The sequence below is a fragment of the Roseofilum reptotaenium CS-1145 genome, from assembly GCF_028330985.1.
GTDB lineage: Bacteria > Cyanobacteriota > Cyanobacteriia > Cyanobacteriales > Desertifilaceae > Roseofilum > Roseofilum reptotaenium.
Genome location: NZ_JAQMUE010000064.1, coordinates 57,672 through 115,342 on the forward strand (window position 1 = coordinate 57,672; position 57,671 = coordinate 115,342).

The window sequence follows — 57,671 nt, forward strand, 5'->3', positions numbered from 1 at the left end:
GGGAATTCGTTATGTAGCTCGCTTAATCCGACAACAAAAACCGCAAATTAGCTCAGAAGAAAACTTAGGATTAGAACGTCAACCCCTAGAGTTGAAGTTGTCTGAATATGGACTGATAGATAACCTCAACTGGCAGGTCATGCAGCGCCGTTCTCCACAAGCAAATGAAGTAGAGATTGAAGTCAAAGCCGCAGGTTTAAACTTCCGAGATGTACTCAATTCTTTGGGTTTACTGAAAGACTATTATGCTCAGGTATTGGGGATTACTGACGTAGCTCAACTTAACTTTGGCTTAGAATGTGTCGGTGTTATTGCCTCTGTGGGAGACAATGTGTCTCAGTGGCAGGTGGGAGATGAAGTCATGGCGATCGTTCACAATGGCTTTAGTAGTTTTGTTACTACTCCTGCTGAGTTAGTTATGGCTAAACCGAAACATCTGAGCTTTACGGAAGCAGCCACCTTACCCTTAACTTTTGCTACAGCTTACTATGGATTACAATACTTAGCTAAAATTCAGCCCGGCGATCGCGTATTAATTCATGCTGCGGCAGGAGGGGTAGGGCAAGCGGCAGTTCAAATTGCACTCCAACTAGGAGCGGAAGTCTTTGCTACAGCGAGTCCTCCCAAGTGGGAGTTTCTCAAGTCTATGGGGGTCAAACACATCATGAATTCCCGGACTTTAGAGTTTGCCGATGAAATAATGAGTCTTACTGGGGGGAAAGGTGTAGATATCGTCTTAAATAGTCTGAATGGGGACTTCATTGATCGGAGTTTTGCGGTTTTAGGGAACAAAGGACGATTTGTAGAAATTGGCAAAATCGGAATTTGGGACAAACAAAAGGTAATGGAGACGCGGCCAGATGCTGAATACTTGCCTTTTGATATTGGAGTGACGATCCAACAACAACCCGGTTTAATTGCGGAATTTTCAGAAGCATTAAACCAACAATGTTCATCAGGAACACTGAAGCCATTGTCTTATAAAGTATTCCCCAGTACACAAGTGCAAGCGGCTTTCCGATATATGCAACAGGGTAAGCATATCGGGAAAGTGGTTGTTTCTCTGCCAGAAACTGGAGAAGACAAAACATCGATCAAACCAGACGCAAGTTATCTAATTACAGGAGGTTTAGGGGCTTTAGGTTTGGAAGTCGCCCAATGGATGGTATCCGAAGGAGCCAAGCATATCGTATTAACGGGGCGAAGAAGTCCGAATGAAACGGCACAAAACGCGATCGAGCAGTTAGAAGCAGCAGGAGCATCGGTCAGTGTTTTATTAGGGGATATTTCTACTCAAGAGTCTGTAATGAACATCTTAGAAGAAATATCGACTTCGCTACCTCCGCTCAAAGGAGTGATTCATGCTGCTGGGGTGTTGGATGATGGGGTATTACAAAAGATGAGCTGGGAGAAATTTATGAACGTGATGGCTCCCAAGATGTCAGGAACCTGGTATTTACATGAACTGACTCAGAATTTACCTTTAGATTTCTTTGTGTGTTTCTCGTCAATGGCTTCGATGTTGGGCAATTTTGGCCAAGGCAATTATGCTGCGGCGAATGGTTTTATGGATGCAATCGCTCACTATCGCCAAGGTCAGGGTTTACCCGGATTGAGTATTAACTGGGGAGCCTGGGCAACAGCAGGAATGGCGGCTCGTTTGGCCAGGGAACATCAAAATCGAATGCACAGTAGCGGAGTAGTGGCAATTAAACCGGAATTAGGAATGCAAGCATTGGGTTCATTGTTGTCAGGATCTCAAAGCCAAGTCGGGGTGTTTCCGGTGAATTGGCAGGAGTTTTTTAGACAGATGCCAGGATTGGCAAAACTCCCATTTTTAGAAGCGTTTACCACAAAATCAGGAGAACCGGATCAGAACTCTCGGATTTTAGAACAGCTCGATCTTGCTTCCGATCGTGAACAAGAAACAGTATTGACCGCTTATCTCCAAACCAAAATTGCTCATATTATGGGGATGACGGTTTCTCAAATAGAGTTACAAAAATCTCTAACTATGATGGGACTTGATTCATTGATGGCTGTGGAATTGCGAAATCAGGTTCAAACTGAGCTTTTAGTCGATATTCCAGCGACCCGATTTATGGAAGGAATTACGATTGAGCTTCTAGCAACTGAGATTCAGCAACAACGGATTCAAACAGATAACCAGCCAAGGATTGAATCGAGTAAGGAAGAGCAACCGGATGAAAATAAAGAGAGTAATTGGATAGAGGTGGAACTATGAACTTAGTGGAGTTTTTACAAGATCTATCTCTCAAAGGGGTCAAGTTATGGTGTGCTGGTGACAAACTGCGTACTGGAGGTTCCCAAGAGGTATTAACCCCTGATGTTATTGCTCAACTGAAGCAGTACAAAACTCAAATTGTGCAGTTATTGCGGGAACAGCCCAATTTATTGCAGGTCTATCCTCTATCTTACGGTCAAAGAGGTCTCAGATTTTTATGGGAACTTGCCCCACAAAGCTATACTTACAATTTGTCATTTGCGGTTCGTATTTATTCTCCGGTAGATCTGGCTATTTTGCAGCAAACTTTTGAGGGATTAAGACACCGCCATCCCATGCTGCAAAGTACGTTCCCCAAATTGGCTCAAGACATGGTTCGACAAGTCCATCACAATCAATCCTTAGATTTCTTGGAGATTGATGCTTCGAGTTGGAATGAGGATGAGTTGTATGCAAACGTTCTTCAAACTCATCGTCAACCCTTCGATCTGGAGACCAAACCCGTCATGCGAATCAGGTGGTTTAGCCACTCGCCACAAGACTCTATCCTGTTGTTGACCATACATCATATTGCTTGGGATGGTTGGTCAATGAGTTCTATTGTCAAAGAGCTACCAGAACTGTACGAAGCTCAACAGACAGGTGTTGAAATATCTCTGCCTTCAATAGATAACTCTTACCAAGATTATGTGAGTTGGCAAAGGGATTTATTAGCTGGAACTGAAGGAGAGCGCCTCTGGAGTTATTGGCAACAAAAACTGGGAGGGGATTTGCCGGTCTTGAATTTACTGACCGATAAACCGCGACCTCCCATACAAACCTATAACGGTGCTGCTTATCCTTTCAATTTGCCTCAAGAACTGACTGAAAACCTGAAAGCACTCGCTCAGGAGGAAGGGGCGACTCTTTATATGGTTCTCTTGGCCGCTTTTCAAATTCTTCTATCTCGTTACACCAGTCAAGAAGATATTTTGGTCGGCTCTCCTACTTTTGGTCGGTCTAAACCTGAGTTTGTACCGATTGTTGGGTACTTTGTCGATCAAGTTGTGATGAGGGGAAGTCTTTCCGGAAATCCTTGTTTCAAAGACTTCCTGTCTCAGGTGCGCCAAACGGTTATTGAGGCCTTAGCTCATCAAGATTATCCTTTTTCTTTGTTAGTCCAGCGATTAAATGTAGAGCAAGATTCGAGTCGCTCCCCTCTTTTTCAAGCTTACTTTATGCTGCAAAATTTTCAAGGCGCTCAAACGGTACAAAAGCTGTTATCTAGCCGAAAGAAAACTGTAGTCAATTGGGGAAAATGGAACGTGGAGCCGTTTGCATTGGCTCAGTATGAAAGTCTGTTTGATTTGACTTTAGAAATGATTGAGGAAGATTCATCTATGATGGGATTCTTCAAATACAATACAGATCTATTTGATGAGCAAACGATTGTGAGGATGGCTAGCCATTATCAGGCGTTGTTAGCTGGAATTGTTCATCATCCCGAGCAAAATGTGGGGCAACTGCCTTTGTTGCCGGAGGCACAACAGCACCTGTTACTTGAGCAATGGAATAACACGGCTACGGAATATCCACAGGATCGCTGTATTCATCAGTTGTTTGAAGAGCAGGTTAAGCGCACTCCGGATGCTGTGGCAGTGATTTTTGGCGATCGCCGGTTGACTTATCAAGATTTGAATGAACGCGCTAATCAGTTAGCCCATTATCTGCAAAGTTTGGACGTAAGAGCAGAAGTCCTAGTCGGTTTATGTATCGATCGCTCTATAGAAATGTTAGTGGGACTTTTGGGGATACTGAAGGCTGGAGGCGCTTATGTCCCAATCGATCCGAGTTATCCGCAGCAACGGTTAGCTTATATGTTAGAAGATTCTGCTGTGCCGGTTTTGCTAACCACTGAGTCATTGTTAGAGCTTATACCAGAACATCAGGCTAAAATGGTCTGTTTGGATAGGGATTGGCCGGCGATCGCATCATATCCTGAGCAAAATCCCACCAGCGCAGTGGCTCCAGAGAATCGAGCTTATGTTATTTATACTTCTGGCTCGACAGGTAAACCTAAAGGAGTTCAAATCTGTCATCAGTCTCTCGTCAATTTCCTCGTATCCATGAACCATTATCTGGAATTGACAAGAGTCGATACGTTTAACGCCATTACAACCATCTCATTTGATATTGCAGCATTAGAACTTTATCTGCCCCTCATCGTAGGCGCATCAGTCGTATTAGTTCCCCGTGAAATTGCCATAGATGGCAACAGGCTCTTACCCCAGTTATTAGAATCTGGAGCCACAGTGATGCAGGCAACCCCTGCTACTTGGAAAATGCTATTAATGGCAGGTTTAGCCAATCACAAGCTGGACGCGAAATTATTGTCTGGAGGTGAAGCTTTACCTGCCCAATTGGCGGATCAACTCCGAGAGATAGCTAAGGAAGTCTGGAATCTTTATGGTCCTACGGAAACGACAATCTGGTCAACCATTTATAAGGTAGGCGATCGGCTAAAGCCAACAGAAGAGAGTTCGGTGATTACACCCATTGGTTGTCCCATTGGTAATACCGAAATTTATATCCTAGACAGTTATCACCAACCTACCCCTATTGGTGTACCGGGGGAACTCCATATCGGTGGAGTCGGTTTGGCTCGTGGCTATCTTAACCGCCCCGAATTAACTCAAGAGAAATTTATTCCTAACCCTTTTGAGGGTTTGCACATTCACAATCAAAGCTCAAGATTGTATAAAACCGGCGATTTAGCTCGATATTTACCGGATGGAACTATTGATTATCTAGGTCGAATAGATAACCAAGTCAAGATTCGAGGGTTCCGTATTGAACTCGGAGAAATTGAATCAACCTTGACTCAGCACCCAGAGGTGCAAGAAGCAGTCGTCATTACCGATCGCGATCGCTTGAGTGACAAGCCCTTGATCGCCTATATTGTTCCCAACTTCCAAGGTCAAGACCCAAGTTCTCGTGACTCTATCAATCAAGCTCACCGCGATCGCATATTACAATGGCAACAACTCAGGAATAATATCTATCAACAGACCACCATTGATGGAGCCTCAAATTTCAACCCTCTGATTTGGAGAGATAGTTATACTGGTCAGCCCATCCCTGAACAAGAGATGTCTCAATGGTTAAATTATACCATTGAGCGCATCCTCGATTTCAAACCCGATCGCATCCTAGAGATCGGTTGTGGTACGGGTCTGTTGCTCTTTAAGATTGCTCCCCACACTTCCAACTATTGTGCTACCGATATTTCCGACAAAGCGATTTCTTATATTGAACAGCACTTGGAAACCCTAGAGGGCAATGGGTCTCATGTTAAACTCTACAACCAACCTGCCCATGATTTTCAATCCGTGGAGCAAGAATCCTTCGATGCTGTAATCCTTAACTCAGTTATCCAATATTTTCCCAGTATTGAATACTTAGTAGAAGTATTAGAAAATGCAATCAAATTAGTCGAACCTGGGGGTCAAATCTTTATCGGAGATGTGCGAAGTCTACGACTACTAGAAACCTTCCATACTGATATATTATTGAGCCAAGCTGCTGACGATCTAACCCTAGAAGATTTATGGGATCGAGTACAAAAAAAATTAAAAGAAGAAGAGGAATTGGTAATCGATCCAACCTTTTTCCAAGCGCTACAGCAGCATTTACCCCAGATTAGTCAGGTAGAGATTCAACTCAAGCGCGGTCGTACCCATAATGAAATGACCACGTTTCGCTATGATGTGATTCTTCATATAGAAAAGGACGTTTTGTCCTCCAGTAGCGGCCCTCAATTGCTCAATTGGCAACAGGAGCAACTAACCTTACCCTCTATCGAGCACATTTTGGCACAAAAGCAGCCAGAGATGCTGATCGTCAAAAATGTTCCCAATGCACGCCTCCAATCTCCAATCAAGCTCAAGCAACTCTTGACCAGAAAAGATCAATTGATTAAGGTCGGAGAACTCCGAAAAACCTTAGAAAAAAACACTCTAGAAACAGGAATAGATCCTGAAGATTTTTGGAGCTTGAGTGATGAGTTAGATTATCGCATCTACATTACGTGGTCAGATCTTGAGACCCCTGATTGCTATGATGTTATATGTTGGAAAAAATCATCAGCACTAATTGAGAATCGATTCCCGTCCATACCGAGAGAAAAGTGCGAGCCAAAATCTTGGACACTTTACGGCAACAATCCTTTACAACAGAATTTATCTCAGCAGCTCGTTCCTAAACTACGAACTTTTCTGGAAAAGCTTCTACCTCAGTATATGGTTCCCTCAGCTTTTGTACTGTTAGAGTCTCTGCCCTTGACCCCCAACGGCAAAGTAGACCGTAAAAAATTCCCCAGCTCCAAGATAAACAATCGGTCTTATACTGAATATGTCGTCCCCAAATCGGAAATAGAACAACAGATTGCTAAAGTTTGGCAAGATGTGCTTCAACTGGAAAAAGTAGGAATTTATGATAATTTTTTTGAAGTGGGAGGAAATTCCTTGCTATTGATACAAGTAAGTGCTATACTTCAAGAAATATTTAAGACCAAACTCCAAGTAGTCGATCTTTTAAAATATCCAACAATTTATCATTTGAGTCAGTATATAAAAGGTGAAAGTATTAGCGATTATGACTCGAAGAAAGCCCGCAATATTCGTAATACCAACTTAAAAGAAGGTAAAAATATGATGAAACAAAGACTAGAACGGAGACAAGAGCATCGTTCTCGACCTCAGTCTAAGGATTAATGCAAGTATTGAACACGCAGTGTTGATGAATGGATTGAAATTAGTAAGACAAGTGAGGAGCCAGAAATGAATCTACAAGATGAAGCCAATTCAGTAGATGATCTAGGTATAGCCATTATTGCCCTGTCCGGTCGTTTTCCAAAAGCTCAAGACCTCAATCAATTTTGGCAGAATCTTAAGGATGGTGTTGAATCTATTTCTTTTTTCTCAGATCAAGAATTACTAAAGTCTGGTATTAAAGCTGAATTACTCGACGATCCTAACTATGTAAAAGCTCGTGCTATGATGTCAGACATCGATATGTTTGATGCTAATTTCTTTAGCTACAGTCGCAAGGAAGCTGAATACATAGACCCGCAACAGCGTTTGTTTCTTGAATGTGCTTGGGAAACGATAGAAAGGGGAGGTTACAATCCAGAGACCTATGAAGGTTTAATTGGAGTTTATGCTGGTCTTGGCATGAACCACTACTTATTAAAGAATCTTTATCCAAACCACGATTCTAATAATCCATCAAACTCTTATCAGTTAATGATTAACAGTGATAAGGATTTCCTGGCCACTCGTGTCGCTTACAAGCTAAATTTAAGAGGCCCTGCAATCAACGTTCAAACAGCTTGCTCAACTTCATTGGTTGCAGTCCACATGGCTTGTCAAAGCTTGCTCAATGGGGAATGCGATCTCGCTCTTGCTGGTGGTGTCTCTATCCAGGTTCCGCAGAAAGCTGGACATTTATATCGAGAGGGGATGATCTTCTCTCCTGATGGGCACTGTCGAACATTTGATGCGAAAGCCAAAGGTACAATACCCGGTGATGGTGTGGGCATTATACTTCTCAAGCGCCTTAATGAGGCGATCGCCGACGGAGATTCTATCCAGGCCATAATCAAAGGATCGTCAATTAATAACGATGGCTCCTTAAAAGTCGGCTACACCGCACCTAGCATAGAAGGTCAAGCAGCAGTTATTTCAGAGGCTCATGCTGTTGCTGGAGTAGATCCAGAAACCATCTCATACATAGAAGCTCATGGCACAGGGACAGAGCTGGGAGATCCAGTAGAAATTGCAGCTCTGAGCCAGGCTTTTAGGTATAGTACAGACAAGAAAGGTTTCTGTGCCATTGGTTCCCTAAAAAGCAATATGGGTCATTTAGATGCAGCCGCAGGAGTAGCCGGACTGATCAAAACCGTTTTAGCTCTCAAACACAAATTGCTACCACAAACGCTACATTTTGAACAACCCAACCCTAAAATAGATTTTGCGAATAGTCCACTCTATGTTAATACCACTCTTTCTGAGTGGAAAACCAATGGAACTCCTCGTAGAGCAGGGGTTAGTTCCTTTGGTATTGGAGGAACTAACGCTCATGTAATCTTGGAAGAAGCTCCAGAACCAATTAAGAAAGAAAATTCCCCAGAACGTCCGGTTCATTGTTTAACCCTCTCAGCCAAAACTCCAGAAGCACTAGAACAACTGGTAGCCCGTTATCAAAACACTATAGAAACTCATCAAGAATTAGAAATTGCAGACATTTGCTATACTGCAAATACAGGACGTAAACACTTCAATCATCGTCTAGCTACTATTGCAGCAACCGAGCAAGAATTACTAGAAAAAATCAAATCTTACCAACGAAAAGAACACGGAATAGAAGGATTTTATGGAGAGTTACCCAATAGTAAGATCATAAAAATTGCATTTCTATTTACAGGTCAAGGTTCCCAATATATCAACATGGGAAGGCAACTCTATGAAAAAGCACCGACTTTCCGTCAAGCTTTAGAGCAATGTGACCAAATTCTTCAACCCTATTTGGAGACATCCATATTAGAAATTATTTACCCCAAAGATGCACAAAAATCAAGTCTTTTAGACCAAACAGCTTATACCCAACCTGCCCTATTTGCTTTGGAATACGCCCTCTTCAAGTTATGGGATTCATGGGGAATCAAACCCAATGGTGTCATGGGTCACAGCGTCGGGGAATATGTAGCAGCTTGTATTGCCGGAGTATTCAGCCTAGAAGACGGTCTCAAACTAATAGCCATGCGGGGACAGTTAATGCAAAAGCTACCCTCTGGTGGTGAGATGGTATCTGTAATGGCATCAGAATCTCAGGTAAAAGAGGCCATAAAAGAATATACTTCTCAAGTGACAATAGCAGCAGTTAACGGACCAGAAAGTATAGTAATTTCTGGTGACAGTAGAGCTATAGCAACTATTTGTGATATCTTCAAAAATCTGGGAATTAAGACCAAACAGTTACAGGTGTCCCATGCCTTCCATTCGCCATTGATGGAACCAATGTTAACAGAATTTGAAACAGTGGCTAAAGAGATAACTTATAATGAACCCCAAATACCACTAATCTCAAATGTAACTGGGACTCAAGTAGGTGCAGAAATAACCACTGCTGAATATTGGGTAGCTCATGTGCGTCAACCCGTAAGATTTGCTCAGAGTATGAAAACTCTGGAAGAGCAAGGATATGAAACCTTCCTGGAAATTGGACCCAAACCCATATTGTTAGGAATGGGAAGACAATGTGTCAGAGAAAACATGGGAGAATGGTTGCCCTCATTGCGTCCGAATCAAATCCCCCTCCAGTCTTCCTTAGAAAGGGATAAATCAGAGGATGCTGCGCTTTTGAAAGATGAGTGGCAACAAATGCTATCAAGCTTAGGGCAATTATATGTGAAAGGAGTAACAATAGATTGGTCAGGGTTTGACTCAGACTATAGTCGTCAGAAAGTAGTATTACCTACCTATCCATTCCAATGGCAGCGTTATTGGGTGGAAACTCCTGACAATCAAGATCAGAAGACTACAAATCAAAGTTCAAATTTAGTTCTTAAACTGCTGAGACAAGGAGATACAGAAGGATTAACTCAAGAACTGAAGTTATCTGAAGAGTTAACAGAAGATGAACAAACATTATTACCTAAGTTGTTAGAGATTTTGACTGCCAGGTATCAAAAATCTCTGCAAAATCAGGATTATATAGTTGGTGACTTTTATGATGAGTTAACTTCTTATGTTCATGAACAGGCAATTTTGAACTATGTTCCTTTGCCGGGGGTTATTAGAGGATTTTCATGGATTCTATTATCCCATAAATCCAACACACAAGAAAGATACCAACAATTAGCATTAATAGCCCAGGAAGAGATTAGAAATATAGGTTGGCAGAAAGTTGACTTTTCTGCGTGTCAGAAAGTTCTAGATATCGGTTGTGGCCATGGTACAGATTTAATAACCCTAGGCCAGAAGTATGATCACTTAGAGCTTTGTGGCTATACAATATCAGATCGACAAGTAGAATTGGGAAATCAAAGAATTAATCAATTTGATCTGGAACAGCAGATAAAAATTATCAATGGAGATAGTTCTCAGGATGAGTTTCCCGATCATTACGATCTGATCTATGGATTTGAAGTCATTTGTCACATCAAAAAGAAAGAAGAACTATTTTGGAATATCCGAAATCACCTAAATAGTGAAGGTCATTTAGTCTTTGCAGATTTCATCTCCAACGCCTCATTTAGTATCGATTATGATGCGCACTCATCCTATCTAATCACTCAACCAGAATGGTTGGATTTGCTGTCAAAAAACCATCTAAAGATAATACAGTATGTAGATATTAGTCACGAAATTGCCAATGGACTAGACGATGTAAATTTCACAGAGAATTTCAACTATATATGTAAAAGCAATAATTTAAACGAAAACGCCAGAATAGGGTTGCAATCCTATGACAACCTCTACAAGATGTTGCGTAAGCAGCTCGTCAGCTATGTAGTCATGACAGCCCAAAAACAAGACCAGTTATCAGTAGAGGAAATTTACCAGTGGAACCAAGAAATTCTACACAATCCCCTACATTACTCTGATGTCTCACTACAAAAACTGTTCTATACAGTAGAATGGCAAAAAGCCGGCCCTCGACAGCAGCAGAGAAAAACACTACAACCAGGAACTTGGATCATATTCAGCGATAGAGAGGGTGTCGGTGAAAAACTGCACAACCTTTTAGAGCAAAGAGGCGATCGCTCTTTCATGGTATTTATCGGGGAAACCTACCAGCACACAGAAACTGGAAGTTGGGAGCTAAACCCATCTCATCCAGAAGACTTTAAGCGTTTTTGCCAAGATATAAAGGCAACTATTGGAGAAAGTCCAAGAATCATTCACTTATGGAGTCTGGACTCTACACCTTCTCAACACCTCACTCAGTCAGCTTTAGAGTCAGCACAAAAGTCGGGTTGTGGTAGTGTATTGCACCTCGTTCAAGCCATAGAAAAACATCTGAACTCGGACTCAGTCTCACCTAAATTATGGCTAATGACCAAAGGTTCCCAGTCTGTACTCCCTTCAGAAGCAGTAGAAATAGCTCAAACCCCCCTTTGGGGACTAGGAAAAGTCATATCTCTGGAACATCCTCAATTATGGGGAGGATTAATAGACTTAGAGCAGGAATCGTCCACAAATGAAGCAGAAAGACTCCTACAGCTACTAGAAGAAGAGCAAGAAGAAGATCAACTAGCCATTCGGAAGGCACAGATCTATGTAGCTCGTTTAGAAAGACAACTCTTAGCCGAATCTCAACCCGTATCCTTGAGTGAGGAAGGAAGTTATTTAATTACTGGGGGAACAGGAGCCTTAGGATTGAAGATAGCTCAATGGTTGGTAGATAAGGGATGTCAACATCTAGTATTAATCAGTCGCTCTGAACCATCAGAAAAAGCACAACTGAGGATTGAGAGTTTACAGAAGCAAGGAGTAGAGGTGGTGGTAACTCAAGCCGATGTTTCTGTGGAACTAGAGATGGAGAAAGCCTTTAAGCAAATACAAGAAAGCCTACCCCCTCTCAAAGGAGTCATTCATGCCGCAGGAGTGATCGGATCGGAGCTAATTCAGGAGTTAGAATGGTCAGAACTCGAAGCTATTCTACGTCCTAAAGTAGTAGGAGGATGGGTGCTACATCAATTAACTCAGAAGCTAGAGCTAGAGTTTTTTGTGAATTTCTCTTCTATTGCATCAGTATGGGGTTCTAAAGGTCAAGCGCACTATGCAGCAGCCAACCATTTTCTGGATGGATTAACGGCTTATCGGCAATCGATGGGATTAGCAACCTATAGTATAAATTGGGGGCCTTGGTCAGGAGGTGGAATGGCAACAGGGGAAGCGATGGACTGGTTAAAGCAAACGGGAGTCAGACCTCTAGAGCCAGAAAAAGCGATCGCGGCTTTGGAGAAGGTATTAGCCAGCAATAATGCTCAAACCGTAGTTGCAGATATCAATTGGGATTTATTTAAGGAACTCTATGAGCTAGGAGGGAAAGGAGTATTTCTGTCGGAAATTTCACTAGCTTCAGAAGCAACAGAGGTCAAAAACGCGAGCGCAGAATTTTTAGGAGAACTAGCATTAGTTCCAGAAAAGAAACGCTACCAGCGGATGGTTGATTACCTTCAAATTAAAATTGGTGAATTACTAAGATTTTCTCCATCCCAACTTCCCAATACACAATCAGGATTCTTTGATATGGGTATGGATTCATTGATGGCAGTTGAGCTGAGAAGTATTTTGAGTCATAGTCTGGGTAGTTCAATTAGTGCCGCCACATTGTTTGAGGCTTCCAATATTCAAAACCTGGCTAAATACCTAATCGATGAGCTGCTCCCAGATGAGCAAAACACAGAAATAGAGAGCGGTGAGAAGAAAAAGATACAGCATCCCAACATAGTTGAGTCTCAAGAAACTCAATCAGAAACAGAAATTGAGGACACAATAGCACAAGAGTTAAAGGAGATTTTTACTATTCTAGATGAAGGGAACTAACTAAAATGAACAAAATTTCTCAAACAACTGAACAAAAGTTCTCATCTAAACAAGTCCTCAAAGCCCTCCAAGAAATGCGGAGTAGGCTCGATGCTGTAAACAAAGCCCAAACCGAACCGATTGCAATTGTTGGGATGGCCTGTCGATTTCCTGGAGGAGCTAACGACCCATCAACATACTTGAACGTATTGCATAATGGTATAGATGCCATTACACCAGTCCCTCCTGAGCGTTGGGATGTGAATACTTATTACGATTCCGACCCCGAAGTTTCAGGGAAAGCCTATACTAAGGAAGGTGGGTTTATTGAGCAAGTAGACCAATTTGACCCCTTATTTTTTGGCATTGCTCCTAAAGAGGCAATTATTTTAGATCCTCAATACAGACTACTCTTAGAAGTAACGTGGGAAGCATTAGAAAATGCTGGACAAACATGGGAAAACCTTAAGGATAGCCAAACCAGTGTGTTCATGGGAATCTCTACAGATGACTATTCTGCTGTAAGTCTAATGAACCAAAATCAAATTGGCAATAATATAAGTGTTGGCAATAATAGAAGTGTTGGTGTAGGTCGTATTTCTCATCTCTTGGGTTTGCAGGGGGCTAATATACAGGTCGATACAGCTTGTTCAAGTTCTTTAGTTGCTACCCATCTGGCTTGTCAGAACTTACGTTCAGGAGAATCTAACTTAGCCTTAGTCGGTGGAGTTAATTTAATCTTATCACCCATTAGTACCATTGGGCGTTGCCAACTGAAAGCCCTATCTCCAGATGGTCGTTGCAAAACTTTTGATGCTGCTGCAAATGGTTATGGTCAAGGAGAAGGATGTGGTGTCCTAGTTTTAAAACGTTTGTCCGATGCTATTTCTGATGGAGACTCCATCTTAGCCCTTATTCGAGGTTCTGCTGTTAATCACGATGGGCCAAGTAGTGGTATGACAGTTCCCAATAAAATGGCTCAGAAAAAGGTAATTCAACAAGCATTGGCAAATGCAAAGTTAGAACCTCATCAAATTAGCTATTTGGAGGCTCACGGTACAGGAACGTCTTTAGGAGACCCCATTGAAATAGAAGCTCTGGCAGAAGTATACTGTAAAAACCGTCCAGCAGATCGGCCTTTAATTGTGGGATCGGTAAAAACTAATATTGGTCATCTAGAAGCAGCAGCCGGTGTCTCCTCTTTGATGAAGGTGATTTTAGCGCTTCAACATCAGGAAATTCCTCCTCATCTACATTTTCAAAAACCTAACCCTTATGTAGATTGGGATCGATTACCCATCAAAATTCCAACTTCATTAATGCCTTGGTCTTGCGAGGGAAAACCAAGACTAGCAGGAGTTAGTTCTTTTGGTATGGGTGGAACCAATGCTCATGTAATTATAGAAGAAGCACCTTCTCAAGTCAAAACTCAAAATGTTATTGAACGTCCAATTCATCTATTAACTCTCTCAGCTAAAACAGAAAAGGCTCTAGATGATTTAGTCAATAGCTATCAAAGTTATCTAGAAACTAATCCTGATGTAGTACTAGCAGATGTATGTTATACCGCCTCTACAGGCAGAGCGCATTTTAATTATCGACTAGGGGTTATTGCTTCTGAGCTGACGGAATTAAGAGTGAAATTGCTGGGGTGGAAAACTCAGAAACAATTAGTAGGAGTATTTTCAGGACAACCCAATAGTGAAGAACCCAAAATAGCATTCCTATTTACAGGTCAAGGTTCCCAGTATGTGAATATGGGAAGGCAACTATACGAACAAGCACCGACTTTCCGTCAAGCTTTAGAGGAATGCGATCGAATTTTACAACCGTATCTAGAAGTCCCTCTATTAGACATTATCTACCCTAAAGAAACGAAACCATCAAGTTCTGATCTATTAGACCAAACCGCTTATACCCAACCCACTCTATTTGCCATAGAATACGCCCTCTGCAAATTATGGGAATCATGGGGAGTCCAACCCGATGTAGTTATGGGTCATAGTGTAGGAGAATATGTAGCAGCAACAGTAGCAGGAGCATTTAGCCTAGAAGATGGTCTCAAACTAATAGCCATGAGAGGGAAACTGATGCAACAGTTGCCATCTGGTGGCCAGATGGTATCAGTAATGGCATCAGAATCTCAGGTAACAGAAGCCATACAAGCAGATAATTCCCAAGTAACAATAGCAGCAGTTAACGGGCCAGAAAGTACAGTCATTTCAGGTGAGAGTGCAGCTATAGCTAAGATTTGTAGTGTCTTTGAAGGAGTTGGAATCAAGACAAAGCAACTACAAGTCTCCCATGCTTTCCATTCCCCATTGATGGAACCGATGTTAACAGAATTTGAAGCAGTAGCGAAAGAAATCAGCTATAACCCACCCAAAATACCACTGATATCAAACGTAACGGGTACTGAAGTAGGAACAGAAATAACCACGGCTCAGTATTGGGTAGCTCATGTGCGTCAACCGGTAAGATTTGCCCAAAGTATGAAAACGCTAGAAGAGCAAGGATATGAAGCGTTTCTGGAAATCGGCCCTAAACCCATATTGTTAGGAATGGGAAGGCAATGTGTAACAGAAGATGTAGGAGAATGGTTACCCTCATTGCGTCCAGGAGTAGATGAATGGCAACAAATGCTATCAAGTCTAGGACAATTGTATGTCAAAGGAGTAAAAATAGATTGGTCAGGATTTGACTCAGACTATAGTCGTCAGAAAGTAGCCTTACCCACCTATCCATTCCAACGAGAAAGATGTTGGATAGAAACCAACCATAACGTCAACTTCTGGTCTAAACAACAATTGTCAACAGACCAAAACTTCCATCCACTATTAGGTCAGAAGCTAAATTGTGCAAGCGAACAACACATATTTTCCTCACAAATAGGAGAAAATTCACCCAATTACCTGAGCCACCACCGAATATTTAATCAAGCAGTGTTTCCTGCAACAGGCTACCTAGAAATAGCAAGAGCAGCAGGAAGTTACCAATTAAAAAAATCGCATATAATAATAGAAGACTTAACTATCAGTAAAGGGTGGATACTACCAGCAGGAGAATTGATAAATGCCCAAACCATCCTCACCCCATTAGAAAATAAAAGCTACCAATTCCAAATATTTTCTCAACAAAAAAACCAAGAGGAACAGAACTGGATACTCCATGCCACAGGAAAAATCCGAACTGCACAAACCGATATAACTCCAACCCAAGTCGATCTAGAAAAATACAAAGCAGAGTGTAGTCAACCCATAGAAGTAAAACAACATTATCAACAATCTCGGCAATTCGGGCTTGATTATGGTAGCAGTTTCCAAGGCATCTGCGAGTTATGGTCTGGTAAAAATAAAGCCTTGGCTCAGATTAAGTTACCTGAAGAATTGATAGCAGAAACAATAGACTATCACTTCCATCCCGCATTATTAGATGCAGCGTTGCAGTTAATCGGTCATATATGGCCAGAAGTAGACAGCGATAAAACGTATCTGACAGTAGGGTTAGAGCAGTTCAAAGTGTATAGTCGTCCAGGGCTTTCTCTTTGGGCTTACGCATCCGCGATCGCGACTGGAGTAGAAGGTCAAGAAAATGTAACCACTCAAGTGACACTACTGAGTCCAGAAGGAGCAATCATTGCTACAGTCAAAGGCTTACAGATAAAAGTGGCCAGTAAACAGACTTTACTGGGAACAGAAGGAGAATCAATAACCAATTGCTTGTATGAAGTCGAATGGAGAACCAAAGGTCTTTTAGGCAGGTTGTTACCTCCTGACTTTTTGCTTGCTCCCGTAGAAGTTTCTGAAAAATCAACTCCCAGCCTACAAGAATTAGTCACCCAGATAGATAATACGTCTACCTCAGAAATACAAAGGAAGGTAGACGCATTAAGTGTAGATTATATCGTGCAAGCCTTGCTATCAATGGGTTGGTCATATAAACCAACAGAGAGCTTCGAGTTAGAGGCAGCAGTCCAACGTTTAGGTATCGTTCCGAGTCAGCGACAGTTATTCGGGCGTTTGCTACAAATCCTAGCAGAAGTAGGAATACTCCAGCCGAATCAACAACAGTGGGAGGTGCAACAAACCTTAGAGAGAGTTGACCCGACCCAAAAAAGCCAAAGTTTCCTGAATCAATATCCAGAAGAAGTAGCTGGATTAACCCTATTAGACCGTTGTGCCTCTCAACTAGCAGTTGTGCTACGAGGAGCAATAGATCCGGTAGAACTGGTGTTTCCTAAAGGAGATTTGACCACAGCCACCCAATTCTATCAAGACTCACAAGTAACCAAAGTGATGAACGTGATAGTGCAAAAAACTATCACTCAAGCCATTGAGAAGTTACCACCGAGCCGAGGTATACGGTTATTGGAAATCGGAGCGGGAACAGGAGGGACTACCCGTTATATTTTGCCCCATCTCAACCCTAACCAAACGGAATATATATTCACGGATATTGGAGCTTTATTCACCACTAAAGCTCAAGAGCAATTCAAGGATTATCGATTCATCAGCTATCAAACTTTAGATATTGAGGTAGACCCAACCAGCCAAGGATTTACACCTCATCAGTATGATGTCATTATTGCGGCTAATGTCCTTCATGCTACCACCAATATGAAGCAGACCTTATCCCATGTGCGACAACTGTTAGCACCAGGGGGAATGTTGGTCTTGTATGAAACAACAACACGATCTCGGTTTTCAGATTTAATCTTTGGGCTATTAGAAGGATGGTGGAAGTTCACTGATTATGACTTACGATCTGACTACCCTCTATTGAGTCGCCAGCAGTGGAAAAAAGTTTTGAGTGAAACCGGTTTTACTCAAGTTGTGACTCTACCGGAAGTTGAGAATATGGCAGAAGTATTTGCTCAACAAGGGGTCATTGTCGCCCAAGCAGCTCCAATTACCTTAGAGTCAACATCATTGACACCGAAGGGCTGGTTGATATTAGCAGACCAAAAAGGAATTGCTCAACAGGTGGCTAGTCAACTCCACGAAGCAGGAGAGGTTTGTACGTTAGTATTTGCAGGAGAGAATTACCAACAGCTTGCCCCGGAAGAATTTATTATTAATCCTCATAATCCAGAAGAATTTGAGCAACTGATAGAAGCGGTTGCGACCCAATCCCCCTCGTTATCGGGAGTCGTACAATGTTGGACAACTGAAGCAGGGGTCGATAAAAATCTGAGCGCTGAGGAATTAGAAAATTTATCGAAGCTTGGGTGTGGTACGACCTTATCTTTGGTACAAGCCTTAGTCAAAGTCAAATTATCTCGATCGCCTCGGTTATGGTTAGTGACCAATGGTTCTCAACCCGTACCGTTAAATAATCCAGTCATACCAGGAGTAGCCCAATCTTCACTGTGGGGCATGGGGAAAGTGATTCGCTTAGAATATCCCGATCTAAAGTGTGTGTGCATAGATTTAGACCCACAGCAGACGATAGAAACTCAAGCTGAGGCACTATTCCAGGAAATCTGGTCGGAGGATAGGGAAGACCAGGTAGCATGGCGCGCAGGTGAGCGTTATGTGCCTCGATTGGTGGCTAGTCGTCGTCAGCAAGCTGATGCTACGACTCAAAAGCCTTTATGTTTCCATGAGGATGCTACCTATTTGATTACAGAAGGCATGGGAGATTTAGGTTTATTGGTGGCTCGTTGGATGGTAGATAAAGGAGCCAAGCATTTGGTGTTGTTCGGATGCGGTTCACTAGATGATACTAACCGTCAAAAAATAACTGAGTTAGAAAGGGCTGGAGTTTCTGTAGTACTGGAACAAGCCGATGTATCGGATCTCGAATCAATGAGCAGAGTGCTGCACAAAATTGAGCAGTCAAACAGACCACTAACAGGAGTAATCCATTCGGCTGAACTGTTGTCGGATGAAGTTCTACAACACCAGAGTGGATCTAGCTTTGAGCAAGTAATGGCATCCCAAGTCAAAGGTGCTTGGCATTTGCATCAATTGACTCAAAACCAACAGTTGGACTTTTTTATATTGTTTTCTTCCGTTGCATCTCTGTTGGGTTCACCCGGTCAAGGAAATCATGCTGTAGCCAGTGGATTTCTTGATGGTTTAGCCCATTATCGCCATGCGATGGGATTACCAGGATTAAGCATTCATTGGGGTTCTTTTTCTCAAGTGGAAGAGGTTGCAGAACCCGGTTTGGAGGTCAATCTACAGAAGCAGGGAATGGGGGTGATATCTCCAACTCAGGTGCTAGAGTCGCTAGAGCTACTGATGAGTGGTTCGGAGATAGAAGTAGGAGTGCTACCGATTCAGTGGTCAGCTTGGCAGGCAAGAGTCGCCCAATGGCCTTTTTTGGCAGATTGGCAAGCAACCAACCCAACAACTTCTGAAATATCTCAGTCAGAGTTTCTGTTAAAGTTGAAGGCAACAGCACCTAACGAACGTCGCTCGTTATTAGTCGCTCATGTCCGCCGTCAATTTGCTCTAGTTTTAGGGATCAATCATCCTGAATCTATTTCATTAGAGACTGGATTTTTTGATTTAGGTATGGATTCTTTGACTTCTGTTGAATTAAGGAATAAGTTGCAGACCAGTTTAGAATGTTCACTGCCGTCTTCTCTAGCTTTTGATTATCCGAATCTTCAGGCACTAACCGATCGCCTGGAAGAAACAATAATTCTATCATTAGATGAGGAGAAATCACCATCTGAAACACCATTAGATAAGGATTGTTTAGAGATAGAATCTCCAGAAAATATGCTTACTGAAATCCATCAGCTTTCTGAAGAGGAAATTGATATGGCGGTTGACGAAGCGATTGGGGAACTCGATCAACTTTTACAGTAAATTAGATAAAGTTGCTTATTTTTAATTAATAGTATTAGGAGAAATAAAGATGGAACTTAACGCATCCCAAAAGCTCTCAAATGAGCAACGTCTACTGCTAAAACTTAAACAAGCAACTGCAAAAATACAAGAAATTAGAGCAGCCGCTACAGAGCCAATAGCCATTATTGGTATGAGTTGTCGGTTCCCTGGAGGTGCATCTACTCCAGAAGGCTTCTGGGATATTTTACAAAATGGAGTAGATGCGATCGCTGAAGTCCCAAAAGACCGATGGGATCTTGATAATTATTACAACCCAGACCCAGACACTCCTGGCAAAATGCACAGTCCCTATGGAGGGTTTATTGACCAAGTAAAGGAGTTTGATGCCAATTTTTTTGGTATCTCTCCTAAAGAAACCATTCATTTAGATCCTCAACATAGATTACTCTTAGAAGTCAGTTGGGAAGCTCTAGAGCATTCAGGAAAGAATCCGCAACAACTTAAAGGGAGTCAAACCGGTGTATTTGTTGGTATTTGTAGCAGTGATTATAGCCACCGTATATTGAGTCACGGTCTAGAACAAATTGATGCTTACATAAGTTCGGGTAATTCTCACAGTACAGCATCAGGGCGAATTTCTTATATGCTGGGGCTAGTTGGGCCTAACTTAGTCGTAGACACAGCTTGCTCCTCTTCATTAGTTAGTATCCATTTAGCTTGTTCGAGTTTAAGGAATCAAGAGTGCAATCTAGCTCTAGCAGGAGGGGTGAATCTATTACTATCTCCAGAGGTTAGCATCGCCCTGTCTCAGGGTCGTATGCTATCGGTGGATGGTCGGTGCAAGACCTTTGATGCTTCAGCAAATGGTTATGTGCGTGGAGATGGATGTGGGATTATTGTATTAAAGCGCCTCAGTGATGCAGTGGCCAATCGAGATAATGTTCTGGCAGTAATTCGTGGAACGGCTATGAATCAAGACGGACCGAGTAGTGGCTTGACAGTACCTAATGGTCCGTCTCAAGTTGCTGTTATCCGTCAAGCTTTGGCCAATGGAGGAGTAGACCCAGCAGAGGTTAGTTATATTGAAGCTCATGGTACAGGAACTTCCTTGGGAGACCCTATGGAAGTGGAAGCTCTAGGATCGGTATTTGGCAAAACCCACTCTCAAGAGCACCCTTTAATCCTGGGTTCAGCTAAAACGAATATTGGTCATACTGAAGGAGCAGCAGGAGTTGCAGGCTTGATAAAATTAGTTCTACAACTGCAACATCAACAAATCGCACCATCCCTACATTTTAATCAACCGAATCCTTATATTAATTGGTCTCAGTTACCCGTAAAAGTCTCAACTCAACTCACTCCTTGGCAAACCAATGGAAAAACTCGTATAGCAGGAGTGAGTTCCTTTGGTTTTAGTGGGACGAATGCTCATATAATATTAGAAGAAGCACCAAGAGAAGATAATTGGCAACTGGCAACTGGCAACAGTGAAGATGATTTAGAACGGGCAGCTCATCTATTAACTCTCTCCGCCAAAACTGAAACTGCTCTTAGTGATTTAGTCAATAATTATCAAAATTATATAACTATTTATCCGGAATTAGAGGTGGCTGATATCTGCTATACCGCTAATATAGGTCGTGCCCACTTCCACCACAGACTAGCAATCCTTGCAGACAACCAATCAGAATTAGTGGAGAAACTCCGACAGTACAAAAAACGAGAAGAAGTCCCCGGAATTTACTCAGGAGAACTGATCAATAACACCACGATCCCCCAAATCGCGTTCCTCTTCACAGGACAAGGTTCTCAATATGTGAATATGGGAAGACAGTTGTATCAAACAGCCCTCCCTTTTCGTGAAGCAATTCACCAATGTGAAGACATTCTGAGTCGTGTCGAAATTTTCCAGGACACTTCATTACGAGATATTCTCTATCCAGAAAGCATAGATGAGTCGAATGCATCCCGACTAAACCAAACAGCCTATACCCAGCCGGCTTTGTTTGCTATAGAATATGCTTTGTATCAACTGTGGCAATCCTGGGGAATTAAACCAGATGTCGTCATGGGTCATAGTGTGGGTGAATATGTAGCAGCAACGGTAGCGAGAGTATTTAGTTTAGAGGATGGTTTGAAATTAATTGCTGCCCGGGGAAGGTTAATGCAAAAATTACCAACTGGCGGGGAGATGGTTTCAGTAATGGCATCAGAGTCGGTGGTGAAAGCGGCGATCGCTGCCCATCCAGAACTATCGATAGCAGCTATCAACGGACCAGAAAGTATAGTTATTTCGGGTAACTCTATGGCCATCAAAGCCATGGTCAACAGCCTGGAATCAGCCGGCATCAAAACCAAACAACTGCAAGTCTCCCATGCCTTCCATTCATCATTGATGGAACCGATGTTGGCAGAATTTGAAGCGATCGCCAATCAACTGACCTACCATCAACCCACAATACCAGTAATCTCTAACCTTACAGGAACCAAGGCAGACAACGCGATTGCCTCCGCACAATATTGGGTGAGTCACGTGCGCCAACCTGTAAGGTTTGCTCAAGGAATGAAGGAGTTAAACCAGCAAGGCTGTACAACTTTCCTAGAAATTGGCCCCAAACCCATTTTGTTGGGAATGGGAAGACAATGTTTACCAGAAGAGGTAGGTGTGTGGTTACCATCGTTGCGTCCTGGAGTGGATGAATGGCAACAGATGCTTTCAAGTTTAGGACAGTTGTATGTACAGGGAGCTAAAGTAGATTGGTTAGGATTTGACCAAAACTATAACCGGGAGAAAGTAGTTTTGCCGACCTATCCATTCCAAAGAGAAAAATACTGGATAGAAATCAACAATAGCTACCAACAAAAACTGCATTTATCAACAACACAATATTTGCACCCATTACTAGGAGAAAAGCTAGAACTAGCGGGAATAGAAGATCAACATCGTTTTCAATCCGACCTAGGCGCTCAATCTCCAGACTACTTGAATCACCACCAAGTCTTTGATCAGGCTCTATTTCCGGGTACAGGCTATCTAGAAATGGCAATGGCAGTGGGAAAAAATCTCTTCAGCTCCCAAGAACAAGTCGTCGTTTCTGATGTGGCGATCGCGCAAGGGTTGATCCTACCAGGAACAGAACTTAAGAAGGTACAGACAGTCGTCAGTCTTTTAGACAATAATAGTTACAAGTTTGAAATATTTAGCGCATCAGAAGCTGGGAATCAACAGGTGCGACAATGGAAATTGCACAGTGAAGGAAAAATATATCCCCAGCCCATTGCTAAAAGCCGAGCTAAAATTGACCTCGAACAATACAAAAGAGACTGTAGTCAAGCAATAGAAGTCCAAAAACATTATCAACTCTGTGGGTCAACCGGTTTAAAGCACGGAAGAAGTTTCCAAGGACTCAAACAGTTGTGGAAAGGTGAAGGCAAAGCCCTCGCGGAAATAGCCTTGCCGGAGGAGTTAATAGGAGAGGTAACAAACTATCATATACATCCAGCCTTATTAGATGTAGCGATACAAATCACGGGTCATGCTCTGGGCAACATAGAAACAGGCGATAAAACCTATCTACCAGTAGGGGTAGAGAAATTGAAGCTGTATCGTCAGGCAATAAGTCAAGCATGGGCGATCGCCGAAATACCAGAAAACAGCTTAACAGCCGATATTTTCCTCGTAGATAATCAGGGAACTGTGGTAGCCGAGCTGGAGGGATTAAGGATAATGGTTACAACAACCGATACCCTCCTCAAAAGTCTGCAACCAGATATCAGCCATTGGTATTATCAAATCCACTGGCAAGCCCAAGCCCTATCCTCAACGCACCCATCAACAGCAAGCAGCAAATGGTTAGTCTTGACAGAAGAGACTCAACTACTAGAAGCACTCCAACACAAAGGTCACGAGTGCATTAAAGTCTCACCAGGACAGACCTATAAGCAGCTAAGTCTACAACACTATCAAATCAATCCCACCAGCGAGGAGCAATTTCAGCAACTGCTAGAGGAAAATCCAGGGATTACAGGCGTTGTACATTTGTGGGGAATGCAGCCATCAGCAAACAAAGATAACTTAGAATTAGAGAAAATCCAAGAAAATAGCTGTGCGGCAGCGCTGCATTTAGTACAAGCAATCCTCAAGAGCAAAGACGGAACCATACCACAGCTATGGTTAGTAACTCAAGGAACCCAGAGCGTCAAAACAGACTCCGAAGTTATTAACCCTGAGTATGGAAGTTTATGGGGACTAGGAGGAGTAATTGCTCAAGAACACTTAGAGTTTAGGTGTAAACGCTTCGACTGTGATCCAGAAGCAAGTATTAATGAAAACTTAGATTTCCTAGTCGATGAACTCCTATCAGAAGATGTAGAAGAGCAAATAGCAATACGTCAGGGAAGTCGCTATGTCGCCAGACTCGAACAAAAACCACAGCAACAATCCATGAGTTCGCCAGGGCAACCGGTGCAATTAAAACTAGCAGAATACGGAGTGATAGACAACCTCAGTTGGCAGCCAATGCAGCGTCGTCTTCCTGAAGCCAATGAAGTCGAAATTGAGGTAGCGGCAGTAGGACTAAACTTCCGAGACGTGCTTAATGCCCTCGGATTACTCCAAGATTACTATGCCGAACACCTGGGCATTACCAGTTCCAAACAACTCACCTTTGGCTTGGAATGTACAGGAATAATCTCTGCTGTCGGAGCAGAAGTCTCACAATGGCAAGTAGGAGACGAAGTAATTACAAATATGGTTCACGATGGCTTCAGCAGCTTCACCATTACCCTAGCTGAATATCTCATCCCCAAGCCGAAACCCATGAGTTTCAGCGAAGCAGCCACCTTACCAGTAACATTTTCTACGGCTTACTACGCATTAGAGAAGTTAGCCAAAATTCAACCTGGAGAACGAGTATTAATTCATGCAGCAGCAGGAGGCGTAGGGCAAGCCGCAGTACAAATAGCTCAACGGGCAGGAGCCGAAATTTTTGCCACAGCTAGTCCGCCCAAATGGGAGTTTCTCAAGTCCCTAGGCATCAAACATATTATGAACTCCCGCACCCTAGATTTTGCTGACCAAGTTATGGAGCTTACTGGAGGAGGGGGAGTAGATATAGTCCTCAATAGCCTCAACGGAGAGTACATTCCCAAGAATTTAGAAATATTAGCTCCTCAAGGAAGATTTGTGGAAATTGGAAAAATTGGGATTTGGGGGGAACAGCAAGTCAAAGAAAAACGACCAGATATCAGCTATTTCCCCTTTGATTTAGGAGAAGTATTCCAACAACAACCCAAAGTAGTCACTCAGTTGTCAGAGGAAGTAATCCACAGATCGAACCAAGGAGAACTTGTTGCCCTACCTCACAAGGTATTTGCCAGCACACAAATTACAGAAGCCTTCCGGTATATGCAACAAGCTAAGAACATCGGCAAGGTAGTTGTGGAGATGCCACAAGTTTCTATCGAGCCAAAGTCCATCCAATCAGAAGCAAGTTATTTGATTACAGGAGGATTAGGAGCCTTAGGATTGGAAGTAGCCCAATGGTTGGTAAAACAGGGGGCCAAGCATCTAGTCTTGAGCAGCCGTCGCGCTCCCAGTGAAACAGCACAACAAATCATAGGCAACTTACAAACAGATGGAGCTTCTGTGGATATCTTATTAGGGAATATTTCCCGTCAAGAAGATGTCGCCAAAACTTTAGAGGCAATATCAACATCATTCCCCCCACTCAAAGGAGTGATTCATGCCGCTGGAGTATTGGATGATGGGGTACTTCAACAGATGAGTTGGGAACGGTTTACCACAGTAATGGCACCCAAGGTTCAAGGAACTTGGCATTTGCATCAATTCACCAAAGATTTACCCTTAGATTTCTTTGTCTGCTTTTCCTCTGTAGCTTCGATTTTGGGGGGGCCTGGCCAAGGAAATTATGCTGCGGCCAATTCTTTTATGGATGCATTAGCTCACTATCGTCGAGGTCTAGGATTACCAGGGTTGAGTATCAACTGGGGAGCTTGGGGATCGGTAGGAATGGCGGCTCGTTTAGATAGTCTCAATCAAAAGCGACTGGAGAGTAGTGGGGTAATTGCCATAGAACCAGAAAGGGGAATGCAGGCATTGGGTTCATTGCTCTCCAGCTCTTCAAGTCAAGTTATAGTGTGGCCTATTCAGTGGTCAAAATTTGTCAAGCAGCTCCCTGGCGGGCGAAAGATACCCTTCTTAGAGGGTTTGATGTCAAGTGAGCCATCATTAACCCAAAATTCAGCCTTCAGGGAACAACTTGAATCAGTACCCGTTTCAGAACGTCAAGAATTATTGATAAATCAGATTCGCTCTTTGATCGCCAAAACATTGGGCTGGAAAGATCCACAACAGATAGGAATGCGTCAGCCTTTGTTTGACTTAGGATTAGATTCCCTGATGACAGTGGAATTGAAAAACAGGTTGGAGTCAAGTTTACAGACAAATTTGAGTTCTAAATTGTTATTTGACCATCCTACTGTTGAGGCATTAGTAGAGCATTTAGCCGATATAATTCCTCTGGAATTTTCTGTCACAAATAGCTCGGATAAACCTAGTCATGACTTATCTGCTGAAGCAATTGATTTTAATGCCGAAGCAACCTTAGATCCGAGTATTGTGGTTGACTCTACTGTGACCCGAAGTATTGCTGAACCTCAGAACATTTTCTTGACAGGAGCAACCGGTTTTATTGGAGCTTATTTGCTTGATGAGTTATTGCAAAAAACTTCAGCAAATATATATTGCCTAATTCGGGCTAATAATAGGGATTTAGCTAAACAGAAACTCAAAGATAAATTGGAATCTTATTGGCTCTGGGATGAAGAAAAATTTAGCTCCAGAATTATCCCTGTAGTAGGAGATTTATCTAGTAAATTTTTCGCGTTATCAACGGAAGAATTTAACTTTCTTGCCAACCAGATTGATGTTATTTATCACAGTGGAGCTTGGACGAATCATCTTTATCCCTATACTATACTCAAACCGACTAATGTTTTAGGAACTCAAGAAGTTTTGAAATTAGCTAGTCAAACTCATGTAAAACCCGTGCATTTCTTATCTAGCTATGTAACTTTATTATCATCTAGTAATCATGAAAGTGAGGAAGCTAATAATCTGACAACTGGTTACTCCCAAAGTAAATGGGTAGCGGAGAAATTAGTAGCGACAGGGAGGGATATCGGGATTCCTACGTCTATATATCGGTTAGCAACGATAACATCAGATGCTAATACTGGTGCTAGCAGGATTGATGATAGAATTTGTCGCTATGTTATGGGTTGTATTGAATTGGGAATGGTGCCAATTTTAGGAGGTAAGTTAGGAGAGAACTGGGTTCCTATAAATGAAACAAGTCAAGCAATTATTTACTTGTCTCAAAAAGAGACATCCTTGGGTAAAACATTTAATATCGTTAATCCTAAATCCACATCTTGGAATGATGTATTTGATTTAATTTGCTCTTTAGTTTCCTCTGTCAAAAAAGTTTCATCAACTGATTGGGAGATGGCTTTATCAAATCATCCCAACAATCCGCTCTATCCTTACTTTTTTGGTGTGCAGTCTGGAGTGGAAAAATTGACAGAAAAAGAGGCGGGTATACTTTCAGGAGTTACTATTGACGATCGCGATACTCAGAATGGGTTGCTCGGCAGTGAAATCACCTTTAGTTCTATAAATAAGCCATACCTAGAAAAAATGCTTTCATATTTGAACAAAAGTGGCTTTATCAACTTACCTTATAATAGGATATAAAATAAGTGTATGAAATCATAAAAAATAACGTGTTTCCTAGCCTCAGTGTGTGATATCAAGTCTGTTGAAATAGCCATCATTGGGACGGAAGGGGAACAATCGCTAAGATTAGGACTAAGTCTAAGAACTCGCAGAATGACAGAAGAGGGATAAAACTTCGTAGAGGTCAACAGATGTTGGCCTCTACAGAAGTTGACTTGTGGAGAACAGAAATTAAGGTAAATTAGTCGATCCCATTAGGTAGCGATCGCACTCTCGTGCTGCACCGCGACCCTCATTAATCGCCCAAACCACCAAACTTTGACCGCGACGACAATCCCCTGCCGCAAAAACACCGGGGATACTGGTCACAAAATCACCATGATCGGCTTTCACATTACTGCGGCTGTCCCGTTCCAAACCCAGAGCATCTAATAGAGGTTGTTCCGGCCCCAAAAATCCCATGGCTAACAGCACCAGTTGTGCGGGTACAACCTTCTCTGTGCCTTCAATGGGTTGGGGAATAAAGCGCCCTTGCTCATTTTTCGTCCATTCCACCTGTACCGTATGCACTGCCTTCACCTGGCCTTGCTCATCCCCCTCAAATCGGGTCGCCGTGGTGGTATAAACGCGCGGATCGTCTCCAAACACCGCCGCCGCCTCTTCTTGACCGTAGTCCATGCGGTAAATTTTCGGCCACTCCGGCCAGGGATTATTGGCAGCTCGGCTCTCTGGCGGTTTAGGCATAATTTCCAACTGCGTGACGCTCTTGCAGCCATGGCGCATCGAAGTGCCCACACAGTCCGTCCCCGTATCGCCACCACCGATAATAATCACATCCTTACCGGCTGCGGAAATATAATCCTCTGTGGGATTTCCATCGAGTACTGTGCGCGTATTGCCGGTTAAAAATTCCATGGCAAAATGAATGCCCTTGAGATCCCGCCCTTCAATTTCTAAATTGCGCGGTTTCGTCGCTCCTGTACACAGAACCACTGCATCAAAGTCATTGAGCAGGTTTTCTACTGGCAGATCCTTACCAATTTCCATATTGCAAACAAACGTCACCCCTTCTGCTTGCAAAACATCCAACCGGCGTAAAACCACCTCTTTCTTATCCAGCTTCATATTGGGGATACCATACATCAGTAGTCCCCCAGGACGGTCTTCCCGTTCGTAGACCGTTACCCAATGACCCGCGTGGTTGAGTTGGGATGCTGCGGCTAAACCAGCCGGCCCGGAACCGACAACAGCCACTTTTTTCCCGGTTCGTTGCGGAGGTAATGTGGGTGTGATCCAGCCTTCATCCCAGCCTTTTTCAGCAATGGAATATTCAATATTCTTAATCGTTACTGGAGGGTTGGTAATGCCCAAAACACAGGCCCCTTCACAAGGTGCGGGGCAAACCCGGCCAGTGAATTCAGGGAAATTATTCGTCTTGTGCAGGCGATCGAGGGCTTCTTGCCATAATCCCCGATAGACCAAATCATTCCATTCTGGAATCAAGTTATTAATCGGACAACCACTTGCCATGCGGCTAATTTCTAATCCCGTATGGCAAAAGGGTGTGCCACAGTCCATACATCGAGCGCCCTGGGTTTGCAGGCGATCGTCCTCCATATGCAGATGGAATTCATCCCAATTTTCTATACGTTTCTGGGGCGATACCTCTTCTGCGACTTCGCGCAGGTACTCCATAAAACCCGTTGCTTTTCCCATAATCGATCCCTCTCTCTACTGATAAATACAAAACACGCTTCAATAGGGTTGGGGGAGTGGGGAGTAGGAATTTACTTCCGTGTTTGGAGTGTTGCCACTCCCTTCGACTCCGCTCAGGGAGCTACTGCGTCCCCGCGTCCCCGTGTCTGGAATCTCCCCCTAGCTTCCGCCAATGCGAGCAATGTCGCGAGCATTTTCTTCAAATGCGGCTGACAGGGCATCATCACCGCTTAAGCCATGGGCTAAAGCATTTTGAATATGCTGGAGAACCCGCTTGTAGTCGCGAGGCATCACCTTGACAAACTTCCGGCTCATGGACTCCCAAGATGCCAGCACCAACTCAGCCCGTTTGCTTTCGGTATATTGGCGATGTTTGGTAATCATTTCATGAATCTCGCGGATCTCTTCTGGATCTTCTAGGTTCTCAAGATCCACCATTTCCCGGTTACAACGGGTGGAGAAGTCGCCAGCTTCATCTAAAACATAGGCAACACCGCCACTCATGCCAGCAGCAAAGTTGCGTCCGGTTTTGCCCAGAATGACGACTTTTCCGCCAGTCATGTATTCACAGGCATGGTCTCCCACGGCTTCTACTACAGCTTGCACACCAGAGTTACGAACACAGAACCGCTCGCCCGCCATGCCGCGAATATAGGCTTCACCGCTGGTTGCACCGTAGAAGGCGACGTTGCCGACGACGATGTTCTCCGCCGGGACAAAGGTCGAGGATTTATGGGGATAAAGAATCACCTTACCGCCGCTTAAGCCTTTGCCAAAGTAGTCATTGGCATCCCCTTCTAATTCTAGGGTGACTCCTTTGGGTACAAATGCCCCAAAACTTTGACCTGCACTACCTTGGAAGTGGAGATGAATGGTGTCTTCTGGCAGTCCGTCCCAATGGCGTTTAATGATTTCGTTGCCTAGGATTGTACCGACGACGCGGTTGGTATTTTGGATCGGTAGGGTTTTGCGAATGGGGGTGCCATTTTCGATCGCCTCTTTGCACAGATCGAGCAGTACCGTCATATCGAGGGATTTCTCTAATCCATGGTCTTGGGGAATCTGGCAATAGCGCCCAACATCTTCGCCGACTTCGGGTTGATAGAGAACTTTAGAGAGGTCAATACCTTTGGCTTTCCAATGCTCGACCGCTTTCCTTGGCTCTAGAACATCCGTGCGCCCGATCATTTCATTCACGGTACGGAAACCGAGTTGAGCCATGATTTCCCGCAGTTCCTGAGCGATAAACCTCATGAAATTAACCGTATATTCAGGGTCGCCGTTAAAGTTTTTCCGCAGTTCGGGGTTTTGCGTGGCAACACCGACGGGACAGGTGTTTTTATGGCAGACCCGCATCATGATACAGCCCAGGCTAACGAGGGGCATCGTGGAGAAGCCATATTCTTCCGCACCGAGGAGGGCGGCGATCGCCAAATCGCGCCCGGTTTTCATTTGTCCGTCGGTTTCCACCACGATGCGCGATCGCAGATTATTCAGCACCAGAGTTTGGTGAGTTTCTGCTACACCCAATTCCCAAGGTAGACCTGCATGTTTAATCGAGGTCTGCGGACTCGCTCCTGTTCCCCCATCAAACCCAGAGATGAGAACCACATCAGCGTGAGCTTTGGCAACTCCAGCGGCGATCGTCCCTACACCCACTTCTGAAACCAATTTGACATTAATCCGCGCTTCCCGATTCGCATTTTTCAGGTCATGGATTAACTCAGCTAAGTCTTCAATGGAATAAATATCGTGGTGGGGAGGAGGAGAAATTAAACCCACGCCAGGGGTTGAGTGGCGCACTTTGGCAATCCAAGGATATACCTTCCGTCCAGGTAATTGTCCCCCTTCTCCAGGTTTTGCCCCCTGAGCCATTTTGATTTGGATTTCCTTAGCTTGGCTGAGGTACAAACTGGTGACCCCAAACCGTCCCGAAGCCACCTGTTTAATGGCGCTGTTTTTGGAATCTCCGCGCTCATTTGTCCAGGTATAGCGCTCCGGATCTTCACCGCCTTCCCCAGTATTGGATTTACCCCCAATCCGGTTCATGGCGATCGCCAAGCTCTCATGGGTTTCCTTAGAAATCGATCCATAACTCATCGCTCCAGTTTTGAAGCGTTTTGTAATTGCTTCTACCGGTTCCACTTCTTCTAGGGGAATCGGATCGCGCGCCTTGAACTCCAGCAAATCTCGCAGCCGGAAGTATTCTTTCCCCTGTTGATTCATTTGGGCGCTGTATTTTTTGTACAGCTCGTAGTCCCCTTCGCGAGTTGCCCGTTGCAGCAGGTGAATGGTTTCCGGAGACAGAAGATGTGCTTCTCCATCTTTGCGCCATTGATATTCGCCCCCAGCGTCTAGGGTGGGGATGTCGCTGGAGAACCCTTGATGGTGACGGGCGATCGCCTCCTGGGTAATGACATTGATTCCAATCCCTTCTAAGCGGGAAGCTGTCCAAGTGAAATACTTATTCACCACCTCAGAACTTAAGCCCAAGCTCTCAAAAATCTGCGCTCCGCGATAGCTCTGAATCGTAGAAATACCAATTTTCGAGCCAATTTTAATCGTCCCTTTGGTCACAGCCTTAATGTAGTTCTTGCAGGCTTTTTCATAATCCATCGGCGGTATATTATTCTGCTCGATCATCGAGCCGATGGTTTCAAAGGCCAAATAGGGATTAATTGCCCCACAACCATAGCCAATCAGAACGGCAAAGTGATGGACTTCGCGGGGTTCTCCGGATTCGAGGATAATGCCCACACGGGTGCGAGTACCGGCGCGAATCAGATGGTGATGGAGTCCCGAAACGGCCAACAGCGCGGGAATGGGGGCGCGATCGCCATCAAGATCTCGGTCAGAGAGGATAATTAGGTTAATCCCCTCGGCGATCGCCTCATCTGCTTCGGCAAATATGCCCTCTAAGGTGCTTTCGAGACCTTCTACCCCAGTTTTGGGGTCAAAGAGAATTGGCAGCGTTAGCGAACGAAAACCCTCGGTTTTAACTCCACTGAGCTGCTTCAGTTTCGCCAACTGCGCATTACTCAAAATGGGAGTGGGCAACTGGATCAGGTGGCAGCTTTCCGGTTCCGGTTTGAGCAGGTTACGTTCGGAACCAATGGTTGTGATCGGCGAGGTAATAATCGCTTCCCGAATCGAGTCAATGGGGGGATTTGTAACTTGGGCAAACAGTTGCTTGAAATACTCATAGAGCAATTTCGGGCGATCGGAGAGTACTGCCAGGGGGGTATCAGTTCCCATCGCTCCCACGGCTTCTACTCCATTTTGGGCCATGGGGGCGATTAGCATCCGTAATTCTTCAAAGGTATAGCCAAACGCCCGTTGTCTCTGAACTAAGGGCAAGCTAGGAGCTGACTCTTCTTTGGCTTCTGGCAGATCGGAGAGTTTGACTTGGTATCGATCCAGCCATTCTCGATAAGGATGCTCGCTGGCGATTTGGTGTTTAATTTCTTCATCCGCCACAATCCGCCCTTCGTCCATATTCACGAGGAACATACGACCGGGTTCTAAGCGACCTTTTTTGGCTACGTTCTCTGGTTCAACCGGTAGAACGCCAGCTTCTGAGGCCATGATGACTAGGTCGTCTTTGGTGACATAGTAGCGAGAAGGACGCAGACCATTCCGGTCTAAGACCGCTCCCATCATAGTGCCATCGGTAAAGGCGATGGATGCAGGGCCATCCCAGGGTTCCATTAAGGAAGCGTGATATTCGTAGAAGGCTTTGCGCTCGTCACCCATGGACTCATGAGCCGCCCAGGGTTCGGGGATCATCATCATCACTGCATGGGGAAGGCTTCGCCCAGCCAGGGTCATCAGTTCCAGGGTATTGTCGAAGATCCCGGAGTCACTGCCATCAATGTTAATAATGGGTTGGATACGGTCTAGATCGGAGCCAAATTCTTCAGAGGCAGAGCCAAAGAGAGATTGGCGAGCGTGCATCCAGTTAATGTTACCGCGCAGGGTATTGATTTCCCCGTTATGGGCAACATAGCGATAGGGGTGCGATCGCTCCCAACTGGGGAAGGTGTTGGTGCTGAACCGGGAATGGACTAAACCGAGGGCGCTTTCTAAGTCTGGATCGCTTAAGTCCCGGAAGTAGGCTTTTACCTGGGGCGGCATTAACATGCCTTTGTACACTAAGGTACGGCAAGAAATACTGCTGGGATACCAATAGCGATCGATTCCTGGAGTCCGAATAGCTGTATGGGAGCGCTTGCGGATCACGTAGAGTTTGCGCTCGAAGGCTAGATCTTCGACTATATCTGGATTTCGGGCAATAAACACTTGCTGCATAAAGGGTTCGCTCGCTTGAGCGGTTTCCCCTAAACTGCTGTTATCGGTGGGCACATCCCGCCAGCCGATGACTTTTTGCCCTTCTTCAGCGACAATCTGCTCAAAAATTTCTCGTCCTTTGCTTCTAGCTTCGCGATCGGGAGATGAGAAAATCATGCCTACCGCATATTGCCCTGCCTCCGGTAAGTTGATGCCTTGCTCTTGGGCAACTTTTGCCATAAATTTATGGGGCATTTGCAGCAGAATACCCGCTCCATCTCCAGTGTTGGGTTCTGCACCGACTGCACCACGATGTTCAAGGTTAACCAGAATAGTGAGAGCTTGCTCAACAATTGAGTGAGATTTCTCCCCCTTCATGTGTACAATAAAGCCAACTCCGCAGGCATCATGTTCAAATTGGGGATCGTATAGACCCTGTTTTTGGGGTGATGTGGTTCTGTTCATGGTCTTGGTATAGTTTCTTTTCAATCCTCAATGTTCTCTGAAGGAGGGAACCGGATACAGGAGGCAATAAAGCCTAGGTTTGTGCATCTGTGATACACGCCCTAAAGCACACGGCTTATGGGTTGTTTAAGTCAAATCCCTAATTTTCTTGACACCTCATCTCCTGAACTGGAAACCGTTGCTTTTAGATGTAGGATAGATTTTGCCGGTAAACCCGGGCGATCGCCTTTTTCTTAATAAAATGATCAGATCTGCCCCAAGGTTTCTGAAATATTTCTTAGCATTTCCTGAACCCAAGAGTCAGTCTGAAAATTTGTAGCCAATCTAGCAGAAATCCAGCAGATCGCTTGCTAGGCCATTTTACTCTTTCTTTTTTGCCTCAATTCTGGATGATTTAGAAATTTATAATTCATTGCAGTTTTCTGGTCTATAACCATGAGTTGGATTACTGATGTATTGTTGATATTTAGTTTAGAAGAATATCTGAACAAATATGATGAAGAAATTGAAGAAGTTCTTCCATTATTGAATGTAAATAGGTGGCTGCAAGAAAACAACTTTCTTCTATTAGATCGTTTAGATAATCATGTGACATTGGGAATGCAGGCTTGTGTTTATGGTGGTTCATTTAATTATTTCAATTCCAATGGCCTTATCGAAACCATACAGAAGCAACAATGGCAAAATCCCAAAGCGGTTATACTATTGATTCAAGAATAAGATGATGCTACCTTTAGCATCTACTCTGATTTTATTCTTTAATTAAACTCACCTTACCTAACCCTGAAGAAACGACGATAGAGAATCAGGATCGATATTTAACTGGCGTAGCTTCTCGCGTAGCTGTTGTAAATCTGATTCGGCGCGATCGGCTCGCTGTTTCTGGCGATCGCCGTTTTCTTAATAAAATCATCAGATCTAGCAGAAATAATGCAGAGAAGTTGCTACACACTTTTACTGTCCTTTTTTCGCATCAATATGGCATAGCTAAAAATTCTTCTGGTAATATGGCAAGGATTGATGAAGCGACAAAATCTGGAATATTTCGGGTGACAATAATTTCCACCCCAGCGGCCTTTGCTGCTTCACTGGTTACAACATCTTCAAAATCAGTCATAGAGCTTTGCAGGGCAGCCCGAATAACCTCATCGGTTACACTAGCAATGTGAAGATGCTGCAATAATATCGATAAAAGCTGACGCGCTCTTTCACCCCCTACTTGACGACGCAAAATATAGAAAATATTGGTTATACTATGACCAGAAACATATCCTTACACTTGCGGTTGTTTTACCTTATTTAAAGCTTGTGCAGAGGCAACAACAAAGGGTTGTCGTTGAGCGAGCATATCCAACAAAACATCACTATCAAATAAAACTTGCTTCAACTGTATTTCTTCTCCAGGTAATCGATATAGGAGTTGGTTATCTCTTGTGTATCCAATTCAATGATACCAATAAGGCTTTGAGTCCAAGGATCGAGATCTGCTAAAGAATTGAGGTTTGCGGTTGAAGCAGTAGAGACTTGAGTTTCTTGTTGAATAGAGGTTAACAAGACTTGTACTAAACGCCAACGATCTCCAATGGGTAAGTGCAACGCCTGACTTTGTAATTCTTGCCATGTCATTAGCCTTTTTAACTCCTATCCTAGGTCTAGACCCTATTATCGCATCCGTACCAAATTAAAGAGCATCTGGATCGATATTCAATTTTAGCATTCAACAGTTTGAATGCTTGTATGATCCCCATCCCATACGAAATTCATAGCTAACTTCTAATGAACTACCCGTTAAAGTCATTTGCCATTTTCTGGAGCGCATAGGCTCGAAAGCGGTCTAAGTCCGCTTGAATGGTCGATTCTACCGTGGGGCCGAGCAATTTATCCATCAGTTTGCCCACAATTCCCGGAATGGCATAGGCGACGGTTAGTTTAACAATACTGGTTTCATGGCGATCGTAAAAGCGAATGGCCCCCCGGTTCGGCAAGCCATCAACTGATTCCCATTGAATAATTTGATTGGGACTTTGTTTTAAGATGCGTGAGAGCCAACTAAATTCAAAGTTTCCTGAAGCCAATTTCCATCGAGACAATTGGGGATTTTCTTCTAATACGTGAACCGATTCAATCCATTTCATCCATTGGGGCATTTGTTCGAGATCTGACCATAATTCCCAAACGAAATCAATCGGCGCTTCGACTTCGACTTGTACGCTATGTTCTAACCAGTTTTTCATAAAAGTATTTTTGAATGAGCGATCGTATTTTTGGGAATCTAAGGGTTTTAAGTTCTTTGTTTTTTGCCTCTTGATAGAGAAATGCTATTAGGGCAAGAGGAAGTGAAAATATAAGATTTCCCTAGTCTATCATATTAGTTTAGAGAACGTTCTACTGACTCACTACACAATCTTGGTTAACTCCTTGATTAACAATCAGACCTTGAACATTGCAGAAGTTAGGAGTGGCAAAATTACAAGTATAACTGGCTAAACCTTCCCCTTGACGGTTAAACAGACGAGTATTATAGCCATAGTCGCGGGCGATCGCTCCCATTTTGGTCACGAACTCATAGCGGTTCAAATAACAAGTCTCGCGCCAAGCTTGACGGTTGACCACGACATCGACTCGCCCAGGGGTGTTTTGATCGCCACTGGGATAGGCAAACCAGGTAACCAGCAAATTCTTCCCATATTGCTTGCTAGCCCACCATAAACTTGGTAGGGTTAAGCGACCCTCTTTAATCGTATTTTCTGTAACAATTGCACCTTCACTGATAGAGACAGGTTTTCCTTGCTCAATTGCTTCCAATAGCTCAGTGTCCAATGGCAGAATCGAAGGAAAAGGAACATCCGGATTTTGATATTGATGTTGTCCCTGTGCGGGTTGAGAGTCCCCTGAAACGATCGTCAGAGTAAGGATGTATCCGAGAAGTAGAGATAAGGTGGAACGGAGCTTAACCATAGCGCAGATAAAGCAACGATGGGGTTACTCTAAACTATGGTAACGGTATAGTGGTCAATCAACAATTGCTCAGATCGGGGAAGTTCCGGATCGCCAGGAAAAAGGGTGAACTTTTTAACGGAGGGTGAGAGATGGAGTTCCCGAAAGATTGATGAGTATTTGGCGCTATTTAGAACTACTGGTCATGTGCGATCGCACCGGGAAAATCACCGCTGTGCGATCGCTCTATCCCCAGGGTCAAATCACTCATTTTCGTCGCCAAAAGGGTCTCCTGTGTAAACCCAAAATGGTCGTCAAAATCTTAAATATATATGGCAAAAGCGGTTGGGAACTTGTCAGTAACTATTCCCTGAAATTTGCCGAAGGATATTGTTTGGTTTATACTTTGAAAAAAAGAATTGAGAAATAGGCATAGTATCGCATTTCTCTCTTCTATGAGGTACAGCTTGAAACCTTAGAACCCAAGCCATACAAGCTATTCCCTATTCCCTATTCCCTAGCGCGAAGCGCTATACTTCCGACGAGGTAATAGTTACTCTAGCAATCGAGGAGAACCAGTTTGTTCTGTTTCTCGTTCCGAAGGCAGGTTCATTTAATCTTCACTTTATATGGATTAATTGATTCTAAACTATTCTCTAAGTTGGGAACTTAAAACGCCACCTAATGGTCTTTAGACTGTAAAGTTAGGATAGATTGATTGTCAATATGAGGTCATGTAAAAATGTCTAATACGTTGATTAGTGTGTTAGCGCTTACTGGTTTAACCTTAATTCCTCTGGGTGCTTTTGCCCAAACACCAACTCTTTTACCCATCGATCCAGAAGTTAGAGTCGAAGTTGAAGATATTTTCAGCTTAAGTCGGGCTAAAAATTTGGCTCGTCAAGCAGCAGAACAAGCCAATGGAGGATTGAGCAAATATCGTGCAGAAAGCTCCATGCATGGAGATGCCACCTCCTCTCCATTTGTGGATAACGAGGATGGTAGTTGGATGTTTAAATTCTATGGGGGAGAACCGGGTTTCTCTGTTCCCACAGTCGAAAGTGTGGTCACAGTTGCGAAAGATGGTTCTTGGGTGAGAGTAGACTATAACGGGCCGATTCGTGAGTAGGGCTTGGCACTGGTAAGGGGTAATTTGAAGTAATCAGTTGGTGACTGATTACATGAAGCGATAAGAGTAGGGGCGAACTTTTTTTCGCCCCTACTTCATTAATGTTCATTAGATTTCTTGCATAGGTAGTAAGAAAATAGATAGCAATACAATACTCCTGGATTCTCAGGACTATTGATGATTTCCTAACTTCTGCACGTCATCTATTAATCGTCTACAAACACATATTTATAGAGTTCACTTGGATCGGGTTCAGGGCTTTCGAGGGCAAATTTGACGGCATCATCTACCAGGGCTTGAATTTTGCGATCGATGTCTTTTAACTGTGCCTCAGTTGCTAATTCTTTACTGGTTAAATAGCCAGCAAACCGTTTGATGGGATCTCTGGGGAACCAAAACTCTTTCTCGTCTTTAGAGCGCAGTTCATCGGGATCGGCTAAGGAATGACCTCGAAAACGATAGGTTAAGGCTTCAATTACGGTTGGTCCTTCTCCAGCTCTGGCGCGGGCGATCGCCTCTTTAGCCACTTCGCGAACCGCTAAAACATCCATCCCATCAACTTCAACCCCATGCATTCCAAAGGCATGGGCCTTTTTGTAGATTTCTGGTACTGAAGTGGCTCGATCATGAGCCATACCAATTGCCCACTTATTATTTTCGACCACATACAGAACTGGCAACTTCCACAAAGCCGCCATATTCAAGCATTCAAAAAACTGGCCATTATTACAAGCCCCATCCCCAAAAAAGCAAGCCGTCACTTGATCGGCACTTTCATCTCCCATGGTTTCCCGACGATACTTACTCTGAAATGCTGCACCTGTCGCCACAGGAATGCCTTCCGCCACAAATGCATAACCCCCTAAGAGCTTATGTTCGGCAGAAAACATATGCATCGAGCCACCCCGACCTTTAGAGCATCCAGTCGCTTTGCCAAACAGTTCGGCCATGACTTCTCGTGCCGGAACTCCAGCACTCAACGCATGGACGTGATCTCGATAGGTACTACAGACAAAATCCTCATCTTGGCGCATGGATTTAATTACGCCAGAAGCCACTGCCTCTTGACCATTGTAAAGATGGACAAAACCGAACATTTTGCCCCGGTAATACATTTCTGCACACTTATCTTCAAATACCCGCCCTAATACCATATCTTCATAGAGTCTGAGTCCTTCCTCTCGACTCATTTTCACGGAAGATGAATCAAATTCTGGTACGATCCTCTCTTGAGCCATGAATGCGTCCCTTACTACCACTACAAGCTGATGTTATTGTTGTGCAAAGACTTAGTATACGTCAATGGGGAGATGGGGAGATGGGGAGATAGGGAGATGGGAACTTGATGAAAAAATCTAAAGGAGGGCAAGACAAGAATCGTTGTCCGAAGTATAATTCTAAGGGTTACAAGGGGGGCAGGTTTTCCAGACCCTAAACTGTAAGCATCGCTGCTGAGGGAGTAGACTGTGCGTATTCCGCTGGATTATTACCGAATTTTAGGTGTCCCACTACAGGCAACTGCCGAACAGTTGCAACAGGCCCACCGCGATCGCACGATGCAGTTGCCTCGGCGGGAATATTCGGAAACGGCGATCGGCTCTCGGAAATCCCTGCTCGATCGCGCCTACAATGTTTTATCCAATCCAGAAGCAAAAACAGCTTACGACCAAAAAACCTTTCATAAGCTCCCAGGACAAGGACAAGAAGAGACACAGATTCAAGAAACCTTGCCCTCACTGGAGGTCGAAGACCCTCAAGTTTTGGGGGCCCTGTTGATTCTCCTAGAATTGGGAGAATATGAACTGGTCTTAAATCTGGGGACAGAGTATCTCGAACATTTCTCTTCTGAGCCTCCTGAAGGATCGCAGATCAATACTATTCCTCAATTATCCCGCGCTGATGTGGTTTTAACCTTAGCACTCTCTGGTCTGGAATTGGGGCGAGAACAATGGCAACAGGGAACCTATGAGCAAGCCGCCCTATCCTTAGAAAATGCCGAAAAACTGCTGTTGAAAGAAGGCGTATTTCCGAGCCTGCGTGGAGAATTGCAAGCTGACTTATATAAACTGCGTCCCTACCGCATTCTAGAATTATTATCCGAAAATTCTGAGGATGGGATCGCCCATCGCCACGGGATTCAAATGTTGCGGGATATGCTACAAGAACGGGGCGGACTCGATGGAACAGGTGACGATCAGTCGGGACTCAGTATTGATGATTTCCTGCGCTTTATCCAACAATTACGCAGTTATCTAACATCCCTAGAACAGCAAACCCTGTTTGAAACCGAAGCCCAGCGCCCTTCGGCTGTGGCGACCTATTTAGCGGTTTATGCCCTATTGGTACGTGGATTTGCCTACAAACAACCTGCCCTGATTAACCGAGCTAAACGAATGCTGATGCGGTTGGGGTCTCGGCAGGATGTACATTTAGAGCAGGCGGTGTGTTGTTTGCTCTTGGGGCAAACGGAAGAAGCGACCAGAGCGCTTGAATTAAGTCGGGAATACGAACAATTAGGCTTTATTCGAGAAAATTCTCAGGGCGCTCCCGATTTGTTACCGGGCTTGTGTTTGTATAGTGAGCGTTGGCTACAGGAAGAGGTATTTCCCCATTTTCAGGATCTGGCCGGTTGTGAGCAGACGTTGAAAGAGTATTTTGCCGATGACCAAGTACAAGCCTATTTAGAAGCTTTGCCTTTAGATCGCACTGAGCAAAATCAATGGAGTGTGGTGGAGTCCAAACCAGAAACCCTTTCAAAGCGCGAGAGGCAAGGGAAGGTCAGTCTGAAGAAAACAGAAGAGATGGCTTCTATCTCTTCGGCTGCGGTGAGAGAACAGGGAGAGCATCAGGGAAGGAGAGTGCCAGCAACCACCGCTATGTTAACGCGCTCCGAGCCGCCTAAAGCAAAAACTGGCCGTTCTCCAGTTGTCCCTGGCGATCGCCCAGCCAATCAGCGTCCAGTCCCTAGCGGTCAGAGGCGGGGGTCCAGTCGCCGAAGCAATTCTACAACGGGTAAGTCTTCCATTCATTGGGGACGGTTGGCTCTCCTGGCGGCGAGTGGATTATTGGGATTATGGCTTTTGATTTGGCTGATCGGCCAAGCGATCGGTTTGGTGGGTTCCCTATTCAATACTACTCCTGGCTTAGAAGGGGAACAGTTACAATTGATGCTCAATCAACCCCCCATAGAGATTCCTGAGCCACCAGCCCAACCGACAGCCGATACGGGGCCGTTGACCGAAGAGAGGGCAAAAGTGGTGATTGAAACTTGGTTGAGTACGAAGGCAAATGCCTTTGGTTCTAATCATCAAGTAGATGAGTTGTCCTCAATTTTGGTCGATCCAGCTTTATCCACTCAAAGACAACGGGCGACGCAAGATCAGCAAGATAATTTCTATGGTGAGTATGAGCATGAGCTGATGATTAACGATGTGACAATAAATCTCGATGATGAAGATCGAGCAACGGTCGATGCAACAGTAAATGAGTCAGTAGAGTTTTACCGTAATGGTGAGGTAGATCGAGGGGCTTCCTATAATGATGAAATTCGAGTTGAGTATGAGTTGATTCGTGAAGATGGCCAATGGCGAATTCAAGATTGGTCGGTGTAGATAGCCCGTAAGGTTAGGAAAGTTAATCTGTGGTACAAGTCCTTTTAGAATCTCCAAGTTATCCCGATTATCCGATTCATGTCCCTAATGGTCTGGATATCTTCGATCCAGCTTTAGTACGAATTGCGCGCGATACCTATGGAGTCTATCGGACGGTGGCTGATGGTGCAGCCGAGAAGCATTCGGCAAGATTTCAACAACCCCTAGGGGTTGTGGTAAATCAGGTCAGCTATCGGGCAGTTTTGGTATTTCAGGAAGAGTTAGCTTTGTTGCCCACAGAGGTGTTTATTCCGTTTAATCATCTAGAAACTAAATTGTATTGATGGAGGAGTCGGGTGTGGATTGAAATTCCCAGTATGGCGATCGCCGTATTATTAGGATTGGCGATCGGTAGTTTCTTAAATGTGGCGATCTATCGCATTCCAGCCGGTTTATCGATCCTCTTCCCTCCGTCCCATTGTCCCCTCTGTTCCCATCGCTTGAGTATGGCTGATAATATTCCGGTGTTTGGTTGGTTGGCGTTGGGGGGAAAATGTCGCTATTGCCACAGTCCCATTTCTTGGCGCTATCCCACCATTGAAGCGATCACAGGTTTATTATTTCTAGGAGTATATCTCCAGTTTGGCCTCTCTTGGGAAACGGTGGGATATTGCTTCTGTTTGAGTTGGTTGTTGGTGTTAGCCATGATTGACTGGGATACCTTCACTTTGCCCAATGTCCTCACTCAGTTTGGACTCGTCATGGGTTTACTCTATCAACTGCTTCGAGGGGCAGGAGAGGCATCTCCATTTCTTGATGGCATATTTGGAGCAATCCTAGGCTTGTGGTTATTTGAAATTATTATTATTTTAGGGTCTTTTCTGCTCGGTCAAGCTGCTATGGGAGAGGGAGATGCTAAACTCGCGGCGGCGATCGGGGCTTGGTTGGGGTGGAAACTTCTGTTATTATCAGGATTTCTTGCCTGTTTGATTGGCGCTGGTGTTGGGGTGGGGGCGATCGCCTCTGGCCAACTCAAACGCCGTCAAAAAATGCCCTTTGGGCCTTTTCTTGCCCTCGGCGGGGCCCTGACAATTTTCTGGGGCGATCGGATGATATCAGCTTATATACAGTTCTTTTTCTCGCCTAACCTGATAGGATAATCGAGTGTCTTGGATTACGATTCGCACGACCTCAACTCGCTGGGAGGCAGAACTGATGGAACAGTTACTCAGTGCCCAGGAAATTCCCACTCGCCTAGTTGATTGTGGAGTAGTCTCCTATTTCGGGATGGGATCTCCCACTGCCGTACAAGTTGCCCTTGAACATCGTTGGAGTGCTTTGTTACTTCTAAGCGAAATCGAGGAGATATCGGACGAATAATGTCCCTTTTACTTTAGATAATCTCTTTATTTTTCATGTCCTTATTTGATTGGTTTGCCAACAGACAAAAAAATTCTCCCATCAGTCCAGAACGTCAGGAACGGGAAATTGCTGATGGGTTATGGACTAAATGCCCCATGTGTGGAGTTTTAACCTATACAAAAGATTTACAGGGAAATCAAATGGTGTGTTTAGAATGCGAACACCATTTTCGGGTAGATAGTAATGAACGCATTGTTCAATTGATTGATCGTAATACCTGGACTCCTTTGGATGCCCATTTGCAACCCGATGATCCCTTAAAGTTTAAAGACCGTAAGCGGTATAGCGATCGCCTCAAAGAATATCAAGCTAAAACCGATCTCAATGATGCTGTACAAAGTGGTTTAGGTCAGTTGGATGGCTTGCAAGTCGCTCTAGCCGTCATGGACTTTGGCTTTATGGGAGGCAGCATGGGGTCAGTAGTGGGAGAAAAGATTACCCGACTGCTCGAAAAAGCTACTTCAGAGCGAATCCCTGCGATCGTTATTTGTGCCTCTGGAGGCGCAAGAATGCAAGAAGGAATGCTCAGTTTAATGCAAATGGCCAAAATTTCAGGAGCCTTAGAGCGCCATCAAGAAGCTGGTTTATTATATATTCCCGTCCTCACCCATCCCACCACTGGTGGTGTAATTGCCAGTTTTGCTATGCTGGGCGATCTGATTCTGGCTGAACCAAAAGCTACCATTGGTTTTGCTGGACGACGAGTGATTGAGCAAACCCTACGGGAAAAGCTCCCAGATGATTTCCAAACCTCGGAATATTTGCTGCAACATGGCTTTGTCGATTTAATTGTTCCCCGTACCCAACTGAAGAAAACCTTAGCTCAGTTGGTGCGTCTTCATGGAGGAGTAGAACAGGTTCATAAACCGATAGATAAGGTACAACACAATGGAGATTCTCCCAGCTATCCCCTGCCCGATCCTACCCTCAACACCCATCACTTGGCCGTTGATAATTGATATAGCACTTTGCGCTAGGGAATAGGATTGGGGTATATGGGTTTGGGGATTCGATATTGTACTCCACAATATCGCAAAGCACTGTATTGATGCACGAGACGACTACACTCTACTCTATAACAGCGCTTTGCCCTGTGATGAAATTAATTGCTAAAAAGACCGCATGTAGGGACGAAAAGCTTTTCACCCCTACGTCTGGTCTACTCAGCGATCGATGCAATGAGCTTCGTCTCATACTATTTCTGTATGAAGTTGCACTTTACAAGTGGTTGAGAGTAATTGGTCTCTCCAGGACTCATGAGTTGCACGATCAAAGAGAAAGGGTATCACTAGACCAGTGCGAAGCGCTATAGCAGTGAACTCGTTAAGTTAGGACGGTTAGGGTATTGTTCGAGGCAATAGGTACTCTAGCAATCGAAAGTGTCCTAACTTTTCTTTTCTCTGCTATATAACTTCTCTCAATGGCATAGAATGCCTAGGATTGGGAGACAGTTTGACGAAGATTGAAGGCAGGAGTAGCAAGTTCCAGGGCCCCATTACGGGTATAGTCTTGCCACAAGAGCGCCAATTCTTGAGCTTGGGAGCGTCCGCGATATTGGATCTGATACATCCTGCGAGGCCGTCCTCGTCGAGCGAGTTTCTTCCAATATCCGGTGATCATCTCTTCCTCTTCCAAGAATTTGAGGGCGCTGTAGAGGACGGTATCCGATAGGCGGTATTGGGGATACTGTTTTTTTAGGACTCGAATCAGTTCAGTTCCATAGGAGTCTTTATTGAGCAAGATGGACAAGACATAACAGACTGTTAATTCTGTATTCAGGTGAATCGGTGGTGGGTCTTGAAAAAAACGATAAATTTCATCAAAGGTCATAGCTTTTCTCTGCACAAGCATGAATGAACTCAAATCAGGCCAATGAACTGGACTTGAGTAAATGCAGCCCTGGTTATGAAAATTCCCTTACAAAACGTTAAAGACTGGCTCAGGTTAAGTTGAAAAGAAATATTGGGTCATTTTGAGATGCACACCCGATTGAGCCTAAAAGCCTAAATATGTTGCCCCAAATGCCAGTGTTTTGGGTTTAGTAGTTGATGGTTACCCCGATTGGCAGGTGAAATCCTTTGAGCTAAAGTCTAAAGCCCTGTATGAAGACAGGACGGTGAGTCACTTGACTCCTTACATCAATAGATACAGGCGCTTCCCTTAGAATCCAGAGCTGGAGGCACTAAGATATACGCTCAATTCCTATCAACCATGCAGGATAACATAATTATTCTGGAAGCTACAAATAATTCTGAATCGAGAGGCGATCGCCGCTTCGAGTTTCCTGCTAGATTAAGGGATGGAGCTGTAGCGAATCACTATGCCTGAGAACGACCAATTCTATGCCCTTCCCCCCGCTGTAGAGAAATTTTCGGGGAACTTGCGTCTGACAGCTTGGATTAGCTTTTGGACTCAGGTAGTATTAGGGGCGATCGCCTCTATCATCTTTCTGTTTGCCTTAATTGGTCAAGAGACCAGGGCAGGAATTCAAGACCCCGGTCGTGGAGGAGGGGCATTTTTTGCCATTTGTGGTCTCCTCGTCCTCTATTTCAGCATTGTGCAAGCCTTTCGCTACACTCGGTTAGCACGACAATTGCGATCGCCTGATAGCAGCGTGCGTCCCACTAAAGCTGCAACCATCCAGATGATTAAATTTGGCCTGGTCTGTAATATTGTGGGCATGAGCTTATCTCTCTTGGCTGCCGAAGCGATCACGGGTATTTTACTGGGTAAATCCCTCTTTCAACCCCAGGGCTTAATTCCCACAGGAGCGGATCTAGGAAGATTTATTGAACCCATTGATTTATTTGTCTTGCTCGGCAATACTCATACAACAGTCTCTCATTTTGTCTCTATTGTGGGCAGTCTCTGGCTATTGAATGCTATCAATCGGCCTAAGTCCTAAACGATAACAACCGCCAGGGAAGTTAGAAGATAGTCTATTTCCTGTTTCCTCAACCCCAATTAAAACCATCCTTCTTGTTCTAACTCTTCAATCAGTTGTAAGGCTCTGGGGTCTCCGACTTTCAGCAGAGCCGATCGCGCATCTTCGCGTACCCCTAGATCTTCATCTTCTACAAAAGATTCAATCAGACCATCGATCGCCCCAGCATAGACCACATTCGAGGGCAATTCGCGGGCTAATTGGCCTAACGACCAGGCACAGTTACTGCGAATAGCGGGAATAGGGTCTCGGCGCAGGCCTTGAATTAGGGGAGGAATCGTGCTAATGATCGCTTCATAACTAACTTGGGCCATTTGGGCTAAAGCACTAGCAGCCCAGAGACGCACGGCTGGAATATCAGTACGCAGGGAGTCAATGAGAGGGTTTAAACTGCGGCGATCGCGATTATTGCCTAAAGACCAGACTAATCCCTTGCGGACATAGCCGTTCCAATCCCGCTGTAGTTGGTCTATCATGGGTTCGATCGCCTCTGAGGAGGGATTCCGGCCCAGAGCATAGGCTGCACTGACGCGCACCAAAGGACAGCGATCGCCCAATAGACGAATTAAATGGGGAATCGCTCGATGGTCTTGGATTTCACAAAATACCCTCGCTGCTAACATCCGCTCTTGGGTGACTGGGGATTCTAGCAAAGGCAAAATTTCCTCTGGATCGGGAGGGGGGGCGCTCTCTGGAGTACCTTCGATGGGCCCTAGGTTATCCAGGGGACTACTCAAGTCAACGTTGTCGTTGAGTACAGATTGGTCGTTATCATTGATTTGCATAACTTGCAGTGTACTCAATCTTGGGGGTCAGACTCAACAGGGAATAGGGACAATCCGGTTTTATGCTTTCCTTGAATCCTTTGTATATAGTGTCATTTAGTTGCTTTACATCCTGATTTTAGCGTGCCTCAGTTGAATCTCAAAGATAGTTGGGTTGATGGCAAGAAAACTGTGGAGATGTTAGGGGATAAGCAAAGAATTTTTCTCTATGGTAACAGTTGGCTGCTCAATACGCCCCATGGGTGGACGAGCTTTATAGGGCTACGTGCGATTTCTACTTTAATCATTAAATGCTCCTCTAAAGAGATTTTCAAGTAACCGCTGTTCGCGATCGCTACGTCTTTGGTGCATATCCTGGTCATACCGAAATGGGGGGTTGCAGGATTGATATTGGGTATTGCCCCAAATGCGGATCGTGTAATCTGTACCACTGGTGAGCATAAATTGGTTATCGCGAGTAAATTGAACTGTTTGAATCGAGTAGTATTGATAGCCTCGCTGGTGATAGGTTGGACAGTATAAGGTGTTGAGCAACTCACCCGTTTTCCAGTTCCAGATTTTGATTTCACCGGTTTTGAAAACACCACACAACACGACACCATCAGAACTAAAGAAACTTGCCTTAGACACCTCTGGATTGGGTAATTGCCAACGTTGGATTAGACCACCCGTCGTTAGCTCCCATTGTTGAATAAATCCACGGTAATCGAGTCCTATAGCCGTTGTCCGATCTGCACAGATATGGATCGGCCGATAGTTCCCCCCGTCTTCCCAGAGAATGCTGTAAAGTTGAGTGCCACTATAACTCTTGTAAATTTGGGTTTTTCCATCCACATTGTAGAGTAAGAGTTGACCATCCAGGCTAAATTGAAGGGTAAAATGACGCAAGTATCGAGATGGTGGAATGGGCTGAAAATAGAGTTTGTGCTTGGCTTGTAGATCCCAAACTTCAAAACCTTTTCTAGGATTGCTGAGGGTTAAGAGTTTTTCATCTGGACTCACTACAATGGAGTCTATCCAGTCTTGTTTACTCTCAATAGTATTGAATATTTCTCCTGTACTGATATCTTTGACTTCAATATAATATCGTTTCTCATATCTATTCGGACGCTCGTGATAGAGGATGTAACACCGCTTACCATCAGGACTTAAGTGAAGAAATTGTGCATGGCTCAATGTTTGGCGATCGCCTAGAAATACCTGAAGTAATCCCTGTTGGAAATCCCAAATTTTCAGCGTCTTATGCAGCTCTACGGTGATTAATCGTTGAGAATCAGGGGTGAGTGCGAAGGGAAAAGCCCAGAGTATATCTTGGTATACAGCGCCCCCCTCTAGGGTGTGCAACTGCTGGAATGATGAGTAGTGAGAGGTAGGACAATCTGCTGAAAAGGATTCTGACATTTTGCTGCTTCTGGATACAGGGCAATCTAGCGAGATCGGTTGGTGAACCCATTCACTCTCATTAGATTAGATGTTACATTATATTAGCTACTATCTCTTACCTAGATTGAAGAACGAGTGATGGAAAACGTCAAGCAACATTTTGAAAGCGAAGCTCAAGAATTTGATGGGATTATACGTCGTCTCATTCCTTACTACGAACAAATGCTTGATGCGATCGTGGCTGCAATTCCCTTTAGTCCATCTCAGGTAATTCGGGTTGTCGATCTTGGATGTGGAACAGGGACGATCGCCAAACGAATTAAAAACACTTATCCTCACGCTCAGATTACTTGTGTTGATATTGCCGAGAAAATGTTGCAAATTGCCCAAACTAAACTCGGTAAGGGTGAAGATATACGATATCAACTGGCTAATTTTGAAGAGTATGAATTTGATGCAGTTTATGATGTAGCTGTTTCTTCACTTGCCTTACATCATCTGGTTAATGATAGTGACAAAATAAAGTTTTACAAGCAAATTTATGCTTCGCTGGCTCCCGGCGGTCTTTTTTTTAATGCTGATGTGGTATTAGCTTCTAATTCGCGTCTGCAAGAGCGTTATATGGAACAATGGCGAGAGTATATGCTGCGACAAGTTTCCCTAGAGGAAATCGAGGAAAAGTGGATTCCTCAACATTATGATGAAGATCATCCCTCCCCCCTCATGAGTCAAGTAGAGTGGCTGCGAGAGATAGGTTTTGTGGACATTGATGTGATTTGGAAATACTACAATTTCTCCGTATACGGAGGGTATAAGCCTAGTATAGAGTAGGAGATACTAGGAAAAGATGGCGATCGCCTCTATGTCAGAATAGAGAAAAAGTCCATATCCTGGAGTGAGTCCCATGGCGATAGAATGATGTACGTCTTTGATACCAATATTTGGGTTGCTGGATTGCGATCGCGTAGAGGAACTAGTTTATTCTCCTTAAAGCCATTTGTCAACGATGGGTTATACCAGCCGTTTCTGAAGCCTTATTTTTAGAGTATACTGAAGTCTTGAAGCGAGATTAAAATCTACAGAACTTCAGGATTTTTTGCCTGCTGCCCAATTATTTGGAATTCAAGTGGTAAAACCGGGAAGTTTAGTTCAGTCTCTCAAATTACAGGAGAAAGTTGGCGAATGAATACTTATTCTCTAAAGTTACCCGATGAATTATTGACTGAAATTCAACGTTTGGCTGAAGAAAAACAAGTTTCCCTCGATCGCTGGCTCTTAAGTGCCATAACTGAGAAAATAGAAGCGCAGAAGAGAGTTCACTTGCTGGAGACTTATGCAAAACAAGCTGATTATAGCCACTTTGACCAAATCTTAGATAGAGTTCCTAACGCAGAACCCATCCCTGGGGATGAGTTGATTTGAGAAAAATTAGGAAGATATGGAATAATCTGAACCTGCCCCCCCAAATCCCAGAAACCAGGTTTCTCGCGTATCTTTTTGTTGGTGTCCTCAACTTGGGTAGAAATCCGGTTTATTCCCACGGGCTAGGCTATACTCGATGTGGGGCTACCTACCCAAATCGCATTTTAGCCAATTTCACCCTCTCAGGAATTCCTACTCGGAAAAAACGGCGCGTTTGCACCAATTATACTACTCTAAAATCCAAACGCGATCCCATTCAACTATAAATTAATAATATCATAAAAACTATCCTCAAAATCATTTATTGAAACAGAAAGCGAATCGCCTGCCATTTCACCTTTGACAAGAGCGCTTTCATATTTATTTACAAATTTTTGTACTTCTTCAAAAAATATTTGAATGAAATTACTTCGATCAGTTTTTGATATTATTTCATCACTTTTCCTAATTATTAATATTTGGTCTTTCTTTTTCTTTACTGTAAAACTGAAAGAACAATCCATTCCTATAAATTTATACTTTTCCCTTGTTGGATTATTAACCAAATAACGAATTCCATCTAACAATTCAGAAATAGCTAGAAAAATCATCATTGACTGATCGGGAGTTTGGTTCATTGACGAATGTATACCATATTCACCCTTAATAGTCATGTGCCCTCGGCTCAATCCATCAATTTCGTCTTCCAATTCATGTAAGGTAAATTCCATTCTTAAATTATTCATTTAGAGTCGGAATATCTCTTCCAATAGAAAAAACATAGTGTAGGAGCGGGTTCTCCCAAATTTAGGATACACAAGGATTAATTCCCTGAACCCGACCCCACCGCTAGGGACTAGAAACCGGTTTTCTTGACACTCTTGGGAGGTTAATTGACGATCGCCCCAAAATCCGCCAATACCCGCGCATAATTCCGCAGAATTCCCAGTAAATTCAACCGATTAGTTTGTATATTTTCATCTTCTGCCATCACCAGGACACTATCTTCGCCATCGAAAAAGCGACTGACGGTAGGGGCAATTTCCGCTAAAGCATTGACCAAATCTTGATAGTTGCGGGTTTCTTGACAGCGTTGGGTTTGGGGAACAATTTTTACCATGGCATCGTAAAACGCTTGTTCTGACGCTTGCTCGAATAAGTCGGGTTTGACGACTCCCACGGGATCGAGTTGTTCTTTGTCCAAACTTCCCTTAACTGCTAACCGAGCGGAACGGTTGACGGTGGCGTAAATTTCGTCTAACTGTCCAGATGTGCGGATTTCTTGCAAAAATAGGGCGCGTTTGAGCAAGTCTAGCAGATCGGCTAAGGAGCGACTGGCATATTCGGGGTCATCTTCCCCTAAAATGGCATTGACGAGATCGTAATCAATGCCTTTGTCTTCCTGGAGTTGGGTACGGATGCGTTGCAAGAAGAAGTCTTCTAAGGTGGGGACTAAATTGAGAAGGTCGCTATTGGGCCAGCAGGACGCTACACTATCGACGAGGAGTTGATGCAGATCCAGGGGTAAGTGAGCCTCCCAGGTAATACTAATAATGGCATTGGCTGCGCGTCTGAGGGCGAAGGGATCGGATGAGCCACTGGGAATCATGCCTAAACTAAAGATACTAATTAAAGTGTCCAGACGATCGCCCATTCCGACCACTTGACCGACCAGAGTTTGCGGTAAACTATCCCCAGCACCTTTGGGTAGATAATGCTCCACAATCCCCGTAGCGATGGCTTCCGGTTCTCCACTGCAAAGGGCATACTTTTCTCCCATGACTCCCTGCAATTCGGGGAACTCGTACACCATTTGCGTGACTAAATCTGCTTTACATAATAGGGCCGCGCGATCGCATAATTCCCGCTCTTCACTGCTTAACTGGAGTTGCTCGGCCAAAACCTTAACGCAAGTACGAATACGCTCCACTTTATCTCGAACAGAGCCTAATTTTTCCTGAAATGTAACCGTTTCGAGCTTCTCGACATAACTTTCCAAGGGTTTCGCTAAATCCGCTTGATAGAAAAACTGACCATCAGCCAGCCTAGCGCGAATCACCCGCCCATTTCCCTGAGCAATCAAGTCTGACTTGGCGGGGTCACCATTAGAAACCGTAATAAAATAGGGCAACAATTCCCCAGATTCTGCCGATTTAAATACGGGAAAATAGCGTTGATGGGACTCCATTTCCATCGTCGTCACTTCCGTGGGGAGTTCGAGAAATTCATCATCAAACTGACCCGTCACTGCGGTCGGATACTCGACTAAATGGGTCACTTCTGCCAGTAAATTCGGGGAAATTCGTGCATATCCGCCTAATTTTTCCGCGCACGCTTCAACTTGAGCTTTAATGATTTCTTCCCGCTTTTGGGGATCAACTTGAATAAAAATCGACTCCATGGCCTCCAAATAGTCCGATGCTTGCTCTAGACTCACCGGTTGAGGATGGAGGACGCGATGGCCGTAGGAGAGGCGATCGCCAAAAATTGGAGTTGAACCATTTTCGAGTATAATCGGCAGTACCTCCCGATCGAACAGGGCCACTAACCAGCGAATGGGACGGGGAAAGCGAATCTGACCATCTCCCCAACGCATAAACCGTCTTCCTTCTAATCCAGAAATCCATCGGGGAACCCATGCAGTCAACAATTGGGGAACTACGCAGCCAGGAATTTGTTTGCGAATAAAGACAAAATCACCCTTTTCCGTCGGTCGAATCTCGAAATCCTCTACCTTTACCCCTTGCTTTTTAGCAAATCCTTCTGCGGCCTTGGTTGGCTTCCCGTCCTTAAATGCAGCTTTAGCGGGAGGGCCTTTAATCTCTGCTTCTCGGTCAGGTTGTTGCAGAGGTAATCCCTCAATCAGGACACAGAGACGACGGGGAGTCCCATAGACCTCGATACTGGTGGGTGTCAGCAGGTCGTTTGCTAAACTTTGGGCAATGAGCGATCGCCACTGACCGATAGCACTAGCGATAAAATCAGCAGGGAGTTCTTCTGTACCAACTTCTAAGAGGAATGTAGACATATAGCGCTTCGCGCGGTAATGGGTAATGGGTAATGGGTAATGGGTAATGGGAAAACCATCTTTATCGCTGAAGTTCTCAGTTTACCTTGTTCTGGCTCTGATTAACCCAAAATACACCCATCAGAATCATAGCACCTGCGATCGCCACAGTCAGAGTTAAGGGTTCTCCCAAAACCAGCCAACCGATTGCGGTAGCGATAATCGGCACTAAATAGAGGAAGCTAGAAGCTTGGGCCGTGGATAAGTGTGCTAAGGTATACGTCCAAGCGATATAGGCGATCGCGCCTGGAAAAATTCCCAAATAACCCACCACTAAACCCACGTTTAGCGTATCCGGAAATCGAACAAAGAACAGAATCGGCAACGTCCCCAACCAGACCGTATAACTGGCTAATTCTAAAGGAGAATAGCGCTCAAAAAACGGTCGCTGAAGGATAAAATAGAAGCTTTGGGAAAACGCTGCCATTAAAATCAGCCCAGAGGATAGAGCAAAAGTCAAATCTTGTCCTTTCCCCAGAACAATTAACACCATCCCCCCTAACCCCAAAGCCATTCCTAACCACCCTTGAAGCGGTAAGGATTCCTTGAGAATCGTAGCGGCAAGAATCGCTGCTATACAGGGACTAGAAGCATTTAAAATGCTGGCCGTACCTGCGGGAACCACCGTCTGTCCCCAAGATAAGAGTAAATGATAGAAAGAAACCCCTAAACATCCTTGAAGTAATAATCGGGGTAAATCGGACGAATGGGGGCGACGAATTTTTCCAGAAACCATAGCAAACACTGCTAGTCCCAAAGAAGCAATCAAAAATCTAAACGCCACGAAATTGAGGGGATGAATCGTTTGTACCACATAACGAACTCCCGGAAAAGCCGAACCCCAAAGCAAGATACAAATAGATGCCCAGCACCAGCCGACCCAGCGAGATTGAGTCCTCATCTTTCCCGCTCACTCAATAGCCAATAAGTCGTCATTCTTCCTCGTCCTTTCACCGTAAATGAGCCTCGTTTTTCTAAAATAAATGTATCTTGTAATTGATCGTAGGTGGCTTGAGTCACTTGAATCTTACCGGGTAAACCTTGAGATTCCATCCGAGACGCTACATTAACCGTATCTCCCCACAAATCCAATTGCAATTTACTCACTCCGATAACCCCAGCAACTACCGGCCCCGTATTGATCCCAATTCGCAGTTGAAAGGGTTGACCATTGCACAGTTCCAACCGATTTTCTAGGACACAAGGACGATTAAAGTCTTTGATGATTTCCTGCATATCTAAAGCCAGATTTGCAACTCTTTTAATAGATTTTTCCTCTTGTATATTCTGGTAAACAGGCAAGCCTCCAACCACCATATAGGAATCGCCAATCGTCTTTATTTTTTCTAGTCCATAATGCTGGGTTATTTTATCAAATTCAGAAAATATTTCATTTAATAAATCCACTAATTCAGTCGGATCTATTTTGGCCGAAAGTTCTGTAAAGCCAACTAAGTCGGCAAATAAAACAGTGACTTCAGGCAAGTAATCCGCAATAGTATGGCGATTTTTTTTGAGCTTCTCCGCAATATATTGAGGAAGGATATTTAAAAGTAATTTTTCTGATATTCTTCTTTGTTTTCTTAATTCTTCTTCGATCTTCCTTTTTTCGGTGACATTGCGAACTGTTCCTTCAAAGTACAGTAGATCGCCATTCTCGCCTTTGACTTTACGGACACTCTCAGAAATCCAAATTTTATCCCCGTTCTTACAATAGACTTCTGATTCAAATTCCTCAACAAAATCATAAATTTCCATATAGGCTAAAAACTCATCTCGCCGTTGAGGACGGACATAAAAATTTTCATTAATATTGGGAATTGTATCAATTAAGTCCTCTGGAGAATCATATCCATAGAGTTTAGCGAGAGCTAAATTCGCTTTCACAAATTGCCCCTCTGGAGTGGTTTGAAACATACCATCAATAGCATTTTCAAAAATACTGCGATAGTTTTCTTCCGCTTTTTGGCGAGCTTGAGCTTCCTGTGTGAGCAATTCTTGAAGGTTAAGCAAGCTCAGTTGAATGTTGATTTTTGAGAGAACTTCGGTGACTTGAAGCGGTTTGGTGATATAGTCGTTCCCTCCTACTTGAAAGGCTCTGGTTTTATCTAAATCGCTCCCTAATGCACTGACAAAAATAACAGGAATTGCTCGATATTCTGGATGGGATTTAATCTTTTCACACAGTTCGTAACCATTGATATCTGGCATCATAATATCAAGCAAGATTAAATCCGGTTGAGAATGGCGTACAGCATTGAGTGCTAATTCGCCATTAATAGCTTTGCGGACACGATACCCTTGTTGAGTGAGGATATGGGATAAAAATCGAATATTATTCGGGTTATCATCGACGACTAAAATATCCTTAGACAAGGGTAAAACAGTATGGTCTTGCATTATCGGAAATCCCAAAGAAAAATGGGGGGCGTGAACAAAATAGTCGAACTTTCTGAGCCTCGATCGCCTCTTCCCCGTTATAACATTTGGATCGATCCTCAGTTCAATACGCCGAACCCTTGATTGCCTCTAGGGTAGCATCGAGAATCCGATCTAGGCGGTAATGGTGGAGTAAATCGGCGATCGCCTCCCTTAAGTCGGACTCAGCCTCTGGAATCTCTTGCAATAGTTTTTGAATAAACTCTTCATCGGCTTGAGTGGCAGCTTGATGTAACTGATTAAGCCAATCCATGGGCATCTTCATTAACTGCGTTCCATTTAATAGTGCTTCTGTCCGATCAACCGGGTGTGCAATCATTTCCCGATCGTCACTGGTTTCATAGACGTACTCTATACTTAAATAATGACTCATTTTGTCTAATAAAACGGCTTGGGTAACGGGTTTATAAACCAATTCGTTACATCCAGCCTCTTCGATCAAGATTTGGTCTTCTTCCAAAGCGCTGGCTGTGAGGGCTAAAATCGGAATGGCAGCTCGGCCGGTGTTTTGTTCTTGCATCCGAATCAAGCGAGTGGCTTGATACCCATCCATCACTGGCATTCGTAGATCCATCCAGATCAGATCGGGGGACCAACTTCTCCATAAGTCTAAGGCTTGTTCTCCATGTTCGGCTTCATGCAGCTCAAATCCTAGAAGCTGGAGTTGTTTTAATAACAGTCGCCGATTTTCCCAATGGTCATCAACCACTAAAATCCGGTAGATGGGTTGGTTCGGTGCTAAGGCGATCGCCTGTTTTTCCACTCTCTGCTCTGGAATTTCTTCCGGATGGACGGTTCGTAAGGGCAGTCGGACTCTGACTAAGGTTCCCACACCCACCTGGGAAGAGATATGAATATCCCCTCCCATTAGTTGAAGCAGTTGTTTACAAATAGTCAAACCTAACCCCGTCCCTTGTCCAGATTTCACCCCGGAGCTGGTTTGCATAAAGGGTTCAAATAATAAGGGTAATTCCTGTGAGTCTATTCCTTCACCCGTATCTTGGATTTCCCAGATATAGTCTTGGATCGGAAGCTGATTATTCTGAGGTGCAGGAAAAACCCGAAGTTTCACTTCTCCTTGATGGGTGAATTTTACGCTATTGGATAATAAATTGATCAAAATTTGCCGCAGTTTTCTCTGATCCGCAATCACCCAATCCGGAACGTTGGGATTAATAGTGGTTGATACCAGAATGCCTTTCTGGTCAGCTTTGAGTTTTAAAATATCCTGCACTTCATCGAATAAACGATTTAAATTGAAGTAGCTTTCTTCGAGACCAATTTTACCGGCTTCAATTTTAGATAGGGACAGAATATCATTAATCAGGTCTAATAAATGCTCTCCACTGCGATTGATAATTTGCAAATATTCCTGGTGTTCAGAACTAACAAGAGATTCTCGCCTCAGAATTTGGGTAAATCCTAAGATTGCATTCAGAGGAGTGCGTAATTCATGACTCATACGAGCAATAAATTGACTTTTGGTTTGATTGGCAATTTCTGCTGCTTGTTTGGCACTTTGTAGGGCCAGTTGAGTCTGTTTCCGGGCTGTGGCATCCATGCCTACACTGAGTAGTCCCGTTATGTCTCCAGATTCATTATAGAGTAAGCGATTCGTCCATTCAATCCAGACGCGATCGCCATTCTTGAGTTGATTTTCGTTTTCATAGGTAACATACTGGTCTGTGTTCTCTAAAATATGATCGATTATGGAGTGTAGAGTGTTGCCCTCTATATCTTGGTTTGGCACAATTGTACCTTTAACATTTTGACCGATAATTTCTGCTTCTGTATACCCAAAAAAACGTTGGGCGAATTCGTTGAAAAACACAACATTTCCTTTACAATCAACTTGTAATATGATACTGTTCGCCGAATCCACCAATTGACGATACTTCGTTTCACTTTTCCGCAGTGCAGACTCAATTCGTTTGCGCTCTTCTATTTCTTGTTCCAACAAATGATATTGTTGATTGAGGGTATCTTTAGCCAACTGTAGTTCGGTAACATCGGTTTGCACACCGATATAATAGATGAGTTCTTGTTGTTCGTTGAAAATGGGGGATAAGGAGAGATCATTCCAGAAAACTGTGCCATCTTTGCGGTGATTTTTGAGAGTGATTCGGCAAGCTTTTTTCTCTTTTAGAGCTTTTCTTAAAATCGTTAATCCGGATTGATCCCGATCGTCTCCTTGCAAAATGGTACAAGTTCGACCAAGAATTTCAGCTTTTGTATAACCAGTTAGTTTTTCAAATCCGGAATTGACGTAGATGATCGGATTTCCGGGTTTAGTGGAGTCACTAATAGTAATACCATTGGTGCTGGCGGCGATCGCTCTTTCCAATAACCCGAGTTTTCTTTCCGTCTCTTTTCGATGGGTAATTTCACGGGAAACCCAAATAGCTGTATCTTGGTTTAAAGGAGAAATCGTGGACATAAACCAATGTTCTTGTCCTTCAATTGGCCAACAGTATTCAAGGCTTTCTATGGTTGTTCTGCGATCGATGACATACCGTGTCCAATACTTTTTAAATTCAGCAATTTGAGAGGGAATAAGATATTCAGTTTTTTGAGGTAATTTTTGTTTTTGGTGGTACAAGCTGATTGGAGAGCGAGTGGGAGCAATTTTAATACATTCCCCTTCATAGTTAAAGACCATAATCGCTTCATCCATCTCCCTAAACATTGCTAAAAGCTGATTTTCGGAGTTTTGTAATAATTGTTTAGA

General features: G+C 43.9%; 30 protein-coding genes and 1 pseudogene (2 of these 31 cut by a window edge). 16 read left to right on the forward strand and 15 right to left on the reverse strand.

Annotated elements, in window-relative coordinates; genetic code table 11:
- The 5 genes from PN466_RS10340 to PN466_RS10360 all read left to right on the forward strand — a co-directional run.
- Positions 1-2,245: the final stretch of a type I polyketide synthase gene (locus PN466_RS10340; RefSeq protein WP_271939377.1), read on the forward strand. It extends 4,319 nt beyond the left edge of the window; only the last 2,245 of its 6,564 coding nucleotides appear in the window; its start codon lies off the left edge, out of view; the stop codon is at positions 2,243-2,245.
- Complete coding sequence (locus PN466_RS10345; RefSeq protein ID WP_271939379.1) at positions 2,242-6,996, forward strand: non-ribosomal peptide synthetase; 4,755 nt, start codon at positions 2,242-2,244, stop codon at positions 6,994-6,996. The genes PN466_RS10340 and PN466_RS10345 overlap by 4 nt, the downstream gene beginning before the upstream one ends.
- Before the next feature lie 66 nt (positions 6,997-7,062).
- Complete coding sequence (locus PN466_RS10350) at positions 7,063-12,837, forward strand: type I polyketide synthase (protein WP_271939380.1); 5,775 nt, start codon at positions 7,063-7,065, stop codon at positions 12,835-12,837.
- 5 nt (positions 12,838-12,842) lie between these two features.
- Positions 12,843-19,637, forward strand: a complete 6,795-nt coding sequence (locus PN466_RS10355; protein ID WP_271939381.1) for a type I polyketide synthase — start codon at positions 12,843-12,845, stop codon at positions 19,635-19,637.
- A gap of 49 nt (positions 19,638-19,686) precedes the next feature.
- Positions 19,687-27,396: a type I polyketide synthase gene (locus PN466_RS10360; protein ID WP_271939382.1), complete on the forward strand. Its 7,710-nt coding sequence runs from the start codon at positions 19,687-19,689 to the stop codon at positions 27,394-27,396.
- Positions 27,397-27,609: 213 nt separating this feature from the next.
- Here the strand turns inward: PN466_RS10360 and gltD are convergent, their stop codons facing one another.
- Complete coding sequence (gene gltD, locus PN466_RS10365; RefSeq protein WP_271939384.1) at positions 27,610-29,094, reverse strand: glutamate synthase small subunit; 1,485 nt, start codon at positions 29,092-29,094, stop codon at positions 27,610-27,612.
- Between the two features lie 159 nt (positions 29,095-29,253).
- Positions 29,254-33,846 carry a glutamate synthase large subunit gene (gltB, locus tag PN466_RS10370; protein ID WP_271939386.1) on the reverse strand — a complete coding sequence of 1,531 codons (4,593 nt, stop codon included), beginning with the start codon at positions 33,844-33,846 and terminating at the stop codon, positions 29,254-29,256.
- A gap of 435 nt (positions 33,847-34,281) precedes the next feature.
- On the opposite strand from gltB, the gene PN466_RS10375 reads away from it, so the two are divergent.
- Complete coding sequence (locus tag PN466_RS10375; RefSeq protein ID WP_271939387.1) at positions 34,282-34,566, forward strand: hypothetical protein; 285 nt, start codon at positions 34,282-34,284, stop codon at positions 34,564-34,566.
- 253 nt (positions 34,567-34,819) lie between these two features.
- Here PN466_RS10375 and PN466_RS26295 read toward each other — a convergent pair.
- The 4 genes and pseudogenes from PN466_RS26295 to PN466_RS10395 form a co-directional block, all read right to left on the reverse strand.
- Positions 34,820-35,233, reverse strand: a pseudogene (locus PN466_RS26295) (PIN domain-containing protein).
- Positions 35,230-35,472: a hypothetical protein gene (locus tag PN466_RS10385; protein WP_271939390.1), complete on the reverse strand. Its 243-nt coding sequence runs from the start codon at positions 35,470-35,472 to the stop codon at positions 35,230-35,232. The pseudogene PN466_RS26295 and the gene PN466_RS10385 overlap by 4 nt, the downstream one beginning before the upstream one ends.
- Before the next feature lie 155 nt (positions 35,473-35,627).
- Positions 35,628-36,080, reverse strand: a complete 453-nt coding sequence (locus PN466_RS10390) for an SRPBCC family protein (protein WP_271939392.1) — start codon at positions 36,078-36,080, stop codon at positions 35,628-35,630.
- Positions 36,081-36,231: 151 nt separating this feature from the next.
- On the reverse strand, positions 36,232-36,804 hold the full coding sequence (locus PN466_RS10395; RefSeq protein WP_271939394.1) for a hypothetical protein: 573 nt from the start codon (positions 36,802-36,804) through the stop codon (positions 36,232-36,234).
- Between the two features lie 151 nt (positions 36,805-36,955).
- On the opposite strand from PN466_RS10395, the gene PN466_RS10400 reads away from it, so the two are divergent.
- Positions 36,956-37,213, forward strand: a complete 258-nt coding sequence (locus PN466_RS10400; RefSeq protein ID WP_271939396.1) for a hypothetical protein — start codon at positions 36,956-36,958, stop codon at positions 37,211-37,213.
- 312 nt (positions 37,214-37,525) lie between these two features.
- On the forward strand, positions 37,526-37,912 hold the full coding sequence (locus PN466_RS10405) for a hypothetical protein (protein WP_271939398.1): 387 nt from the start codon (positions 37,526-37,528) through the stop codon (positions 37,910-37,912).
- A 206-nt stretch (positions 37,913-38,118) separates the two neighbouring features.
- Here PN466_RS10405 and pdhA read toward each other — a convergent pair whose 3' ends face one another.
- On the reverse strand, positions 38,119-39,150 hold the full coding sequence (pdhA, locus tag PN466_RS10410) for a pyruvate dehydrogenase (acetyl-transferring) E1 component subunit alpha (protein WP_271939400.1): 1,032 nt from the start codon (positions 39,148-39,150) through the stop codon (positions 38,119-38,121).
- 228 nt (positions 39,151-39,378) lie between these two features.
- Between pdhA and PN466_RS10415 the strand changes: the two genes are divergently transcribed.
- The 5 genes from PN466_RS10415 to accD are packed head-to-tail and all read left to right on the forward strand — an operon-like array spanning position 39,379 to position 43,883.
- Complete coding sequence (locus PN466_RS10415) at positions 39,379-41,523, forward strand: IMS domain-containing protein (protein ID WP_271939404.1); 2,145 nt, start codon at positions 39,379-39,381, stop codon at positions 41,521-41,523.
- A gap of 29 nt (positions 41,524-41,552) precedes the next feature.
- Positions 41,553-41,846: a hypothetical protein gene (locus PN466_RS10420; RefSeq protein ID WP_271939407.1), complete on the forward strand. Its 294-nt coding sequence runs from the start codon at positions 41,553-41,555 to the stop codon at positions 41,844-41,846.
- Between the two features lie 33 nt (positions 41,847-41,879).
- A complete protein-coding gene (locus PN466_RS10425) occupies positions 41,880-42,662 on the forward strand; it encodes a prepilin peptidase (RefSeq protein ID WP_271939467.1) in 783 nt (260 codons plus the stop codon).
- Between the two features lie 4 nt (positions 42,663-42,666).
- Complete coding sequence (locus PN466_RS10430) at positions 42,667-42,882, forward strand: hypothetical protein (protein WP_271939410.1); 216 nt, start codon at positions 42,667-42,669, stop codon at positions 42,880-42,882.
- A gap of 35 nt (positions 42,883-42,917) precedes the next feature.
- Positions 42,918-43,883, forward strand: coding sequence for an acetyl-CoA carboxylase, carboxyltransferase subunit beta (gene accD, locus PN466_RS10435; protein WP_271939413.1), 966 nt, complete (start codon positions 42,918-42,920; stop codon positions 43,881-43,883).
- Between the two features lie 475 nt (positions 43,884-44,358).
- Here the strand turns inward: accD and PN466_RS10440 are convergent, their stop codons facing one another.
- Entirely contained in the window at positions 44,359-44,754 is a 396-nt protein-coding gene (locus PN466_RS10440; RefSeq protein WP_271939416.1) for a PadR family transcriptional regulator, read from the reverse strand.
- A gap of 490 nt (positions 44,755-45,244) precedes the next feature.
- On the opposite strand from PN466_RS10440, the gene PN466_RS10445 reads away from it, so the two are divergent.
- Positions 45,245-45,829, forward strand: a complete 585-nt coding sequence (locus PN466_RS10445) for a DUF3611 family protein (RefSeq protein ID WP_271939419.1) — start codon at positions 45,245-45,247, stop codon at positions 45,827-45,829.
- 59 nt (positions 45,830-45,888) lie between these two features.
- On the opposite strand, the gene PN466_RS10450 is transcribed toward PN466_RS10445, so the two are convergent.
- Both PN466_RS10450 and PN466_RS10455 read right to left on the reverse strand, forming a co-directional pair.
- Positions 45,889-46,653, reverse strand: coding sequence for a HEAT repeat domain-containing protein (locus tag PN466_RS10450; RefSeq protein ID WP_278003053.1), 765 nt, complete (start codon positions 46,651-46,653; stop codon positions 45,889-45,891).
- A 279-nt stretch (positions 46,654-46,932) separates the two neighbouring features.
- Positions 46,933-48,054, reverse strand: coding sequence for a WD40 repeat domain-containing protein (locus tag PN466_RS10455; protein WP_271939421.1), 1,122 nt, complete (start codon positions 48,052-48,054; stop codon positions 46,933-46,935).
- A gap of 120 nt (positions 48,055-48,174) precedes the next feature.
- On the opposite strand from PN466_RS10455, the gene PN466_RS10460 reads away from it, so the two are divergent.
- The gene (locus PN466_RS10460) at positions 48,175-48,867 is read left to right on the forward strand and encodes a class I SAM-dependent methyltransferase (RefSeq protein ID WP_271939423.1); all 693 of its coding nucleotides are present in this window, start codon (positions 48,175-48,177) and stop codon (positions 48,865-48,867) included.
- A gap of 351 nt (positions 48,868-49,218) precedes the next feature.
- Positions 49,219-49,458 (forward strand): CopG family transcriptional regulator, encoded by a 240-nt coding sequence (locus PN466_RS10465; protein ID WP_271939426.1) that lies wholly within the window; start codon positions 49,219-49,221, stop codon positions 49,456-49,458.
- A 260-nt stretch (positions 49,459-49,718) separates the two neighbouring features.
- Here the strand turns inward: PN466_RS10465 and PN466_RS10470 are convergent, their stop codons facing one another.
- The 5 genes from PN466_RS10470 to PN466_RS10490 form a co-directional block, all read right to left on the reverse strand.
- Positions 49,719-50,168 carry a hypothetical protein gene (locus tag PN466_RS10470; protein ID WP_271939428.1) on the reverse strand — a complete coding sequence of 150 codons (450 nt, stop codon included), beginning with the start codon at positions 50,166-50,168 and terminating at the stop codon, positions 49,719-49,721.
- Between the two features lie 158 nt (positions 50,169-50,326).
- On the reverse strand, positions 50,327-52,465 hold the full coding sequence (gene glyS / locus PN466_RS10475; RefSeq protein WP_271939431.1) for a glycine--tRNA ligase subunit beta: 2,139 nt from the start codon (positions 52,463-52,465) through the stop codon (positions 50,327-50,329).
- Positions 52,466-52,541: 76 nt separating this feature from the next.
- The gene (locus PN466_RS10480; protein WP_271939433.1) at positions 52,542-53,405 is read right to left on the reverse strand and encodes a DMT family transporter; all 864 of its coding nucleotides are present in this window, start codon (positions 53,403-53,405) and stop codon (positions 52,542-52,544) included.
- Positions 53,402-54,904, reverse strand: coding sequence for an adenylate/guanylate cyclase domain-containing protein (locus PN466_RS10485; RefSeq protein WP_271939435.1), 1,503 nt, complete (start codon positions 54,902-54,904; stop codon positions 53,402-53,404). Before PN466_RS10485 ends, PN466_RS10480 begins: the two co-directional genes overlap by 4 nt.
- A 103-nt stretch (positions 54,905-55,007) precedes the next feature.
- Positions 55,008-57,671: the 3' portion of a PAS domain S-box protein gene (locus PN466_RS10490; RefSeq protein ID WP_271939437.1), read on the reverse strand. Its footprint extends 831 nt past the window's final position; only the last 2,664 of its 3,495 coding nucleotides appear in the window; the start codon falls outside the window, past its right edge — the gene reads right to left on this strand; it ends in the stop codon at positions 55,008-55,010.

Coding starts and splice junctions, on each gene's coding strand:
- PN466_RS10375 (WP_271939387.1), top strand. CDS start 34,282: ATGAGTTGGATTACTGATGTATTGTTGATATTTAGTTTAGAAGAATAT.
- PN466_RS10350 (WP_271939380.1), top strand. CDS start 7,063: ATGAATCTACAAGATGAAGCCAATTCAGTAGATGATCTAGGTATAGCC.
- PN466_RS10445 (WP_271939419.1), top strand. CDS start 45,245: ATGCCTGAGAACGACCAATTCTATGCCCTTCCCCCCGCTGTAGAGAAA.
- pdhA (WP_271939400.1), bottom strand. CDS start 39,150: ATGGCTCAAGAGAGGATCGTACCAGAATTTGATTCATCTTCCGTGAAA.
- PN466_RS10470 (WP_271939428.1), bottom strand. CDS start 50,168: ATGGAATTTACCTTACATGAATTGGAAGACGAAATTGATGGATTGAGC.
- glyS (WP_271939431.1), bottom strand. CDS start 52,465: ATGTCTACATTCCTCTTAGAAGTTGGTACAGAAGAACTCCCTGCTGAT.
- PN466_RS10390 (WP_271939392.1), bottom strand. CDS start 36,080: ATGAAAAACTGGTTAGAACATAGCGTACAAGTCGAAGTCGAAGCGCCG.
- PN466_RS10455 (WP_271939421.1), bottom strand. CDS start 48,054: ATGTCAGAATCCTTTTCAGCAGATTGTCCTACCTCTCACTACTCATCA.
- PN466_RS10450 (WP_278003053.1), bottom strand. CDS start 46,653: ATGCAAATCAATGATAACGACCAATCTGTACTCAACGACAACGTTGAC.
- PN466_RS10405 (WP_271939398.1), top strand. CDS start 37,526: ATGTCTAATACGTTGATTAGTGTGTTAGCGCTTACTGGTTTAACCTTA.
- PN466_RS10355 (WP_271939381.1), top strand. CDS start 12,843: ATGAACAAAATTTCTCAAACAACTGAACAAAAGTTCTCATCTAAACAA.
- accD (WP_271939413.1), top strand. CDS start 42,918: ATGTCCTTATTTGATTGGTTTGCCAACAGACAAAAAAATTCTCCCATC.
- PN466_RS10395 (WP_271939394.1), bottom strand. CDS start 36,804: ATGGTTAAGCTCCGTTCCACCTTATCTCTACTTCTCGGATACATCCTT.
- PN466_RS10440 (WP_271939416.1), bottom strand. CDS start 44,754: ATGACCTTTGATGAAATTTATCGTTTTTTTCAAGACCCACCACCGATT.
- PN466_RS10360 (WP_271939382.1), top strand. CDS start 19,687: ATGGAACTTAACGCATCCCAAAAGCTCTCAAATGAGCAACGTCTACTG.
- PN466_RS10385 (WP_271939390.1), bottom strand. CDS start 35,472: ATGACATGGCAAGAATTACAAAGTCAGGCGTTGCACTTACCCATTGGA.
- gltD (WP_271939384.1), bottom strand. CDS start 29,094: ATGGGAAAAGCAACGGGTTTTATGGAGTACCTGCGCGAAGTCGCAGAA.
- PN466_RS10425 (WP_271939467.1), top strand. CDS start 41,880: ATGGCGATCGCCGTATTATTAGGATTGGCGATCGGTAGTTTCTTAAAT.
- PN466_RS10480 (WP_271939433.1), bottom strand. CDS start 53,405: ATGAGGACTCAATCTCGCTGGGTCGGCTGGTGCTGGGCATCTATTTGT.
- PN466_RS10345 (WP_271939379.1), top strand. CDS start 2,242: ATGAACTTAGTGGAGTTTTTACAAGATCTATCTCTCAAAGGGGTCAAG.
- PN466_RS10460 (WP_271939423.1), top strand. CDS start 48,175: ATGGAAAACGTCAAGCAACATTTTGAAAGCGAAGCTCAAGAATTTGAT.
- PN466_RS10400 (WP_271939396.1), top strand. CDS start 36,956: ATGAGTATTTGGCGCTATTTAGAACTACTGGTCATGTGCGATCGCACC.
- gltB (WP_271939386.1), bottom strand. CDS start 33,846: ATGAACAGAACCACATCACCCCAAAAACAGGGTCTATACGATCCCCAA.
- PN466_RS10485 (WP_271939435.1), bottom strand. CDS start 54,904: ATGCAAGACCATACTGTTTTACCCTTGTCTAAGGATATTTTAGTCGTC.
- PN466_RS10465 (WP_271939426.1), top strand. CDS start 49,219: ATGAATACTTATTCTCTAAAGTTACCCGATGAATTATTGACTGAAATT.